We start from the raw sequence: 42,883 nt of genomic DNA on the forward strand, positions 1-42,883 counted from the left end.
CCTGCACCAACCTGCGCACGCTGGACATCATTGCCGGGCTGGAGGCCGAGCTGGGCCTGCCTGTGCTGAGCTCGAACCAGGTGCTCGGCTGGCACATGGCCCGGCTTGCGGGCATCCCGGCGGAGATCCCCGGCCGGCTTTGCGGCGCCGGGCTGCCTGCCGCTTCCATGGAGTGACGCCATGGCTGGGCGGCGCGGTCAGCCTTCCGCAGGCGTGGCGAGGGTCGACGCCCGGGGGACCAGCAGCGGGAGCGGGGGCAGGGGGATCTCCGCCGGCGGCGCGCCCTCGATCAGGTCCAGAAGGGCCTCGGTGGCAATCTCCGAGACCCGGTCGAGATGCAGGTCCACGGCGGTCAGCGGCGGCGTCTCGGTGCGCGCGCGGATGCCGTCATAGCGCGTGGCGACGCGCACGTCCTGCGGCACCCGCCGCCCGGCCGCGCGCAGTCCCGCCATCACCCCGGTCGCCAGCGCATCCACCGGCACCAGCACGCCGTCGAGCCCGGGGGCAGCGGCCAGCTCGGCCCGTATCGCCCCGGCTGCGGCGGCCTCGCCGCCGGTCTCGTCGACCCGGATCACCCGCGGCGCCAGTCCTGCCGCGGCCATTTCCTCGAGGTAGACCCGTTCGAAGGCGGCATGGGACTGCCTGCGGCTCTGTCCCAGCATCAGCGGAAAGGCGCGGGCGCCGGTCTCCAGCATGTGCCGCACCAGCAGCCGCGCGGTGGCGCCGTAGTGCAGCTCGACATGCCGCCCGGCCGCGACCGGCGGCTCGCCGATCACGACGGTCGGGATCGCCCGGGAGGACAGAAGCGCGAGGAACGGGTCGTCCTCCGCGGGCTCCACCAGCAGGGCGCCGTCGAAGGAGACGTTGCGCAGCGCCTCCGCGGGCCCGGCGATCGGCGGAACCAGCACCAGTGCCACGTTGCGGTTCAGCGCCGTCATCGCGGCCGAAGCGGCGATCTCCATCATGAAGCCCAGCTTCGAAGGTCCGGCGGCCACAGCCGTGGGCATGGAGGAGAACAGCGCGATGGTATTCGCCCGGCCGGTGCGCACCCCCCGCGCGGCGATGTTGGGGATATAGCCCAGCTCGGCAATCGCCGCTTCGATCCTGCCCCTCGTGGCGTCGTCCACCCGCCGCTTGCCGCTCAGCGCGTTCGACACCGTCCCGGCCGAGACCCCGGCGAGTCGCGCCACATCCTTGACCGTGGCCCGGCGCGGGAGGCGGATTTCCGGCCCCGGATTTCCTGTTTCGTCCATCTTCCGACCATTCCGCCCCGCAGGGCGCCCAAATTCGCGCCAGTCCGGAAACTTTTGGCGTGCTTCTACAGTAAAACGTTTTAGCGAGCCCTCAGCAAGCGCATAACGTTATTAAAACGATTTAACGCTCTGCGGCCAAAGTGCCGGACCCTGCCGAAAGGAGACGCCATGACTGCCATGACCCTGACCCGATCGACCGAAACCCTGCCCGAACAGGTGACGCTGCGCCGCCGCCGCCTCGGGCTGACCGCCCATGATCCGGCGCGGTCCGCAGGGGGCTTCACGCTTTTTGCCGGGCAATGCGCGGAAGGAAGGGTCGATCTGATCGACATCGAGGGGCGCCTGGCGCATCGCTGGCAGATGCCGGTCCGCGCGGGCCGCGACGCGGTGATCCTGCCGAACGGCAACCTCGGCTACAACGGCAGCCACGCGACCTCTGCCGCGCTCTACCCGGCCTGGGACCTGTGGCACGGCGGCGATTTCTACGAGGCGACGCCCGAGGGCGAGATCGTCTGGCGCCACGAGGACATCCATCACCACCATGACGCGCAGTGGCTGCCGAACGGCAACCTGCTCTATACCGTCGCCGCGCCGCTGCCGGCCGACAGGGCCGCGCGGGTCACCGGCGGCGATCCCAGGAAGGACGGCGCTGACGGCGTCATCCAGTCCGACATCGTCCGCGAGGTGAACCGCAAGGGCGAGACCGTCTGGGAATGGCGCATCTGGGAGCATCTCGACCCGGCCGATTTCCCGGTCCATGCGATCTTCGACCGCCGCCACTGGCCGATGATCAACGGCCTCAGCGAAACGAAGGACGGGCTGATCCTGATGAGCCTTCGCACCACCTCGGGCGTGATCGCGGTGGAGAAGGCGACCGGCAAGGTCGCCTGGCATGTGGGGCCGGAGGTCGTCGCCCAGCAGCACACCCCGGTGGAGATGGAGGACGGGTCGATCCTGGTCTTCGACAACGGCAACCTGCGCCGGGGCTCGACTTCGCCCTTCTCCCGGGCTCTTGAATTCATGCCCGACGGCAAGGTCACCTGGAGCTATGCCGACCCGATGCCGGCCTCGTTCTTCTCGCCCTACATGGGATCGTGCCAGCGGCTCTGGAACGGCAACACGCTGATCTGCGAAAGCGCCTATGGCCGCCTATTCGAGGTGACGCGCGCGGGCGAGCTGGTCTGGGAATACGTTATCCCGGATTTCGCCGAATACCCGGCGCCGCTGAACAGCTTCATCCTCGGGAGCCACAATTCCTGCTTCCGCGCCCACCGCTATGCGAAGGAGCAGGTGTCGTGGCTGTGACCGATCTCCGTCCTCCCTCCGGCGGGCTGCGCGCCCGCCTTCCCGGCGCCGCTGCCCTGCGCGGCGCGGCCTCCCGGGCGCTGCTGGCCGGGCCGGTGATTTCCTTCGCCTTCGTCCTCGCCCTCTGGGCGGCGGTCGGGGCGGCGGGGTTCGTCCCCGAGACCATCTTTCCCGCGCCCTGGTCGGTCTGGTCGGCCACGGCGGAGATGTGGGCAAACGGCACCCTGCAGAAGGATCTGTCGGTCTCGCTCAGCCGGGCCGCCATCGGCTTCGCCATCGGTGCCAGCCTCGGCGTGTCGCTGGGGCTGCTGACCGGGCGGGTGGCGGTGATCCGGATGCTGCTGAACCCGTTCCTGACGGTGCTGCGGCCGATCCCGGCCATCGCGCTGGTCCCCGTGGCAATCGTCTGGTTCGGCATCGGCGAGGGGTCGAAGTACTTCGTGATCTCCTACACCGTGTTCCTGACCGTCTGGTTCAACACCCATCACGGCATGGAATACGTCCCCGAGACCTATCTGCGCGCCTCCCGCTCGCTGGGCGCCTCGAAGCCGCGCGAATTCCTGACCGTGATCGTTCCGGCAGCGGCGCCCTACATCTTCGCCGGGCTTCGCCTGGGCGTGGCGCTGGCCTTCCTCAGCCTGGTAGCGGCGGAGCTCTCGGGGGCCTCCTCGGGGATCGGCTACCGCCTGCAGGAGGCGCGGCAGTACATCCGCACCGACCGGATGTTTTCGCTCCTGATCATCCTCGGCCTGCTCGGCGCCGTCGTCGACCTGGCCGTCCACCGCATCGGCAAGCGCCTCGTCCACTGGGAGCAATCGTGATGACCGCACAGCCAGAAGGCCATGTCCGCGTCGAGGATGTCTGCATCCGCTTCGACGGCAAGCAGGGCCCCGTCACCGCCCTCGCGCCGACCTCGGTCGAGCTGCGCCCCGGCACCTTCACCGCGCTGATAGGCCCGTCGGGCTGCGGCAAGTCCACCCTGATGAACGCCATCGGCGGCTTCGTGAAGCCCGCCTCGGGGCGGATCACGCTGGACGGCGCGCCTATCGACGGACCCTCGGACAAGGTGGGGGTGATCTTCCAGCAATACGGGCTGTTCCCCTGGTTCACCGCGCTCGGCAATGTCCGCTTCGGGCTGAAGCGGCTGGGCCTGCCGAAGCGGGAGGAGATCGACCGGGCGCGCGCCGCGCTCGACGAGGTCGGCCTGGGCGCGCATGCCGGGAAATACCCGCAGCAGCTTTCGGGGGGCATGAAGCAGCGAGTCGCCATCGCGCGCACCTTCGCCTTCGGTCCCAAGGTTCTCCTGATGGACGAGCCCTTCGGCGCGCTCGACGCCCAGACGCGGCTGGTGATGCACGAGCTCCTGCTGGGCGTCTGGCAGAAGCACCGGGCGACGGTGCTGTTCGTCACCCACGATGTCGACGAGGCGCTGCTGCTGGCCGATGACGTGTGGGTGATGAGCCAGGCGCCGGGGCGGCTGATCCGCCACTGCGAGCTGAAACAGGAGCGGCCGCGCAGCTTCAGCCGCTCGGGTTCGGACCTGCTGGAGATCCGCGACGAGATCATCGGGCTGCTTCATCCGCGCAGCATGCTGGCCGAACCGGCCTGACATCAACGAGGCAAGACATTCCGACGGGAGACGACACATGACGAAACTGACGCAAATCGCCCTGGCCGCCATCATCGCGGCCGCCCCCGCCCTGGCCCATGCCGGCAAGCTGGTCTTTGCCTGGAGCCCCAACCCCTCGACCCCGCAGGTCGATGTGGCCCTGGCCAAGGGCTATTTCGAGGAAGCCGGAGTGGACGTGCAGCTGGTGTCCTTCGCCTCGGGCCGCGAAGGGTTCGAGGCGCTGCTGGGCGGCCAGGTGGACGTGGCCTTCATGGCCGAATTTCCCGCCGCGACCGGCGCGCTCATGGGACAGGACTTCCGCATCGTCGGCGACCTGGCCCGCTATTCCGGATCGCGGGTGATCGGCAATGCCGGGGCCGGGCCGCTGGACAGCGCCGCCGATCTGGCCGGCCGCCGCATCGGCACCACGATCGGCACGAATGTCCACTACTTCCTCGATGGCCTGCTGGAGGACGCCGGGGTCGAGGCGGAGATCGTCTCCGCCGCGCCGCCGGATCTGGTTCCCGCCGTGGCGCGCGGCGATGTCGGTGCGATTGCCGCCTTCCCCAGCTTCTACGCTGCCGCCGCACGGGTGCTGGGCGGCGACTACGCGGAGCTGCGCGGCGGGGACTACCAGGTGCATTACATCCTCGCCGCCACGCCCGCGATGACCGGCGCGGACTCCGCGGATCTGGAGGCCTTCCTCGGCGCGCTAGCCCGCGCCGACGCCGATGTCGCCGCCGATCCGGCTGCGGCGATGCAGGCGGTCGCCGCCTCGATGCAGGGGGCGATGCCGGTCGAGGCGCTGCAGGAGATGTGGCAGGACGTCGAGTTCGGCCTGACGCTCGACGGCAGCCTGTCCAGCCTGATCCTGGACGAGGCCGGCTGGATCCTCGGCCAGGGCGTCATCCGCGGCGAGCCGCTGACCGCCGAGGCGCTGGCCGCCTACATGGCGCCGGAGCCGCTGGAGCGCGCTGCCCGGGCCGCCGCCGCCAGGAACTGAGCGGAGGGCAGGCCGCGGCAGGATGCGCCGCAGGAAAAGCGCCCGGCTGGAAGGCCGGGCGCTGTCACTTCGCCGGATGCCGTGCCGGGATGCCGCCCTTTCACCGACGGGTCTCTCGGGGAGGACGCGGTTTTCCGCAAGGCCTGACGTGTTGGCCATTCCGGAGCATTGCATCGAGGATGGCGGGGAGCTGACGCCCGACTGCGATCAACCTTCCCTGCGCTTCGGCTCCTGTCGATGAAGGCCTCGCGCGTCGGCACGCTGCGCGAGGCGGATGGCACTGCATCGCCGCCGCTCGCGACTTCGAACACGGCCAGGCCATCCGTGGGAAGAGATGCAGCCCGGCGAGCAATGTCCGAACCTGTGTCTGCGATGCGTGCGGGGTGCCGGTGGGCAAGCTGTCGGTGCCGGTCCAGCTGCGCGCAAGGCTGCGGCCGATGATGGTCAGCAGCCTTGCCATGGTTCCCGTCCATGTCTGGCGTGCTCCCGGCGGCCCAAGCAACTGTCCAGGTTGGAAACGGAACGGAGCGGCTCTTGCTTCCGCACGGGCTCAGGGTCGAGGGGGACGGGGCCCACTCCACAAGGTCACAGCCGCTCAAACCGGAAAGACAGGGGCGGCGGCGGCCTGGTTTTCGAAGGCCCTAGACCCCATGATCGCTCTGCACGGTGACTAGGTCGGCGGTCTCTCCCGCGGCATTCTGCATGCGAGGGTTGCCCCGGATGACCCGGCGCCGAGCCTCAGGAATGGGGGAGAGACCATGGGGTCTAATGCTGCGCCTCTTGGGCGCGGCACCAATCGCCTGCGGATTCTGCGCCCCGCAGTGAGGGACGGGTCGGCCGGGTGCCGGTGCAAGCTCCGGACCTTCCTTGGATGGGCTCCGGCAGGGCGGGCCGCGGGGCCGGAAGGACGGCGGACAGCTCCGGACTGCCGGTCCGGGGACTGCGGCAGGCGGGGTGCTGGACGGGCGGGGCCGGATCGGCGATCACGGGCCGTCGCCCGGTGCCCGTCCCGCGACCGGACCGGCCGTGCGCCATGCCGCGCTTGTGCGCACCCATCCCGGGCCGGGCGGCCCGCAGACCACTTGGAGGCCCCGAATGACCACCGACTCCCTCGCCCGCTTCGGCGCGACCCGTTCCGACATCCGGGCGCGCCATGCGCTGCTGACCCCGGAAAGCCATGAATGGGTCACCCAGCCGGACTGGCCCGGGGCGGAGCTGGCCGTGCTGGTTTCGCCCGACATGGGGGCGCGGCTGTCGCTGTCGCTGGTGCGCTGTCCGGAAGATGCCGCCGCCCATCCTGCGGCGCCGGGGCTGGCGCGCTTCGTCTTCTGCCTCGAGGGCGGCGCGGCCCTGTCGGACGGCACCGGGCTGGCGCCCGAGAGCTTCGCCTTCCTGCCGCCCGGCTGCGGCCTCGGGCTCGACATCCCGGCGGGCAGCCGCCTGGCGGTGTTCGAATGGCGCTTCCTGCCCCGCGGGGAGGTGCCCGGCCCGCTGGCCGGCAGCCTCGCGGGCGTCCCGGCGCGGGCGCTGCGCGGCGATGACTGGCTGAAGGTGCAGAAGATGCTGCCGTCCGACCCGGCCTTCGATTTCGAGGTCAATGTCATGAGCTTCCGCCCCGGCGCCTCGCTGGCCTATGTGGAGACGCATTTCATGGAGCACGGGCTGCTGATGCTCGATGGCGGCGGGGTCTACCGGCTGGACGGCCTCTGGTATCCGGTGCAGGCGGGCGACGCGATCTGGATGGGGCCGCATGTGCCGCAATGGTTCGGCGCGCTCGGCCGCACCCCGTCGCGCTACCTGATCTGCAAGAACTACAACCGCTCGCCGATGGCGCGGGCCTGACCGGCCGCGCCTCCGGGAGCGGGCGGTTCAGCCGCCGCGGCGCAGCTGGCCGCCGAAATGCAGCGCCAGCGCGATCCCGCAGGCGGCCAGCGCCACCAGCCCGGCCGAGAAGGCGAGGAAGGCGGCCTGGATGCCGATCCCGTCGATCAGGAAGCCCATCCCGAAGGTCGGCACGGCGTTGGCCAGGTAGCCCACGACATAGAAGCGCGATATCCGCCCGGTCAGCGTTTCGGCGGTCGAGGTCTCGTTGACCAGGGTCGCGCCGCCGACGAAGGCGGCGCCGTAGGCCAGGCCGCAGAGCGGCATCGACAGCACGAAGAGGGCGGGCAGGGGCACGGTCGCGGCGCCGGCCACGAGGACCTGCAGCACCGCTATGGCGGCGAAGCCCGCGAGGATGGCGCGGATCGACCGGATCTGGCCGCCCAGCACCTGTCCGATCCCGGCGAAGAGCTGGAAGATGGCAGGCAGAAGCCCGGCCAGCGCGTGGACCTGCAGGTGGAAGAGGTCGGTGGCGAAGGTGACGCCGAGCGCCATCAGGATCGAGCCGAGGATCCAGGCCGCGGTCAGCGCCAGGCAGGCCAGAAGGAACAGCCGTCCGCCCAGCACCGGCCCGATCCGCTCGGCCAGCGAGGCGGTGCCGCCGCTGCCGCTTTCCGACGCTCCGGTGCCCTTGGCCTTCGGCCAGGGCGACAGCAGCAGCCCGAGGAAGGCCAGCGCCGCGACGGCCGCGATGCACAGGAAGGGCGTCACCAGCGGCGCGGCATCCGCGGCCAGCGCGGCGGAGGACAGGCAGGGTCCGGCCGCTGCGCCGCCGGTGAAGGCGACTGTGGAGATCATCGCCGCATGGCCGCGCCGGGCGGGCGGGCTGAGCTCGTAGATCGCCGCCGAGGCGGTGGACGTGATCAGCCCTGTGCTGATCCCCGACAGGAACCGGCCCGCCAGCAGCATCGGCACGCCGTCGGCCATGGCGAAGAGGATCGCGCCGGCGGCGGTGGCGACCAGCGCGGGCAGCAGCACCTGCCGCCGGTCCGAGCTGGCGCGGTTGATCCGGCCGGACAGGAACAGCGCCAGCAGCGTGCCGAGCGCATAGACCGAGAAGATCGTCGTCCCCGCGCTCTGCGGCAGGTCCCATTGCGCGACATAGACCGGATAGAGCGGGCTCGGCGTGGTGCTGGCCAGCAGCGCCGCGAAGATCGCGAGCGCCAGCGAGGCGCGTCCCAGCAGGTAGCCCGGCGCGGCGGCCCCGGCGCGGATGTTCCGGGCGGTCCCGGCTCCGAAATCTTCGGCAACTGTCATGTCAGGCAGCGTTCCAATCGTTGCGGCCGGGACCGCACGGGCCCCGGAACGGCAAAAGGCAGCCCCGTCCATGCTGAGGAGGCCGCCCGTTCCCGTCTTGTCTGGCCAATTGGTACAGCAATGGCGAGCGGATTAGCAATTTCGATATTGCAAGTCTGCCATGCGCGTTGCGCCGTGGCTGGCGGGACGCGCCTTTCCGGGCGGTTACGGGGCAGGCCGGGGGCCGCCCGGAGTGCGCCCCGGCCACCGGCCTGAAGGCGTTCGGAGGCGGCCGGGGTTCCGGAGCAACAACTGACAAAAACACTCGGATTCTTGTTGCCACCGCGCCCGCCATCTGCAATGTGATTGCCCGTGACCGCGCCGCGAGGCGCAGGCCGGGCCCGTCCGGCGCCCGGATTTCCGCAACACCCAGGACCGCCAGCAGATCCTCCGATCGGCCAGCCCTCCCCGATCGAGAGGACTGCCATGACCCCGATTTTCCGCAAGAGCATGCTGCCGGTGGCCTGCCTGCTCGCCCCCGCCGCCTCCTGGGCGCAGGAGGCCGCCCCCACCGTGCTGGGCCCGATCATTGTCCAGGGCGAGCGCATCGAGCGCAGCCTGGAGGACACCGCCAGCTCGGTCAGCGTGATCGAGGCCGCCCGGGTCGAAGAGCGCAGCGGCGCGTCGACCGTCGACGAGGCGGTGAACACCGTGCCCAACGTCATCTTCAATTCCACCAACGGCGCGCCGGTGATCCGCGGCCAGGACGGGCAGGGGCCGAACGAGGGATCGGGCGCGTTCTTCGGCGGCACGGTCCCGCGGGTTCCGGTCAATGTCGACGGCCACGTGATGACCTACAACGAGCTGGTCTTCGGCATGGCCTCGCTGTGGGATGTCGACACGATCGAGGTCTATCGCGGGCCGCAGACCTCGGCGCAGGGCGCGAATTCCATCGCCGGCGCGGTCATCGTCAACACCAACGATCCGAGTTTCGTGCCGGAGGCCGCCGCCCAGCTGGAATTCGGTAGCTACAACACCCGGCGCGGCTCGGTGATGGTCTCGGGGCCGCTGTCGGACTCCTTCGCCGCGCGCTTCTCCTATGACTACCAGGCGCGCGACACCTTCATCGACTACAAGAACGACGCGTTCATGAAGGGGGACACCGACCAGGATTTCGAGGCCTCCACCGCGCGCGCCAAGCTGCTGTGGCAGCCCGAGGCGCTGCCGCAGCTGGAGGTCATGCTGACCCTGTCGCAGATCGAGACCAGCGCGCCGTCATGGGAAGCCGCCTCGGGCAAGCGCAGCACCTATGCCAAGATGGACAACTGGACCAACTCGATGCCCAGCTGGGAGGTCGACACGACCTATGGCGTGCTCGATGCCAGCTACGAGTTCGACGGCGGCGCCACGCTGCACAACCAGTTCCAGTGGGCCGGGATCCATACCGAGCGCAAGACCGCGCCGGACACCGCCGGCAGCGCCAAGATCGACCAGGACGACATGTCGAACGAGACCCGGCTGGTCTTCGGCGACGAGGTCTCGGCGCTCAGCGGCGTGGCCGGGGTCTATGTCTCGCGGCTGAGTTCGGACGAATGGCTGAACTACTACCCGGACTACTACGGCATCACCACCTTCGACGACGAGAAGGAGAGCCTCGGGATATACGCCGAGACGACCTGGCGCTTCGCCGGCCGATGGTCGCTGACCGGCGGGCTGCGCTACCAGCGCGACCACATCACCCGCGAGGGCACGACCGGGCTGGCGCCCGAGGACCTGGATTACGACGAGACCTTCGGCGCCTGGCTGCCGAAGCTGTCGCTGGCCTATGACGTCACCGATGGCGTCACGGTGGGCGCGCTGGTCTCGCGCGGCTACAACCCCGGCGGGGTCAGCCTCAGCTTCGTGACCGGCGAGTACCTGGATTTCGACGAGGAAACCTCGTGGAACTACGAGCTCTTCACCCGCGCCAACCTGATGGGCGGGCGGCTGATGCTCAACGGCAACCTGTTCTACACGGAGGCCGAGGATTCCCAGAGGCTGCTGCCGGACTACCGCGGCACGCTTGCGGCGGGGAACATCACCGTCAATGCCGACGAGGCGACGTCCTACGGGCTGGAGGCCGACATGGCCTGGCAGGCAACGCAGGTGCTGAACGTCTCGGCCGGGCTCGGCCTGATGTGGACCGAGATCGGCGAGTTCGAGGATGCGCTCGGCAACAGCTACGAGGGCAACGAATTCGGCAGCGCGCCGAGCTACACCGTCACGCTGGGCGCCGACTGGCAGGCGCTGCCGCGGCTGACGCTGGGCGGCCAGCTGCGCCATGTCGACGGCTACTATTCGGGAGACACCAACGAGCCGGAATTCGAGGTCGACGACTACACGCTGGTCGATCTGCGCGCGGGCTACGACCTCACGGATGCCGTCCAGGTCTACGGCTATGTCGACAATGTCTTCGACGAGCGGTCGCCGCTCTACATGCTGACCGACCGCTCGGTGGGCGGCACGGTGGCGAAGATGACCGCGCCCAGGGTGTTCGGGCTCGGCGTCAAGGCGACCTTCTGAGGCGGGCAGGGCCCGGGCCTTGTCCGCCCGGGCCCCGGGACCGGCCCGTCACCGGCCGGCCCAGTCCTCCAGCGCCGCGAGCGTGTTGAGCGCGCTGGCGACCGTCGGCGTGGTCACCTTCGATCCGTCGAGAACCACCATCCGGCCCTCCCGCGCGGGCTTCAGGAAACGGTCCCATCCCGGCGCGATGCGGCCGAGCTGGGCCTTGACGGCCTCCTCCGATAGATCGCCGCTGACATAGCTGCCGAGCACGACCAGCAGGTCGGGATCCATCCTGAGGAAGGCCTCGGCGCTGACCGGCGCGCCGAGCGCCGACTGTCCCGGCGCCACCGTGCCGGGGGCGAGATCGAGGCGCGCGTAGCCCAGATCCTCGATCGCCCGGATCATGCCGGAGCTTTCGTTCACCACGTTCACCGTGTCATGCAGGAACACCGCCAGATAGGTCTGGCCGGGTTCGGCGCCCACAATCCCGCGCGCCTCCCCGAGCGCCGCACGGTAGTCCGCCATCCGTGCCTCCATCGCGCCGCCGGCGTTCAGGACGCCTGCCAGGTCCTCCTCGATCTCGATGCCGCGCGTGGTGCCCGGCCCGATGTTCTGCAGGTAGACGGGCGCGATCTCGGCCAGCCGGTCCGCCTTGGGGCCATCGAACTCGGTTGCGAGGATCAGGTCCGGCTGCAATGCGCGCAGCCGCTCCAGGTCGGGATTGCCGATCGGACCGATGCCCTTCGGCGGCTCCGCGGGCGCGCGGCCGCCGAGCGTGGAGGCCAGGAAGTCGACGGCCAGCAGCATGCCGCCATCGTCGTCGCGGCCGTAGCTGCCCGCCAGCGGAAGGCCGAGATCCGCGACCGGCACGCCCAGCAGCGGTTCGTGCAGCACGACGATGCGCTGCGGATGGTCGGGCACGGTCACGGCGCGGCCGGTGTCGTCGGTGAGGTTGCGGTCGGCCAGCGCGGCGGTGCCGGACAGCAGCAGCGCGAGGAGGGGAAGGGGGCGGATCATGCGGAACGTCCTTGTCTCAGCGCCCGCAGGCGCAGGGTGATCACGAAGAGCGGCACGCCGGTCAGCGTCAGCGCCAGCCCTGCCGGGAGCGCGAAGGCGGTGCCGCTGCGCTGGGTCAGCAGGTCGGCGCCGGCCGCGAGCGCCGCGCCGGCGAGGCCCGAAAGCAGCAGCCGTGCCCGCCCGGTCGCGGGGGAGATCGCGGCGGCGATATGCGGGGCCATCACGCCGAGGAACATCAGCGGGCCGACGGCAACCACCGGTGCGGCGGTCAGCAGCACGGCGGTCACAAGGATTGCCGGGCGCAGCCTTGCGGTGGCGATGCCGGTGGCGCGGGCGAGGTCGTCGCCGAGCTCGAGGCCGCGCAGGCCCGGCCCGAGCGCCCAGGCCGCCGGAAGCGACAGGGCGAGCCAGGGCAGGAGGGCGCGCAGCTGCTCCCACCCGGCCAGCGCGAAGGATCCCGAGAGCCAGGCGGAGATTCCGTGCGACAGCTCCGGCGGGGTGTAGAGGATCAGGATCATGGTGACGGAGCTGAGCACGGTCTCCAGCGCGATCCCCATCAGCAGCACCGGCAGCCCGCCTGACGTGCCGCGGGTCAGCGCGGCCAGCGCCGCGGCGGTGCCGAGCCCGCCTGCCAGCGCCGCGAGCGGCATGAGGCCGGGGGGAAGCGCCGGAAGGGCGATGCGCAGGATCAGCAGCGCCAGAAGCGCGCCCTGCGACAGCCCGAGCAGGCCGGGATCGGCCAGCGGGTTGCGGGCCAGCGATTGCAGCATGGCCCCGGCCATCGCGGTGGACCAGCCTGCCAGCAGGGCGAGGAGCAGCCGCGGCAGCCGGATGTCCACGAGCGCATGGCGGTCGGCGCCTGCCAGCGTGGCGGCGGCCAGCAGGGCGATCACGGCGAGGAGCGCGGCGGCGGCCGCGAGATTGCCGAGGCGGATGTCGCCCATCCGGCTGCGCAGGACGGGACGGCTGTCGAGCGCGCGGGCGGCCTTCATCCGCGGGCTCCGGCCGCGGGGCGGCAGAGGCGGCGGACGAGGAAGAGGAAGCCGAGCCCGCCGGCGAGGTCGAGCAGGATGCCCGCCTGAAGCTCGTAGGGGGCGAAGGCGGTGCGCGCGGCGATGTCGGCTAGCAGGCAGAGCGCGGCGCCCGCGAGCGCAGCGGCAGGGATCAGCCGGGTCAGCGCAGCGCCGGTGAAGGGGCGCAGCAGATGCGGAACCGCGAGGCCGAGAAAGGCCAGCGGCCCGGTGACGGCGGTGGCGGCGGCGGCGGCGAGCGCGGCCGCGCCAAGCGCGGCCCGGGTGACGGCGGCGACGGGCACGCCGGCCGAGGCGGCCTTGTCGGGGCCGAGCGCGATAAGGGTCAGCGGCCTGGACAGCGCCGTCAGCACGCCGAGCGCGGCGAGACCCGGCAGCCAGAGCGCGGCGAGCCGGTCGGCATGGGCATGGTTCACGGTGCCTGCGAGCCAGCCCAGCATCTCGCTGCGCCGTGCCGGATCGGCAAGCAGCAGCGCGTTCGCCAGTGCCATGCAGAGCATCGAGACCAGGGCCCCGGCGAGGATCAGCGACAGGCCGCGGGGATCGCGCCCCGCGCCCGCGATCCGGGCGAGACCGGCGCTTGCGGCAATGCCGCCGAGCCCGCCGGCGAAGGCGGCAAGGCCGAGGCCGAGGGGCGGCAGGGCAAGCGCCATGCTGCAGGCGACCACGGCGAGCGCGGCGCCGCCGGTCAGGCCCAGCGTCGATGGCGCGGCCAGCGGATTGCGGGCGAGCGCCTGCAGCACTGCTCCCGATGCGGCAAGGAGGGCGCCCGCATGCAGCGCGATCAGCGCCCGGGGCAGGCGCTGGTGCAGCACGAGATAGTGGTCGAGGCTGTCCGGATCGGGCGCGAAGAGCGCGGCAAGCACCGTGGCGGGCGGGATCGGCGCGGCACCGGTGCAGAGGCTGGCAATGAAGGCGGCGGCGCAGGCAAGCGCAGCCAGAGGCAGGGCGGGGCTCATGCGGCGGCGGCCGGGTCGGGCAGGCAGACGAGGCGGTCGCCGCGCTCGAACACCTCCGCCTCGATGCCGAAGGCGGCGCGGACGGCGCCGGCGGTCAGCACCTCGCGCAGCGGCCCCGCGGCCAGCACCTTGCCGTCCCGCATCATCACGAGGTCGTCGGCGAAGGCGGCGGCGAGGCTCAGGTCGTGCAGCACGGCAACGACGCTGCGCCCCGAGGCGGCGAGGCTGCGGGCGAGACGCAGGATCTCGTACTGGTATTTCACGTCGAGATGGTTGACCGGCTCGTCGAGCAGCAGCCAGGGCGCGTCCTGCGCAAGGACCAGCGCGATCCAGCCGCGCTGGCGCTGCCCGCCGGACAGCGCGTTGACCTGCAGATGCCCCATGCCGCCGAGCCCGACCTGTCCGAGCGCGGCGGCGAAGACCGCGCGGTCGCGCCCGGACGGACCGGACATCAGTCCGCGCCTCGCATGGCCGCCGAGTTCGACCAGCTCGCCCAGCGTCATGTAGTCGGGGCAGGCGTTCTCCTGCGGCAGGTAGGCGATGCGCCGCGCCATCTCGCGCCGCGCCATCCCGGCCAGCGGGCGGCCATCCAGCCGCACCGTGCCCGCCCGCACCGGCAGGAAGCCCATCACCGCGCGCAGGAGGCTCGACTTGCCCGATCCGTTCGGGCCGACCAGCGCGGTCAGCCGTCCCGGCGCGACCTGCAGCGACACGCCGCCCAGCACATCGGTCCGGCCGTAGCCGGCGCGCATCCCCTCGATTTCCAGCACTGCGGCATTCCTTCGCCAGTTCCCGCTTGCGGGCAGGCTATACCAGAGTAAAACAGTCAGCAATTAGGAAAGCGCGTCGCAGGCGCGGATTCGGCAGGAGGAAGACGGCATGGCGGCGGAGCTTCACATCGGGATGTCGCTGTCCCCGACCTGGCTGTCGGGCGAGGCCTGGCGGCGGCCCGACAGCGGGATCGAGGGGGTCTACGGGCTGGATTTCGCGGCGGATGTCGCGCGGCGGGCAGAGTCGGCGCATCTGGATTTCGTGTTCCGGCCCGACACGCTGCATCTCGACCGGTCGATGATCGCGACCGGGCCGGGCTTCGGCGCGCTCGACCCGACTCTGCTGATGGCGGCGCTGGCGCGGGAGACCACGCATATCGGGCTGCTGACCACCGTCTCCACGACGTTCTGGCCGCCCTATGTGGTGGCGCGGCAGCTCAGGACCCTGCATGCGCTGTCGGGCGGGCGCGCGGGCTGGAACATCGTCACCGCGCTGGACGGCCAGCGGAATTTCGGCATGGAGGCGATGCCGGAAGCGGCGGCGCGCTATGCCAGGGCCGAGGAATTCGTCGAGGTCGTGCAGAAGCTCTGGGCCAGCTACCCGGCGGAAGCGGTGAAGGCCGACCGTGCCGCAGGATTCTATGCCGATGCGGATCTGGTGCAGCCGGCGGCGCATCGGGGACCGTGTTTCGAGGTCGAGGGGCCGCTGAACCTGCCGGATCCCGGGCATGGCCGCATCCCGCTGGTGCAGGCCGGGGCCTCGGATCGCGGCCGTGATTTCGCCGCGCGGGTAGCGGATGCGATCTTTGCCTCTGCACCCGACCGCGAGGCGGCGGCCAGCCTGCGCGCCGATCTGCGGGCGCGGGCGGCGCGGCAGGGGCGCGATCCCGGTGCGATCAAGGTGCTGCCGGGGCTCAGCCTCTATCTCGCCGCCAGCCGGGCCGAGGCGCGGGACCTGCATGCCGCCACCCATGCTCGGGTCGACCGGGCGCGCAAGCTGGCCTCGATCCGGGAGATGGCCGGGCTGGACCTGTCGGACTGGCCGGCGGACCGCCCCATCCTGTCCGCGGATCTGCCGGAGGCTCCGGTCGCGCCGCGCAGCCGGACCCATGCGGAGCTGCTGCGCCGGATGATCCTGCGCGACAGCCCGACACCCGCGGAGCTGCTCGCGCGGCCCGAGGTGCTGGCCTCGGCGCATTGGCAGATCATCGGCACCGTGGAGGACGCGGCCGAGGAGATCGCCCAGTGGCATCGGGCCGGGGCGATCGACGGCTTCGTGGCGCTGCCGGGCGGGTCGGTGGATTGCCTGCACGCGGTGCTGGAAGAGCTGGTCCCGGCTCTGGCCGGGCGCGGGCTGTTCCGGCGCGGCTATGCCGGGCGGCGGTTCCTCGGGCATCTGCACGGCGCGTGAGCGGCGATTATCCGATAGAAATACTCACCTATTGACCGGCGCGGCGGCCCGCGGTATTTCCCTGCCACGCGCCCAATCGGCGCGCCTTCCCCGCCAGCCCAGTGCGAGCCTCCCGAGCAACCGTTCCGCAGGCAGAGGCTGCCGCGGCCTGTCATGGGGTGACCCGATGATTTCCCTGCAACATCAAGCCCCGGCCGCGCTGCCGGAGGCCGAGACCTGTTCCTTCGCCTTCCGCGGCGGCAGCCGCACGCTGGTGGCGCGCGGGCCTGCCGCGCGGGTGGCGCCGGGGCCCGCGGCGACGCTGGAGGCACGGCTCGCCGCGGCCATGGCGCGCCTGCCGGCGGGCGGGGTGATCGGCGGCGCGCTGCCCTTCGACCGTCGGGCCGATGACTGCCTGTGGCTTGCGGAGGCCCCCGGCCACAGCCTGCCCGAGGACGGCGCCGCCGGGCCGCGCCGCGCGGCGATGGAGCTGCGCGCCGATCCGCCGCCCGTCAGCTATGCGCGTGCCGTGGGAGACGCGCTGGCGGCCATGTCGGGCGAGTCCGAACTGCGCAAGGTGGTGCTGGCGCGCGCGCTGTCGGTGCAGTCGGCGGAGCCGTTCCGGCTGGCCGGGATCCTGGCGCGGCTGTCGGAGGACCCCGCGGTGCTGGCCTACCAGGTGGCGGTGCCGGGGCGGGCGGGCGATCCCGGGCCGCGCCACCTGATCGGCGCGACGCCGGAGCTGCTTCTCGGGAAGGTCCGCCACCGCATCCAGTCGCATCCGCTGGCGGGCTCCGCCCGGCGGCAGGCCGATCCGGCGGCGGATGCGGCCGCGGCGGCAGCGCTGGCGGGGTCGGAGAAGGACCGGCGCGAACATGCGATCGTGGTGGAATACATCCTCGACATGCTGGCGCCTTTCTGCCGGACGCTCGGCACCCCGGAGGGCACGCGGCTGACCTCGACGCGCAGCATGTGGCACCTGGGCACCCGGATCGAAGGGGTGCTGAAGGAGGACGGGCTGCCTTCGGCGGTGCTGGCGGCGAAGCTGCATCCGACGCCCGCGGTCTGCGGGCTTCCCTGCAACCGGGCCGAGGAGCTGATCCGCCGGCTGGAGCCGGTGCCGCGGGACTTTTACGCCGGGGCTGTCGGCTGGACCGATGCGCATGGCGACGGCGCTTGGCACGTGGCGATCCGCTGCGCCGAGATCTGCGGCGCCGAGGCGCGGCTCTATGCCGGAGCGGGGATCGTGCCCGGCTCGGACCCGGAGGCCGAAGTCGCCGAGACCGGCGCCAAGTTCGGCGCGCTGCTTGCGGCGCTTGGATTGTCCGAGGCCGCGGCGCTCGACGCGCGGCCCGAGTGAAGGAGACAGACTGATGGCATTGCCGAAAATCCCCGCCTACGACCTGCCCGGCGCGGCGGAGCTGCCGGAGGCGCGCGCGCCCTGGCGGCTGGAGCCGGGCCGCGCCGCCCTGCTGGTGCATGACATGCAGCGCTATTTCTGCCGTCCCTTCGGCGGCGCGCCGCTGGGGCCGGCGGTGGAGAACATCGCGCGGCTCCTGCGCATGGCGCGCGGCGCGGGCATGCCCGTGTTCTACACCGCGCAGGAGGGCAACCAGTTCCGCCCCGACCGCGGGCTGCAGGCGGATCTGTGGGGGCCGGGCATGAGTGCCGATCCGGGAGATACCGGGATCCTGCCGGAACTGGCGCCCGCAGAGGGCGACACCGTGCTGGTGAAGCACCGCTACAGCGCCTTCCAGCGCTCGAACCTTGAGACGCTGATGCGCGCGCGCGGCCGCGACCAGCTGCTGATCGCGGGGATCTACGCCCATATCGGCTGTCTCGCCACCGCGGCGGAAGCGTTCCAGCGCGATATCCAGCCCTTCGCGATCGCCGATGCCCAGGCGGACTTCGACCGGGCGAGGCACGACATGGCGATGCGCTGGGTCGCGGGCTGCTGCGGCGGGGTGATGGCCACGTCGCAGGTTCTGGCGGGCGAGGCGGCATGCGCCTGAGCGGCTTCGAGGGGCGCGCGGCCTTCGTCACCGGCGCGGGCGGCGGCATCGGGCAGGCGGCGCTGCGCCTCCTGCGCGAGGCAGGGGCGCGGGTCTTCGCCGCTGATCTGCCCGCGGCGCTGGAGGCGCTGGAAGAGGCGCCGGACCTGCGGCTCTGCCCGCTCGACGTCACCGATCCGGCATCCGTGGAGGCGGTGATTGCGCAGGCCGAAGACGCCTTCGGGCCGCTGGATCTGGGGCTGCACGCGGCCGGGGTGCTGGAGACGCGCTCCATCCTCGACCTTCCCGCGGAAGGCTGGGACCGGGTCTTCGCCGTGAATGCCCGCGGCAGCTTCCTCGTCGCGCGCGGGCTGGCGGCGCGGATGGCCGGACGGGGGCGGGGCGCGATCGTGGTGATCGGCTCCAATTCGGGCGGCGTGCCGCGGATGGACATGGGCGCCTATGGCGCGTCCAAGGCGGCGGCCGCGATGCTGGTGCGCTCGCTCGGGCTGGAGGTCGCGGGGCGCGGCGTCCGGGTGAACCTGGTGGCGCCGGGCTCGACCCTGACGCCGATGCTTTCGGGCATGTGGCAGGACGGCGACGGCGCGGCGCGGGTGATCGCCGGCAATCCGGCGCAGTTCCGCGCGGGCATCCCGCTGGGCAAGCTGGCCGCCCCGCAGGACATCGCGGCGGCGGCGATGTTCCTGCTCTCCGATGAGGCGGGCCATGTCACCATGGCCGATCTCTATGTCGATGGCGGCGCAACCTTGCGCGCCTGAGCGCGAGGGCATGGCGCCGGGCCGGGGTGATCGCTCCGCCCTGCGTCCGGTGGGATGCGCGCACCGTCTCCGGAGGCAGTCCGGCAGCACCATCCTGGCAAACCGGGTGCGGTCGCCGGCAGCCCCCGGGCCGCAGTGACGGTGCGCGGCGGGCTTCCCCTCTGCAGGACTGCACCCGGCGTTCCGCCGCCCGTATGCCGTATGGATTGCGCCAGGTCCGGCGGTCGGGCCCCGTGCCATCGGCCGCCACCCGCGGGGCGCCGGGACCGGAGAAGGGGATGCAGGCCTGACGGCTGGCGCTGCTGCCGAGGGGCGGGCGACCGCGGTCGGAGCGGGCCCGGACCTCTTGCCTCTGCGCCCGGGCCAGCCGTCTTGAGTCCGATGCCGGAAGGACGGCCGTCGGCGGGCCGTCCTGCGATGGCGTTTCGGCCTTCCCGCCGGGTGGAGCCATCCGGCCGTCCCAAAGGCGCCGCGGCCGGTGCCGGAACCAAGGCTTCACTGCGCGGCCGGAGATGGGACGGACATGCCGGGCCCGGCCGAGGCGGCAATCCGCCGGGCGGCTGCTAGCCGGGCGGCGGCAGACGGGCCGGGATCTCGACGCGGGCGAGGATGCGGCCCTCCAGCATCCCGTGGCGGAAGCCGATGCGGCTGCCCGCGGGCCAGTCGGTGCCGAGGCTCTTTTCCAGCCGCAGCTCGCCCGCGCAGCCGTCGCAGCCGGTCAGCACCGCATCTCGGAAACCGAAGAAGATGCGCACCCGCGGGTTCAGGGCCTTGAACAGCGCCTCCTTCGCCGCGAAGGCCAGCCCGGTGCCGAAGCGCCCCGGCGGCACGCGGTCCTGCGCGCCGAACACGAGCGGCGCGATCTCGGCGGCGGTCTCCTCGTCGGGGACGGCCTCCAAGTCGATGCCGAGCGCTGTCCAGTTGCGCGAGGACCCGGCGATGGCGACGGCCAGTCCGCCGGAATGGCTGATCGATCCGACCGTGCCTTCGGGCCAGTCGGGCGCGCGGCTGCGCCCGGTGCCGGGGATCGCGGCCATGCCGGTGGCGCGGCGCAGCGCCTCCTGCGCCGCCAGCCGCCCGGCGACGAACTCGGCCAGCCGGCAGGGATGCGCGCGGGCCAGCTGGCAGGGGATCGGCACGCCGTCCTCCGGCGTGCCACCGTAGCGGCGCAGCGCCAGCGCCGGCTCAGGCCGCTGCAAGCTGCGCCCCGATCAGCTGCCACCAGCGGTCCAGCGTCGGTTCGGTCGCCAGTTCCTCGAAGCCGAGCGCCACGCCGTGCTGTCCCAGCTCGGCGGAGAATTCCATCACCCTTATAGAGTCGAGCCCGTAGAAGATCAGGCTCTCGCCCGGGTCGATCTCGGTGACGTCCTCGACCAGGGCAGCCACGCGGGCCTCCAGCCAGGCGCGGGTCAGGGGGGCGGGTGCGGTCATCATGTCTCTCCTCAGGGTGCGGGAACGGGCGCGGCGAGCTCTTCGCGCAGGCGCTTCTTGTCGGTCTTGCCGACGGGGGTCAGGGGCAGGCTGGAAGCCAGCCGGATGCGGTCGGGCAACTTGTACTCGGCGATGCCCTGCGCCATCAGGTGGCGGCGCACGTCGACCGTCCGCAGGCCGTCGCCGGCGACGATCACCGCGCAGCTCCTCTCGCCCAGCACGGGGTCGGGGACGGCGACCAGCGCGGCCTGGCGGATCAGCGGATGGCGCAGCAGCAGCGCCTCGATCTCCTCCGCCGCGATCTTCTCGCCGCCGCGGTTGATCTGGTCCTTCACCCGGCCGACCACCTGCAGATGGCCCGAAGGGTGGCGCACCACCACGTCGCCGCTGCGGTAGAAGCCTTCGGGGTCGAAGGCGCGCAGGTTGTGGCCGGGCGCGCGGTAGTAGCCGCGGAACGTGTAGGGGCCGCGCGTGGCAAGCTCGCCGGGCGTGCCGTCGGGGACCGGCCTGCCCTCCGGATCGAGGACGCGCACCTCGTCATCCGGGCTGATCGGGCGGCCCTGCGTGGAGAAGACGGTCCCGGGCGGGTCCTCGGGACGGGTATAGTTCACCAGCCCCTCCGCCATGCCGAAGACCTGGATCAGGCGGCAGCCGAAGACCTGCGGCACCTTGCGCGCGGTGGCCTCGGCGAAGGCCGCGCCGCCGACCAGCATGCTGCGCAGGCTCGCGAGGTCGTGCCCGCCCTTGCCCGCCGCCTCGAGCCAGAGCGCCACCGCCGATGGCACCAGCGGCACCATGTCGACGCGGTGCTCCGCGATCAGCGGGAAGCAGATCTGCGGGTCCGGCGCGGAGGCCAGCACGACCGTGCCCCCGGCCTCGAACACGCCGAGCGATCCGGGCGAGCTCATCAGGTAGTTGTGCGGCGCGGGCAGCGCGACCAGCATGCGGGTGTCTCCGGTCACGCCGCAGATCCGCACGCTTTCGCGCACCGAATAGGCATAGTCGTCATGGGTGCGCGGGATCAGCTTCGGCGTGCCGGTGCTGCCGCCTGAGAGCTGGAAGAACGCCACCTCCTCGGCCGGCGTCGGGCGATAGCTTGCGGCGGGCGCGCCCCTGGGATCGAGCCAGTGGGCCAGGTCGCGGCGCGGATCGGCGGCATTGAGATGCAGCGCCAGCGCCAGCCCCCCGCAGGAAGCGGCGAAGCGGTCGCCGCCATGCACCGGATGGGTCCGGTCGGCGATCAGCAGGCGCGGGCGGATCTGCTCCGCATAGGCGGTCAGCTCGGCCTGCCGGTGGCTCCAGAGTGCGTTGACCGGCACGATCCCGGCCTTCAGCAGCGCCTGGAAGACCATGTAGAACTCTGCCTTGTTGGGCAGCTGCACCAGCGCGGTGTCGCCGCGGCCGAACCCGGCCTGGGCCAGGCGCGCGGCCAGCGCGGAGGCATGGGCGTCGAGCTGGGCATAGCTGATCCGGCGGCGGCCGCAGAGGATGGCGGCGGCGTCGGGGCGGGCTTTCGCCTGCGCTTCTGCGCCATGGCACAGCGGCAGGCCCTGCCAGTAGCCGCGGGCGCGGTAGCGGGCGGCCAGATGGTCCGGCCAGCGGGTGAAGGCGACGAGGTCGCGGGTCATGCACGGTCTCCGCAGCAGATGGGTGGGCGCCTTTCGGCCACACGCCTCCGTAGCAGCCGCCGGGTCGGGTCCGGCGGCCGTAGCTGCGTCGCATGTTCCCGCCGGAAATGGATTGACGGGTGACAGTACTTGAGTATTTCTGTCGGAAAATGTCAAGCGCCGTGGAGGGGACATGCCCGAATTGAACGAGATGCAGGCGGCGGCCTGGGTGGGCGGCCATTCCGCTGCTGCCGCGGACGGCGTTTCGGCGCATCTTTCCATGGAATTCGACGGTGCGGGACTGGCGCCCGGACGGCTGGAACCGGCGTTGCGCAGGCTCCTCCTGCGCCATCCGGCGCTGCGGCTGGCGGTCGATTCCATGGGGCAGGGACGGGTCCTGCCGGTGCCGGCCGGACCGCTGGCGGCGGTCCGCGACCTGCGCGGCTCGGCGGAGGCGGCCGTGGCCGGGGCGCTGGCGGCGCAGCGGCGGATGGCGGCCCATCGGCGGCTCGACCTTGCTGGCGGGCGGGGACTGGAGCTGCGGCTGAGCCTGCTGCCGGGCGGGCGGCACCGGCTGCATCTCGATCTCGACATGGTGGCGGCAGATCCGTCCTGCGTGCCGCAGCTGCTGGACGAGCTGGCGCTGTTCGCGGAGGATCCGGAGGCGGTCCTGCCGGAGACAGCCCCGCCGGAATGCCGCGAGGCGGAAGCCGCGGCGGAGGACCAGCGCTGGTGGCAGGACCATCTCGGCACGCTGCCGCCCGCGCCGCGCCTGCCTGCGCCGCAAGGCTCCGGCGGACCGGAAACGCTGCGGCTGGCGGACAGGCTCGGCGCGGCGGAGCGGCAGGCGCTGGAGCTTGCCGCGCGCCGGGCCCGGGTGACGCCGTCGGCGCTGATGCTGGCGCTTTTCGCCTCCGTTCTCGGCCGCGCCACCGGCCAGCAGGCGCTGCGCCTGACCTTGCCGCATTTCCTGCGCGCGCCGGGCGAGGCGGGCCGGATCGGCGAGTTCTCCGGCATCCTGCCCTTCGCTGCGGAGCTGCGGGAGGGCGACACGCTGGCGGCCCGCGCCGCGCGGACATGGACGCAGATGGCCGGGCTGATCGCGCGGCGGGGCTCGGCCGGGCCGGGGCTGATGCGGGCGCTGTCTCGGCAGAGCGGCCGGGCCGAGACCCTGCCGGTGGTCTTCACTTCGGGGCTCGGCATCGGAGCGGAGGGGCTGGTCTCCGCCCGCGCGCGGCGGGTGCTGGGCGAGCTGGTCCACACGGTCTCGCAGGGGCCGGGCGTGGCGCTCGACGTGCAGGTGGCGGAGCTCGGCGGCGGGCTGCTGGTCAACTGGGACCTGCGCGCCGACCGAATCGCGGAAGGCTGGGCACGCGAGGTCTTCGCTGCGCATCTCGGGGCGCTGCGCCGCCTCGCTGCCGATCCTGACCTTGCGGGCGCGCCGCTCGGCGGCTGGCTGTCCGGCCCGCAGGCGGCGCCGCTGAGCGCGCTGCAATCGGCCTATCTCGCCGGGCGCGGCACCGGCCTTCCGCTCGGCGGCATAGCGATGCAGGAGATGCGGGCATTCCGCGGGGACATGGAGGTCGGCACCCTCCGGACCCGGCTGGAGCGGCTGGTGGCGCGGCATCCGGGGCTCAGGACGGTGATCGACGCGGAGGCAGGGCTGGCGCGCGTGCAGGAGCGGCACCCCGTCAACCTGGAGGAACTGGACCTGCGCGCCCTGGACCCGGAGGCCGCCGAGGCGCGCCTGGCGGAGCTCGCCGAAAGGCTGGGCAATGCGGACTGTCCGCTGGACCATGCGCCCTGGCACGTGCTGGCGGTGCGGCTTCCCGAGGGCATGGCGGACCGGCTGGCAGTGTTCCTGCGGGCCGATGCGCTGATCCTCGACGGCGGCGGCATCGCGCGGATCGCGGCGGAGCTTTGCGGGGCGGAACCGGCAGAAGACCGTCCAGCGCCTGCCGCGCCGCCTGCCGATCCGGCTGCGGATGCGGCGTGGTGGCAGGCGCGCGCGGCCGAGCTGCCGCCGCCGCCGGAATTGCCCTGGCTTGCGCCGCTCGCCGACATCCGCGCCTCGCGCCACCGGCGCATCAGCGTGACCGTGCCCGACGCGAAGGCCGGACAGCTGGCGCGCATCGGCGCGCGGGCCGGGCTGTTCCGCAACACGGTGCTGACGGCGCTGCTCTGCGAGGCGCTGGCGCGCTGGACGCCTGACCTGTCGCTCCGGATCGGCATCCCTGTCGCGCCTGCGCCCGGCGCGCGGGCGGCGGCGAACCGCTCCTCCTTCATTCCGGCAGGCTACCGGGTGACGGCGGAGGACGGCCCGCAGGCGCGCGCCAAGGCGCTTCAGGCCGAGATCCTGGCCGGGCTCGCCCATGGCGGCGGGGCGGGCGTCGCGGTCAACCGGATGCTGCTGGCCTCCGGTGACAGCGCCGTCGCGCTGCCGGTCGTTGTGACCAACGGGCTGGGCTGGGCGGTGCCGCCGGACGGCGCGCTGCGCCAGACCGGCGGGCTGGTGCGGACGCCGCAGACGGCGCTTGACCTGCGGCTGGTGCGGGACGGGTCCGGCGATCTGCGGATCGACGCCGATTTCGCGCTGGCCGCGCTCTCTCCGGCGACGGTGGAAGCGGTCCTGGCCGATGTCCTGCGGGCAGTGGACGAGAGCTGCGCCCAGGGCGTCCTGTGCAGCGCGCCGCGGCGCCTGGCGGCGCAACCGGAACCGGAGACGGCCCGGGGGGCGGGCTTCCTCGAGGCGGTTGCCGCGCGGATTTTCGGTGGCGCGGACGACAGCCCGGCCCTGGCCTGCGGGGACAGCGTGACCGGTGCGGCCGATCTGGGCCGGCAGGTCGCGGCCGCCATCGCGGGATTCCGCGCGCAGGGGCTGCAGACCGGCGACACGGTCGCCATCTGCCTGCCGAAGGGCCCGGAGCATGTCGTTCTCCAGATCGCCGCGGCGATGGAAGGGCTGGTCTGGGTGCCGGTCGACGCCGCGTCGCCGCCGGAGCGGCTGGCCTATCTGCTGGAGACCTGCCGCCCGCGGCTGGTCGTGGCGCGCGCGCTGGTTCCGGGCCATCGCTGCACCGCGCCTGCGGCGCTGATGGCCGCGCCCGGCACGGAGGGCTGGCCGGTGCCGCGCGACGTGCTGGCCGAGCGCAGCCGCTCCGGCGCGCCGGGCTATTTCCTGTTCACCTCGGGCACGACCGGGCGGCCCAAGGGCGTGGTCCTGTCGAACCGCGCGACGTCGAACGTGCTGGCCGCGACCATCGCGGAATGGGGCGTGGGTCCGGGCGACGCGATCCTCTCGGCCACGCCGCTGCATCATGACATGTCGCTTTTCGACATTTTCGGCGTGCTGGCGGCAGGCGGGCTGGCGGTGCTGCCGGAGGAGGGCGCGGAGAAGGACGCGCGCGGCTGGGCGGAGCTGGTGGCGCGGCACCGGGTGTCGCTCTGGGTCTCGGTCCCGGCAATCCTGGAGATGCTGCTGGCGGTGGCGCGGCCGGGCGAGCTGGACTCGCTGCGGCTGGTGGCGCAGGGCGGCGATTTCGTGAAGCCCGCCACGATCGGCACGCTGCGCGCGCTTCTGCCCGCGGCCCGGCTGTGGTCTCTCGGCGGCCCGACCGAGACGACGGTCTGGAGCATCTGGCACGCGATTGCCCCGGACGAGACCGGGCAGGTCCCCTATGGCCGGGCGCTGCCCGGAGCGCGGCACGAGATCCTCAACCCGGCGGGCGAGCCCTGCCCGGAGGGCGTGACCGGACGGATCCACACGCTTGGCCCCTGCCTGTCGCTGGGCTACCTCTCCGCGGATGGCCTGTCGCAGGCCGATTTCCCGCTGCTGCAGGACTCCGTCGGCCGCCGGCTGCGGGCCTTCCGCACCGGCGACCAGGGCTGGCGGCGCGCGGATGGCGCGATCATGTTCGCCGCGCGGGTGGGCGGCTATGTCAAGGTGCGCGGCGTGCGGGTGTCGATGGGCGATGTCGAGGACGCGCTGGCCCGCCATCCCGGCATCCTGCAGGTCATGGCCGCCGATTGCGGCGATCCGGCTGCGGGCGACGTGACGCTGGCCGCGCTCTTCGTGCCCGCGCCGGGCACGGTTCCCGATCCGGCGGCGCTTCGCAGCTTCCTGCGCGACCGGCTGCCGGCGAGCCACATGCCGGACCGGTTCGTTCCGGTCGATGCGCTGCCGGTCACCGCCAACGGGAAGCCGGACCGCGTCCGCGCCCGGCAGATCGCGGCCGCGCCGCCTACGCCCTCCGGCATGGCGGCGGAGGTGCTGCGCCGCTACCTCGATGCGACCGGCGCGCCCGCGGAAGGGGCGGGGCCGGACAGCCCGTTCCTCGGCCTCGGACTGCGGCCCTCGCATCTCGCGGGGATTGCAGCCGGACTGAACGCCGCCTTCGGCACGGCCCTGGCACCGGCGGATCTTCTGCCCTGCCGCACGGCGCGCGAGGTCGAGACCCTGCTGGCGCGGCACGCTTCCGCACCCTGATCCCGGACCGCGGCCAGCTTTGGCCAGCCTGCGGCATCCCGGCCCCCGAGACCATGAAGGATGACACTATGCAGGACAGCCCGTCCGGCGGGGCGCGCATGCCCCTGACCCTCGCCCAGCTCGATTTCTGGGAGGAGTTCCGCTTCCACCCCGGCGAGCCGGTTTCCACCGTCGGCCATGCCGTCCGACTGGAGGGCGATCTCGATGCCCCGGCGCTGGCGCGCGCGATCGACCGGGCCTGCCGCGAGGCGGAGGTGCTGTCGCTGCGCTTCCATCCCGGCCCGGAGGGCGTGACGCAGAGCCTCGATCCCGCGCGGATGCCGCAGGTCGTGACCGGCGACCTGCGCGGCCTGCCCGATCCGGAGGAGGAGGCGCAGGCGCGGATCGCCGCCGACATGGGCGCGGAGCTCGACCTCGCGCGCGATCCGCTGTCGCGGCAGCGGCTCTGGCGCACCGGCGAACGGCGCTGGCTGTGGTACAACCGCGGCCATCACATCGTCCTCGACGGCTACGGCGTGGCGCTGTTCGAGGCGCGGGTGGCGCAGCTCTACCGCCACGGGACCGGAAGGGGGACCCAGGGCGCGCCGTTCCGCGGCTTCGCCGAGTTCCTGGACGAGGACGCGGCCTATGCCGCCGGGCCGTCCTTCGCGCGCGACCGGGCGTTCTGGCAGGCGCAGCTCGCGCGGCCGGGGCGGCTGCCGGTTCTGCGCAAGGGCGGCGAGGACTATGCGGCCGCGGGGCACTATGCCGAGCCCGCACTGGAGGCGCGCCTTCCCGCCCGGCTGGCGGAGCTGGCGGCCGCGACGGGCATCGGCTGGCCGGACCTGCTGGTGCTGGCGGCCTCCGCCTATCTGCACGGAAACCTGCCGCGGGAGGAGGACATGCTGCCGGTCTGGCTGCCCTGCATGTCCCGCCTCGGCAGCGTCGCCGCGCGGGTGCCCTGCCTGGCGGTGAACATCCTGCCGCTGCATGTCGGCCTGTCCGCGGCGGAGCCCTTCGGCGCCTGGCTGGAGCGGATGGGCCGCGAGCTGCGCGCGCTGCGCCGCCATGGCCGCTACCGGATCGAGCAGATCGCGGCGGATCGCGGCATCGGGGCGGGGCGGCGGTTCTTCTTCTCGCCGCTGGTCAATGTCATGCCCTTCGATCCGCCGGATTTCGCGGGTTGCACCGCGACCCGCGAAGTGCTGGCCAACGGTCCCGCGGACGGGTTCAACCTGTCCTTTCGCGCCGACAGCAGGGGGCGCGGCCTGGAGCTGGCGATGGATGCCGACCCCAAGCTGACCACAGCGGCGGAGTTCCGCCGCCATGTTGCCGAGATCCCCGCCTTCCTCGCCCGCTGTCTCGACCCGGCGGCGCTCGGCGCGCCGCTGGGGGCGCTGCTGGCTCCGGGCCTTCCGGCCTGAGGCCGTCCCGGCGCGCTAGGGCGGCGCGCCGGCATGTCTCACGGCGCGAGCGCGTCCAGCCGCAGATCCGCCGCCCCCTCGGCGGCGAACTGCCGGAACATCGCCGCGGTGGCCGCCTGCAGCTGCGCCACGCGGGCCGGGGAATAGCGCCCGGCGCGGTAGCTCATCAGCACGCGCATCTCGCGGCGCCCGCCGGCCATCTCCTCCATGATCTCGAATTGCAGCCCGAGCAGCGCCTCGGTCTTTTCCGGATCGACCTGGCGGAAGCCGACGGGGCGGCCGTCCGGACCGGGCAGCGCGCCGTTAAGCCGGTTCTGCGCGTGGATCTGGATGAAGGTCTCGAACAGCCGGTCGACGGGCGGGCTTTCGCCGCCATGCAGCGCCGCGCCGACGAGATCGATCGGGATGCCGCCATGGGGCTGGGACTCCGCGATCACGTCGCGCACCTGCGCCACAAGCGCGCCGACCGTCATCTCCGGCGCCATCCGGATGCGGTGGGCGACGACCGTGGTGAAATACCCGGCGGTGTCGAAGAACTCCGGATCGGTGCGCCCCGAGGCGGAGGTGCCGATCACCGCATCGGTGACGCCGGCCACCCGGTGCTGCATCGCCGCGATGGCGGCATAGGCGGCATTGAAGAGCGAGGCCTCCTGCCCGCGCGCCAGCCGCACCAGGCCGTCGGCCTCCTCCGGCGCCAGCCGGATCTCCACCCAGCCGCCCGCAGCCCCGCTGTCCTCGGCCGCGGGGGCATCGGCGAAGAGCGGCTGCGCCAGCGGCGCGCCCTCCAGCATCCGGGTCCAGTAGGGCAGGTGGCGCGCGGTCTCGGCCGCCTCTTCCTGCCGGGCGGCGAAGGCGTGGAAGGGCGGCGGCGCGCTGTCCCATGCCGGTGCCTCGCCGCGGCAGCGGGCGGCATAGGCCCGGGCGAGTTCCTGCATCAGCTGGTTCAGCGACCATTCGTCTATCGCGACATGGTGGAACAGCATCGACAGCAGCGGACCCTCGCCGCCGTCATCGAGGAAGCGCAGCCGCAGCGGCAGTTCGCGGGAGAGGTCGAAGACGTGCTCCGCCTCGGCCGGGCGGCTGACCCCGGCGTTCCGGCATGCGGGTCGGAACCAGTCATGGCGGTCGATCTCGGCGACGGGCACGGGGCTTTGCACCGGGCGGCCCGCCTCCTCGCGGAACAGGCTGCGCAGCACCGGGTGGCGCACCAGCAGGTCGCGGAAGGCGCGGCCGAAGGCATCCTGGTCAACCGGGCCGAGGAAGCGCAGCGCGAAGGGGATGTTGAAGATCGCCCCCTTGCCGAAGCGGGCATAGGCGCGCCAGAGCGATTGCTGCGCCAGCGACAGCGGGTAGCTGGCGGCGGGCTCCGGCGCAGCGCTTCCGGGCGCTGCGGGCGGCTCTGCCCGGACCTGCGAAACATGGCGCGACAGGCCGCGCGCGGTGGCGGCGCGGAAGAAGTCGGCGAAGCGGAGCTCCAGCCCGTGGCGGCTCTGCAGCCTGCCGATCACCCGCGTCGCGACCAGGGAATGCCCGCCGAAATCGAAGAAGTCGTCGGTGGCGGCCATGCCGGGGGCATCCAGCGCGGCACGGAACTCGTCCAGGATGATCTCCTCGGGCCCGGCCGCGGGCGCCCCGGACGCTGCCGGGGCGCCGCCGAGCGGCTGCAGCACCAGCCCGGGCGCGGATCCCGGACGCTCCAGATGGCGCGAAAGGCCTGCCGCGGCGGCGGCCAGCGCGGCGCCGGGGGCAAGTCCGCAGCCATCGGCGAGCGCCGCGGCGAGCGGCGTCAGGCCGGGCGCGGTGGCCGCCCCGCGCGGCGGTTCGCCGGCGAGGCAGGCGAACAGATCGGCAAGGCTGGCCCGGCTGCCCAGCACCGGATGGCGCAGCAGCGCCAGCAGGCTGCGCCCGGGCGCGGCGATCGCCACCGCGCGGACCGGGGCGCGCAGCGACAGGTCCCAGGGCTCTTCCCGGATGGCGGCCAGCAGCGCCCCGGCCTCCTCGGGGCGGCCGGTGCTGCGGATCTCGGCCAGCGGCAGCGGCGCAGGATGGCGGCGCAGCAGCCCGTCGCTGCCGAAGCGGTAGCACTGTCCTGCCCCGGGCAGCGCCTGCGCCATCCCGCCGATCCGGGCCAGCAGCTCGGGCAGGGGCGGCAGCTCCGGCAGGGCAAGGGCATGGCAGTCGGGCGGCATCGTCTCGGGCGCCTGCTGGCTCTGCAGCCAGAGCCGCTCCTCGGCCTCGTCCGCCACCGGTCCGGGGTCGCATGCCGCGGTCAGGTCGGTCATCGGGGGAATCCTCTTCGTTGCGGGGGAAGTCGCTGTCGGGCGGCCTCGCTTCCGAAGAGCTGGGTCTGCTGGAGATGCCGCAGCCAGACCCAATCCGGGTCCGGAAGTCAAGCATGGCGGGACAGATTGCGCCGTGTGCGCCGCCGCCGGTCAGTCCGGAAAGGCGGTCCCGGCATAATCGGCCAGGGTCCGGTGGCGGTCGCGCGCGTAGTCCAGGATCCCGGCGGCGATGCGCTCGGGGATCCCGGCGGGCAGATCGGCCGCGACCTCCGCGAAGGCCGCCGGGCCGGCCAGGGCGAGATCGAGGAATGCGCTGCGGCGGGACTCCAGCGGGACCCGGGCGCGGGCGGCGGTCTCCTCGAAATGGCGCGGGTGGAGCCGGTCGAGGCGGTAGTGGCCGCGCCGTCCCGCCGCCATGGCGAGCTGCAGCTCCCGGTGCCGGAAGCTGTTGCGCAGATGGGCCGGCGCCGCGCTGACGATGTCGTAGAGCGGCGTCATGCGGAACCCGCCGGGGCGCAGGAAGATCGCGTAGTTCTTGGCATGGCCGTCCACCCCGGCGATCAGCCAGTTGAAGAGCTGCGCCTTGAGGAAGGCCGCCATGTCCTCCGCCGGGCGCTCCGACGCGGCCAGCAGGCGCAGGCAGCTTACCATCCCGGGGCCGCCATGCTGCTGGTACTTCATCGCCGAGGCCAGCCCCATCGCCTGCAGGACATCCTCCTGCGGCAGGCGCAGGATGCCGCCCGCCCGCCGCGGCGCCCGGTCGAAGCGTTCGACCACCAGGACGGTCTCGTCCTCGAAGCGGGCGATCTCGGCGCGGCAGGCCGGCAGGCCCATGGCGCGGGCCAGGCGGAGGCAGACGAACTCGTTCTCCACGCTGTCGGAAAGGTCGAGCCCGCCGCCGACAAGACCCATCGGCCGCTTGAAGATATGCGTGGTGGGGGTCAGCCCCTCGGGTTTGAGCCACTTGCCGTCCTGCCGCAGGAAGGCGGTCTTTTCCTGCGCGCCGGCCAGCGAGATGCGGAACGGCGCGTCCCCCTCCATGCCCAGCGGTGCCTGGCTGAGCCCGCGCAGGGTGGCGGCGATCTGCGCCTCGTCCTGCACCTCGCCCGCGAGGCGGAAGGGATCTCCGGGATCGGCGCCTTCCGGCAGGAACTGCAGCGCGCCGACGCAGTCCCGCCCGATGGCGGCCAGCAGGTCATGCGGCCGCTCGCTGCGCGCCGAGGTCCGCTCGGCGATGAGGCGGCGCAGTTGGCCGTTGTCGGGCAGCAGGTTCTCGAAGACGGCCGAGACGTTCTCCCCCGACTGGCGCCCGCGGCCGAGCGGCAGCTGGCGGGAGACCGGGAAGGCGTGCTCCCAGTCCAGCCAGCCGGCAGCGTAGTCGAAGCTGGTGCCGCCGGCCGGGCTGCAGCGGTAATGGCCTGCCAGCCGCCCGTTCAGATGGACGTCGAGGGTGCGGGACAGTGGCGGCCGTCCCATCAGAAGATGTCCTCGATGCCGGGGGCGCTGCTGCCGCCGCCGCGCGGCTGGATCGCCAGATCCAGCTCCAGCGCCGCCACGACGGCCAGCAGCGTCGAGAGCTTGGGCTCGTGGGCGGCAGTCTCGATCCGGGAAATCTGCTTGGGATCGACTCCGGCCCGCGCCGCCAGCTGGTGCTGCGTGAGGCCGAGAAGGCGGCGCTGCCGGCGGAGCGCATGGCCCAGCTCGGCGGGATCGCGCAGGGTGGTTGCGGTCATGGCGTGCATCCCAAACTTGGTACAAACCCTATTTAACCCATAAGTGGTATAAAATCCAGATAGGACAGAAATGGTGTATTCGTCGGGCCGCGGCCCCTGCGCGGAGGGGCCCTGCCGCGCAGGGCGGGGCTCAGCCCATCCGTTCCGCGAGGAAGTCGACGAGGGCGCGGACCCGGCCGGGCAGGGCCGGGCCGCCGACGAAGAGCGCATGGACGGGATGCGCATCCCCGGCGGAACAGTCGCCCAGCACCTCGCGCAGCCGTCCGGCGCGCAGGTCCTCCTCCACCGCGAAGCGGGCGACGCGGGCGATGCCCAGCCCGGCCACCGCCAGCATTCCCAGCGCCTCGCCGCTATTGGCCCGCACGCGCCCGCCGACCGGCACCTCGATCCGCGCGCCGCCGGTGCGGAACGGCCAGGCCGGGCGCGCCGGGCCGGACTGGAAGAGCAGGCATTGGTGGCGGAGCAGATCCTCCGGATGGCGGGGCGTTCCGGCCGCTGCCAGATAGGACGGGGCGGCGACCGCCACCATCGGTTCGTCCCCGAGCTTGCGCGCCGTCAGGCTGCTGTCGGCGAGCGCGCCGAAGCGGATGGCGACATCGGTCTCGCCCCGGCCCGGATCCTCGGACAGGTCGGTCAGCGTCAGGTCGATCCGCACCGCCGGGTGGCTCCGCGCGAAGGCCTCGAGCAGCGGCACGATCCTGAGCCGTCCGTGCGACACCGCCGCGGAGATCCGCAGCAGCCCCGAGGGTCCGCTGCCGACCGCGATCTCTTCCTCGGCGCTGTCGAGCTCCGCGAGGATCCGGCGGGCGGCGGCCGCGAAGCGCTGGCCTTCCTCGGTCAGCTGCAGCGACCGGGTGGAGCGGGTCAGCAGCCGCACGCCCAGCCGCGCCTCGGTGCGGTCGAGCACCCGGCTGACCCCGGAGGGCGTCATCCCGAGCCGCCGCCCGGCCGCGGAAAAACTGCCTTCGCCGAGCACCGCCAGGAAGACTTCCATCGCGCGCAGCCTGTCGGGACCGGGGCTCATCTTTGCTCCAGATTCAAAAATGGGTTGCCGCTGAAGGGTCTAAACGCCCGGACTGAACCCGTCCATATGCCTTCCGGTGTTTCTGCCGCGCGGGAGGGCGGCACGTCCCCGAAGGAAGAAGAGACGACAGATGACCCTAAATCCTGCCCTTGCCGCGCTCTCGCTTGGCTCGTTCGCCATCGGGCTCGCGGAATTCTCGCCGATGGGCCTGCTGCCCGTGATCTCGGCCGATCTCGGCGTGTCGATTCCGGCCGCCGGGCTGATCGTGACGGCCTATGCCTTCGGTGTCACGATCTTTGCGCCGATGGTGACGCTGGCAACCGCAGGCGCGGCGCGCAACCGCCTGCTGGCGGGGTTGGCGCTGATCCTCGCGGCGGGCTGTCTCATGGCGGCGGCAGCGCCCGGCTACCCGGTCCTGCTGGCCGCACGGGGCGTGACGGCGCTCTGCCAGGGCACGTTCTTCGGTGCGGGCAGCCTGGTGGCGGCCAGCCTCGTCGCGCCGGGACGGCAGGCCGGGGCAGTGGCGGCGGTCTTCATGGGGCTCACCCTGGCCAATGTCGCCGGCGTTCCGGCCATGGCATGGCTCGGCGGGATGGCCGGCTGGCGCGTGCCGTTCCTCGCCATCGCGGCGCTCGGCCTGCTGACCGCGCTGGCCCTGTCGCGCGCGCTGCCGCATCTTCCGGCGCCCGCAGGCGGCGGCGCACGGAACGAGATCCGCGCGATGCTGCGCGCGCCGGTGCTGGCCGCGCTCGGCATGACCGTGCTGACCTCGACCGGGCAGTTCACCGTCTTCACCTATGTCGCGCCGATGCTGCGCGGGGCCACGGGCGCTCCGGCCGGGATGGTCACCGCCGCGCTGGCGGTCGTCGGGCTGGGGATGGCCGTCGGCAATGCCCTGGGCGGGCGGGCGGCGGACCGCTCCCTCAGGGCGACGCTGATCGGCACGCTCGCCGGGCTGATCGTGCTGCTGGCCGTGCTCAGCCTGGTGCTCGACCGGCTGGTGCCGGTGCTGGTTCTGCTCTTCGTCTGGGGCGGGCTCTGCTTCGCGCTGGTGCCGGCCATGCAGATGCGGGTGATGGGCGCGGCCCGGGAGGCGCCCAGCCTTGCCTCCTCGGTCAATATCGGCGCCTTCAACCTCGGCAACGGGCTGGGCGCGGTGGTCGGCGGCGCGGTGCTTCGCAGCGGCCACGGCTATCCGGGCATCGCCCTGGCCAGCGCGGCTGTCTTCGCCATTCCCCTCGTCCTCATGCTCCTGCACGGAACGATCGGCGCGGGGACGCAACGCCGCGCATGAAGCGGAGGGGATGGCCGCACGGGGCGCAGCATGGGGCGCTGCCGTCCAGATTTGCGGCAGGACCCGGCGGCGGGCCGCTTTGTGGGTTGCCCCCGCGCATCACATGGTCCCTCCGAGTTTACATCCCCCGCGAAACTTCGCAGGCTCGGTTTCGCCGGCCGGCTGCCAGGGAGCGGAGGACATCCGCCCTGCGCAGGGGCCGGCCAGACCCCGCAACCGCAGCTGCCCGGAGGGCCCGCACCCATGATCACCTCGCGCATGCCCGGATTGGCGGTGGCCGCCGTTCTCGCCGGAAGCATCGCCTGTTCCGGCCCGGCCCAGGCAGGCAGCAAGCAGGACTGGGACACCCTCTCCACCGGGCTGGTGCTGGGGCTCGGCGGCGTCGCGGCGGGGGTGACCGCCGGGCATTCCGACTGGACCGGCGCCGGGCAGCTTGCCCTCGGCCTCGGGACGACGCTGCTCGCGACCGAGGCGCTCAAGGCGGCCGTGGACGAAGAGCGGCCGGACCATTCCGGCAATGACAGCTTTCCCTCTGGGCACACCGCCCTGGCCTTCGCCGCGGCGGCCTATGTCGGCAGGCGCTACGGCGGGGAGTATCCCGCACTGGTGCCGACCGCCTACGGGGCGGCCGCGCTGACCGGGCTGGCGCGGGTCGAGGCGGACAAGCACTATCCGCGCGACGTGCTGGCAGGGGCGGCCATCGGCTGGGGCCTGGGGACGGTGTTCTCCGCGCCCTTCGGCGGGCACCTGAGCATCCTGCCCCAGCGGGACGGCGCGGTCATGTCGTATTCCATGCGCTTCTGAGGGACCATGCGGCCGCTGCATCCCCGGATTGCCACCTTCGTCTTCGCCGCCCGCGGGCTTCGGGTCCTGTTGCGCCAGCCGAACGCGCGCATCCACGCGGCCGCGGCCGCGCTGGCAGCTGCCCTGGGCCTCTGGTTCCGGGTCAGCGCCGGGGAGTGGATCGCCCTGATCTTCGCGATCGCCCTGGTGACGATGGCCGAAGCCATGAACACGGCCCTCGAATGCGTGGTCGACATCGCCAGCCCGGAATGGAGCGAACTGGCGCGCGACGCGAAGGATGTGGCGGCCGCTGCCGTGCTGATCAGCGCGCTTGGCGCCCTTGCCGTGGGCGCGATCGTGTTCTGGCCCCATCTCTTCCCCTAGCGGCTGCCGCCGCGGGGAGCGCCGGCGCTCCGGTCACTTGAAGGCGCAGCCGGGCTTCAGGCCCAGTTTCCGGAAGAAGATGGCCGCCGGGCAGAAGCCGGTGAAGGCCGATTGCAGCAGGTTCGCCCCGATGAAGACGGTGAACCACACCCAGAGCGGATGGACCAGAAGCGTCAGCAGGACGCTGAGCAGAACCATGGCGCCGGCGAAGGCCAGGACAGCGCGATCGAGGGTCATTTCCCGTCTCCCATGCAAGCGCGGACAGGCTGTCCGCGCCGCCAGAGTGCCGCGCGGACATTTGACATTCAATGGTCCGAATGTCGCTGGGCAGCCGCAGCGGCGGCCGGCCTATCGGGCGGCCTTTTCGGGCAGGCGGAAGGCTGCAACGAATCTCCGGGCGAGGGCCGGGTCGCCGGCCACCGTCACCCCGGCCTCTTCCGGCGGCACCCCGGCATAGAAGACCGCGGCGAGGGGCGGGGCCGCTCCGGCGGCGAAATGCAGGTCCGGGGACTCCGCCGCGCCCCGGGTCACCGGCAGCCTGCCGTCTTCGAGCCGGGCCGAGAACTTTGCCCGGCCGATGGCAAAGCCCGCCGTCATCGCCAGTCCCGCCGCCGCCTCCGGGTCCAGCATGGTCCGGAAGGACAGCATCAGCGAGACCGGCGACAGGGGCAGCGTCGGGTCGTGCAGCGGCGAGGCCGCGGCCCAGCGGCCGAGCTCCTGGATCACCGGTTCCGCGGCATATCCCCAGGCCGTCAGCCCATAGAGCTGCACCGGCGCAGGCTCCTCCAGCAGGACGCGGCGGAGCACGCCCGTCGCCTCCAGCCCGGCCAGCCGTTCGGTCAGCACCTTCGCGCTGATCCCCGGCAGGTCGGCCCGCAGGTCGGTGAAGCGCCGCGGTCCCAGCATCAGTTCGCGCACGATCAGCAGCGACCAGCGCTCGCCCAGAAGCTCCAGCCCGAAGGCCGTGCCGCAGGCATCGCCGTACCAGCGGCCATGCGGGCTTTCCGCCGATTTGGTTTCCTTGGGTAATTTCATGGTTGCTATTTGTAACCATGGGGGCCTACCCTGTCCATGCCGAATCCGCCGCGCTCGGCGCCCGGACCGGCAGACGACCCGACGACATGCTTCATCCCCGGGACGGCACGGCCGTCCCCTGACCGGCCGCGGCCGGAAGGAGAGACCATGACACAGATGATCTTCGTCAACCTGCCCGTCGCCGACCTGCCCCGCTCGATGGCCTTCTACGAGGCGGTGGGATTCCGCAACGAGCCGAAATTCACCAATGACCAGGCGGCGATGATGGTGCTGTCGGACACGATCGCCGTCATGCTGCTGACCCACGGCTTCTGGGCGGGCTTCACCTCGAAGCGCCGCATCGATGCCAGGACCGAGGCGCAGGTGCTGCTCTGCATCAGCCGCGGCAGCCGGGCGGAAGTAGATGCCGTGACCGAGGCCGCGGCGGCGGCGGGCGGCAGGGCCGATCCGGGCCCGGTGCAGGATCACGGCTTCATGTACGGGCGCAGCTTCGAGGATCCGGACGGGCATGTCTGGGAGCCGATGTGGATGGAGCCTGCGGCCGCGGCCTGCGGCGCCGCGGAACCGGCCGAAATCTGAGGGGGCGGGACCGTGGCGAACTATCCCGGCGATTTCATCTGGTACGAACTGGTCACCCCCGACCCCGCGGGCGCGCAGGCCTTCTATGGCGGGCTGCTCGGCTGGTCCTTCGAACTCTCGGCCGGGCCGGACGGCGAGTACACGCTGTTCCGGGCCGACGGGCCGCCGGTCGGCGGGGTGATGCATCTGCTCCCGGCCATGGCGGAGAACGGGGCGGCGCCCGGCTGGCGCGGCTATCTTGCCGTGGAGGATGCCGACGTTTCCGCCGCGGCGATCGCGCAGGCGGGCGGGCGCATCCTCTACGGACCCGCGGACATTCCCGGCATCGGCCGTTTCGCCCTGGCGCTCGATCCCGGCGGCGCGGTCTTCTACGTCATGCGCGCCCTGTCGGAGGAGAGCAGCGAAAGCTTCGCCCAGGATGCGCCCCGCGTCGGACATTGCGCCTGGAACGAGCTGCGCGCGCCCGACCCGGCCGCGGCGCTGGCCTTCTATGCGGCGATCTTCGGCTGGGAAGTCGCGGAGCGGATGGATATGGGACCGGAGGGCTTCTACGAGATGCTGCGCAATCCTCCGCAGACCAGCCTGCTGGGCGCGGCAATGGCTGCGGGCGATCTGCCGCCGGGCTGGATCTTCTACTTCCGCGTCCCGGATATCGGCGCGGCGGCGGAGCGGATCGCCGCAACCGGCGGCAAGGTGATCTTCGGCCCGATGGAGGTTCCCGGCGGCGAGTTCGTGCTGAACGGGCTCGACCCCCAGGGCGCGCGCTTCGCGCTTGTCGGCAAGAAGGTCTAGCGCCCGCTTCCGGCCCGCGCTGCGGGAGGGTGCCCTGCCGCCGATTCCCCCGTCCGCCGGGGCTGGACTGTGCTAGGCTGGGCGGAAAAATGGGGGGACAGAAAATGGACTATTTCGATCTGGGAACGTTCAGCCGCCCGGCCAGCGCGGTTCCGGAGGCGCAGGTTTGGTGCGACCGCGGCATGGTCTGGCTCTTTGCCTACAACCACGAGGAAGCCATCGTCTGCTTCGAGCGGGCGGTGGCCGCGGACCCGGCCTGCGCGCTGGCGCATTGGGGCATCGCCTACGGGCTGGGGCCGAACTACAACAAGCCCTGGGAGGTCTTCACCCCCGAGGAAAAGGCGCCCGCGCTGGCGCGCGCCCATGCCGCCCTGGCGGCGGGGCTGGCGCTGGGGACCGCCTCCCCGGCGGAGCGGGCACTGCTCGGCGCGCTGGCCGCGCGCTATCCGGACGACCCGGGGATCGAGGACTACCAGCCGTTCAACGACGGCTTCGCCGCGGCGATGCAGCCCGTGTACGAGGCGCATCCGGACGACCTGGACGTGACCTTCGCCTATGCCGAGGCGATGATGAACCGGACGCCCTGGCAGCTGTGGGACCTGCAGGAGGGCGTGCCCGCGGCCGGGGCCTCGACGGCCGGGGCGATGGCGGTGCTGGAGCGCGCCTTCGCCGAGCTGCCCGGCGCCTGGGACCATCCGGGGCTGCTGCACATGTACATCCACCTCATGGAAATGTCGCCTTTCCCGGAACGTGCCCTGCGCCATGGCGACCGGCTGACCGGGCTGGTGCCGGATGCCGGCCATCTGGTCCACATGGCGACGCATATCGACGTGCTCTGCGGGGACTACCACAACGTGCTGGAGCGGAACCTCGCGGCGGCGAAGGTCGACGACAGGTTCAAGGCCCATGCCGGACCGGCCAATTTCTACGCGCTCTACCGCATCCACAACCTGCATTTCGCGCTTTACGGCGCGATGTTCCTGGGACGGAAGGCCGAGGCGCTGGCGGCGGCGGCCCGGCTGCGGGAGGAGGTGCCGGACGAGGTGGTGCGGGCCTATCCCGACCTGTTCGAGACCTTCGTGGCGGCCGCGCCGCACGTCTACATACGCTTCGGCCTCTGGTCCGAGATCCTCGATCTGGAGCTGCCCGCGGACCGCGACCTCTACGTCACCACCACGGCGCTCATCCACTATGCGCGGGCCGTGGCATTGGCCAATCTGGGCCGTCACGCCGAGGCTGAGCAGGCCCGCGCCGCCTTCGCGGAGGCCCATGCGCGCGTGCCCGCGGAGCGGATGCTGTTCAACAACGCGGCGCGCGACGTGCTGGGCGTGGCCGAGGAGATGATGCTGGGCGAGCTGGCCTTCAAGGCGGGGCGGCGCGAAGAGGGGCTTGCCCATCTGCGCGCCGCTGTTTCCCGCGATGACGGGCTCCTCTACGAGGAACCCTGGTCCTGGCCGCAGCCCGCGCGCCACGCGCTCGGCGCGCTGCTGATGGAGGCGGGCGGATGCGCCGAGGCCGAGGCGGTCTACCGCGCCGATCTCGGGCTCGACGGCAAGCTGCCCCGGCCCAGCCAGCATCCCCGCAATGTCTGGGCGCTGCACGGCCTGCACGAATGCCTGCAGCAGCGGGGCGAGACGGTGGAGCGGCCGCATGTCAAGGCGCTGCTCGACCAGGCGGTGGCGCGCGCCGACATCCCGATCCGGGCGAGCTGCCTCTGCCGGGCGAAAGCCGCCTAGCCGCAGGCCGGCTCGCGGGCCGGGGCCAGGGCCATGCCGGCCAGGTCCGGGAGGTCCATGCGTTCGGGGTGCCCGGCCGGTCGGCCCGGCGCGGGCGCAGCCGGAACGGCGGACGGGCCTGGCGCCCTGTGCCCTGCGGCGATCCGGGGCGGTCAGGGCGGCGGCGGCCCCAACTCCCGCGCCATGGCCGAGCGCAGCAGCGCGATCGCCTCTGCGCGGCCGAGCACCGAGGCCAGCCATTTCGAGGACAGCCCCTCGACCAGGGCCGTCAGCCGCGCGGCGCTGCCGGCCGGATCGGTCCCGGGTGCCACGCTGCCATCGGCCAGTCCCGTGCGGATCAGCCTGCTGACGGTGTCTTCCCAGTTGCGCGCGGCCTCCCGCACCAGCGGCACCAGCGCCGGATCGAAGGCTGCGCTTGCGGTTGCCTCGCTCCAGACCACGGCCAGCTCCCGCACCTCCGGCAACTCCGAAAACTCGCCCTCGAGCAGTGCCGATAGCTGCGCGCGCCCGTCCAGCTGGCGGACCGGCGTCTCTGCCAGCCCGGCCAGCGCAAGCTCGTTGGTCCTGAGCAGGACGGCCTGCACGAGACCGCCGCGCGACTTGAAATGGTAATAGATCAGCGAAACGGCGATGCCGGCCTCCTTCGCCACGTCCTCCACCCGCAGGCCGCGGATGCCGTGCCCGGCGACCATCCGGGCGGTGGCGGCGAGGATCCGGCCCCGGGTCTCCGCTGCCTTCTCAGCCCTCGCGGTCCTGGCCATGCCCAAGTTCCTTCCGGCGCGCGGCCCGCAGCGCCATGCCGTTGAGATATTCGCGGACGACGTAATGCCCCGCGAAGGCTGTGATGTCCGCGCCTTCGATGGCGCGCGGCGAGACCTCGACCACGTCGGCCCCGACAAGTTCGACGCGCGACGCGACCTCGCGCACCGCCCAGAGCAGGTCGGGCGTGGTCATGCCGCCCGGTTCCAGCGTTCCGGTGCCGGGGGCGAAGGCCGGGTCCAGCACGTCGATGTCGACGGTGACATAGACCGGGCCGCTGCCGATCTCCGACAGCATCGCCTCGACCACCGGCTTGATCCCGCGGTCGCGCACCTCGTGCATCCAATGCGTGCGGATGCCGTTCCGGCGCTGCCATTCGATCGCCTCGGGAAAGGTGTAGTAGCCGCGGATCCCCAGCTGGTGGTAGCGGGAGCCGTCCACCAGGCCCTCCTCGACGAGCTGCCGGAACACGGTCGAATGGTTGTTCTTCGTCAGCCCGAGATAGGACGGGTCGGTGTCGGTATGGGCATCGAAATGGATCAGCCCGAGCCCGGGATGGCGCGCCGCCGCGGCCCGGATGCAGGGATTGGCGATCCAGTGGTCGCCGCCCAGAGCCAGGGGCACGGCCCCTGCGTCGAGCACTTCGCCGGCTAGGCGCGCGATCGACTCGGAACTCCGGTCCCCGTCCCCCTGGATGACGGGCGCATCGCCGTAGTCCAGCAGCTTGAACTCGGCCAGCGGGTCGATCCCGACCTCGGGTTCTGCGGCGCCGACATGGCCCGCTGCCCGGATGGCACGGGGTCCGTAGCGCGCGCCGGGATGGTCGAACTGGCAATCCCACGGGGCGCCGATGATCGCGGCCCTGCATCCGGCGAGGTCGGCGGGGTCCTCCGAATAGGGGAGCCCGGCAAAGGTCGGCAGCCCGATATGGTTCTCCTTCGCGCCGATGGTGCCTTTCAGCGGCCAGTCCTTCCAGCGCCCGTTCGGATCGATCATGTCCCGTCCCTGTCCTGTTGCGGAAATCCGCGGAAACCGTCCCCGCGATTGGCGCCCTGCATATTATTGACTGAAATTTCAGTCAATAGATTCGCGACCCCAATGCCGGGACCGGGTTCCGGGGTACGCAAAGGGGGGTGCCCGGAAGCTGGCGCGATGGCGGACGGCGATGGCTGGGCCGGGCCGGACCTGTCCGGATCCGGGCCGGGCCGGATGCTGCGCTCCTTGGCACGCAGGAGCGCGCCGCGGATTGGCTGGGGCCGCTATCGGAGATGGACGGCAGGACCGTTCCGCCGGCGGGAAAGGGGGCAAGCCGCATCCGCGCCCGCATGGCGCCCGGCAGGTCCGCTGGTTCCGCCGCGCCCTTTTCCCCTGTGCCATGCGGGGGCGGGCCGACCCCGGCAGCGCGCCGCCGTCCGCACGGCACAGGGTGCACGAGGCCTTGCCGGGCCCGCCGAAGACCAGCTCGATCTTTTGGCTGCCGCCGTCTCCCGCGGCCGCAGAGCCGCGGCCGGTCGACTGCCCCACGAGCGTCCAGGTTCCCGGAGCGCCGTGCCATGCGCGCTTGGCCGGTGTTCCGCAGGAGTGCGGGCTTGCCCTCTCCGCTGTGCCAGCCATCCGGCGCCGCGGCGTGCCGGTCGGGACGCGCGTCGACCGCCGCCCTCAGCAGCAGCATCTCGGCGTGCAGGGGCCTGCGCAGCTGCTTTGCCTGCCTCCGGAGAAACCGGCCCCCGTGGCCGGAAAGAGCCGGGCGGCGACAGTCGAACCGGATCAGTTCGATGGCAGCCGCGGCCAGCGCGAGATCGAACGGCGCCCGGCTTGGGATCAATCCGCTGGGAACGGCGGCTCGGACGGCGCCGAGTGGGGTGGCTGGCATTGCCACCGCGATCTCCGCCCGGCCGCTGCAGAGATTTTGCCGATGATGCTTCTTCCGGATCCGCGCCGGCCCTTCGTCGGCTTGCGGTCCGGTCGGCGCAGGGCGTTTAGGCAGACTCAGCGTGCCGTCACGGGCCAATGACGCGCGGGGCTGCCGGCCCGCCGCCGTCTGCAAACAGACCTTGCGGTAGGCGCGCGGATTGGCCGGAAACGGGCAGCAAGACGCGGACAGTGACGCCTCTCTGCGCGCCTCGACGGGTGCGTCAAGGCCGCCCGCTGCCGACCCGGGAGCATTAGCCCGCCAAGGGCTAGTCACGGGGGCGCGGCGCTCGTCGCGCCACCTTCGGGGAATGGCCTCTGCCCCGGCTGAAGCTGATCACCCTTTGTCAGGGGGTGCTGCCAATCCGCAAAGCCACCGCCGCCAGCTCATTGGCTCCACAGACTTTGCTGCGGGACATGGCGAAACAGCGATGCTGCCTGCATTGCAAGGCATGGATTTCGACGGGCCGGTGCTGCGCTAGTCATCCTCGGCGGCCTGCCGAGCGCATTGGAGCGCGGCCCCGGGAGGCCAGTTCCTCCATGCGGCAGGCAATCGTTGGCGCCAGATCTCCGCGCCCGGCTCCTGCCAGGCTTCGCGTGAGGTTGCGACCGGCCCCATCCGCGCTGCGGGCCGTCAGCGACGCGGAACTGTCGTCCCGTCGACCATCGGAGGAGCCCGTTCCGGCATGGCCAGTCCGTAGGTCATGTTGACAAAAAGCGTAGCCAGATTCGGACAGACGCGATGCCGATGAACCCGAGGAAACTCAGGGCGGTCTTGTCATAGCGCGTTGCCACCCGACGGCACCGCTTGAGCTTGGAGAAGCAGCGTTCGGCCAGGTTGCGCCAGCGGTAGAAGTCGCGGTCGACGGCGCGCCA

At 72.3% G+C, this 42,883-nt stretch carries 35 protein-coding genes and 3 pseudogenes (1 of these 38 running past the window's edge); 19 read left to right on the plus strand and 19 right to left on the minus strand.

Features of this window, described 5'->3' with window-relative positions:
* Nucleotides 1-176, plus strand: the final stretch of a protein-coding gene (locus tag HCC78_RS14245; RefSeq protein ID WP_172329455.1) for an Asp/Glu racemase. The gene continues 583 nt to the left of window position 1, outside the view; the window shows 176 of its 759 coding nt (coding positions 584-759); the start codon falls outside the window, past its left edge; the stop codon is at nucleotides 174-176.
* 21 nt (nucleotides 177-197) lie between these two features.
* Here HCC78_RS14245 and HCC78_RS14250 read toward each other — a convergent pair whose 3' ends face one another.
* Nucleotides 198-1,253: a LacI family DNA-binding transcriptional regulator gene (locus HCC78_RS14250; protein WP_172329456.1), complete on the minus strand. Its 1,056-nt coding sequence runs from the start codon at nucleotides 1,251-1,253 to the stop codon at nucleotides 198-200.
* Nucleotides 1,254-1,421: 168 nt separating this feature from the next.
* Here HCC78_RS14250 and HCC78_RS14255 point away from each other — a divergent pair, with 168 nt between their 5' ends.
* The 5 genes from HCC78_RS14255 (at nucleotide 1,422) to allE (ending at nucleotide 7,012) form a co-directional block, all read left to right on the plus strand.
* Nucleotides 1,422-2,558, plus strand: a complete 1,137-nt coding sequence (locus tag HCC78_RS14255; RefSeq protein WP_216671156.1) for an aryl-sulfate sulfotransferase — start codon at nucleotides 1,422-1,424, stop codon at nucleotides 2,556-2,558.
* Entirely contained in the window at nucleotides 2,549-3,379 is an 831-nt protein-coding gene (locus HCC78_RS14260) for an ABC transporter permease (RefSeq protein ID WP_371743835.1), read from the plus strand. Before HCC78_RS14255 ends, HCC78_RS14260 begins: the two co-directional genes overlap by 10 nt.
* The gene (locus tag HCC78_RS14265) at nucleotides 3,379-4,167 is read left to right on the plus strand and encodes an ABC transporter ATP-binding protein (RefSeq protein WP_172329457.1); all 789 of its coding nucleotides are present in this window, start codon (nucleotides 3,379-3,381) and stop codon (nucleotides 4,165-4,167) included. Before HCC78_RS14260 ends, HCC78_RS14265 begins: the two co-directional genes overlap by 1 nt.
* Nucleotides 4,168-4,204: 37 nt before the next feature.
* Nucleotides 4,205-5,170 (plus strand): ABC transporter substrate-binding protein, encoded by a 966-nt coding sequence (locus tag HCC78_RS14270; RefSeq protein ID WP_172329458.1) that lies wholly within the window; start codon nucleotides 4,205-4,207, stop codon nucleotides 5,168-5,170.
* A 1,095-nt stretch (nucleotides 5,171-6,265) separates the two neighbouring features.
* Nucleotides 6,266-7,012, plus strand: a complete 747-nt coding sequence (gene allE / locus HCC78_RS14275; RefSeq protein WP_172329459.1) for a (S)-ureidoglycine aminohydrolase — start codon at nucleotides 6,266-6,268, stop codon at nucleotides 7,010-7,012.
* Between the two features lie 27 nt (nucleotides 7,013-7,039).
* Here allE and HCC78_RS14280 read toward each other — a convergent pair whose 3' ends face one another.
* Entirely contained in the window at nucleotides 7,040-8,308 is a 1,269-nt protein-coding gene (locus HCC78_RS14280; RefSeq protein ID WP_172329460.1) for a sugar MFS transporter, read from the minus strand.
* Nucleotides 8,309-8,773: 465 nt separating this feature from the next.
* Here HCC78_RS14280 and HCC78_RS14285 point away from each other — a divergent pair, with 465 nt between their 5' ends.
* Nucleotides 8,774-10,849, plus strand: coding sequence for a TonB-dependent receptor (locus HCC78_RS14285; RefSeq protein ID WP_172329461.1), 2,076 nt, complete (start codon nucleotides 8,774-8,776; stop codon nucleotides 10,847-10,849).
* A gap of 48 nt (nucleotides 10,850-10,897) precedes the next feature.
* Here the strand turns inward: HCC78_RS14285 and HCC78_RS14290 are convergent, their stop codons facing one another.
* The 4 genes from HCC78_RS14290 to HCC78_RS14305 are packed head-to-tail and all read right to left on the minus strand — an operon-like array spanning nucleotide 10,898 to nucleotide 14,608.
* Entirely contained in the window at nucleotides 10,898-11,848 is a 951-nt protein-coding gene (locus HCC78_RS14290) for an ABC transporter substrate-binding protein (protein ID WP_172329462.1), read from the minus strand.
* Complete coding sequence (locus HCC78_RS14295; RefSeq protein ID WP_172329463.1) at nucleotides 11,845-12,840, minus strand: iron ABC transporter permease; 996 nt, start codon at nucleotides 12,838-12,840, stop codon at nucleotides 11,845-11,847. Before HCC78_RS14295 ends, HCC78_RS14290 begins: the two co-directional genes overlap by 4 nt.
* Nucleotides 12,837-13,838: an iron ABC transporter permease gene (locus HCC78_RS14300; protein WP_172329464.1), complete on the minus strand. Its 1,002-nt coding sequence runs from the start codon at nucleotides 13,836-13,838 to the stop codon at nucleotides 12,837-12,839. The genes HCC78_RS14295 and HCC78_RS14300 overlap by 4 nt, the downstream gene beginning before the upstream one ends.
* The gene (locus HCC78_RS14305) at nucleotides 13,835-14,608 is read right to left on the minus strand and encodes an ABC transporter ATP-binding protein (RefSeq protein WP_371743837.1); all 774 of its coding nucleotides are present in this window, start codon (nucleotides 14,606-14,608) and stop codon (nucleotides 13,835-13,837) included. Before HCC78_RS14305 ends, HCC78_RS14300 begins: the two co-directional genes overlap by 4 nt.
* A gap of 109 nt (nucleotides 14,609-14,717) precedes the next feature.
* Between HCC78_RS14305 and HCC78_RS14310 the strand changes: the two genes are divergently transcribed.
* The 4 genes from HCC78_RS14310 (at nucleotide 14,718) to HCC78_RS14325 (ending at nucleotide 18,768) form a co-directional block, all read left to right on the plus strand.
* Nucleotides 14,718-16,019, plus strand: coding sequence for an NtaA/DmoA family FMN-dependent monooxygenase (locus HCC78_RS14310; protein ID WP_172329465.1), 1,302 nt, complete (start codon nucleotides 14,718-14,720; stop codon nucleotides 16,017-16,019).
* 166 nt (nucleotides 16,020-16,185) lie between these two features.
* On the plus strand, nucleotides 16,186-17,358 hold the full coding sequence (locus HCC78_RS14315; RefSeq protein WP_172329466.1) for an isochorismate synthase MenF: 1,173 nt from the start codon (nucleotides 16,186-16,188) through the stop codon (nucleotides 17,356-17,358).
* Between the two features lie 13 nt (nucleotides 17,359-17,371).
* A complete protein-coding gene (locus HCC78_RS14320) occupies nucleotides 17,372-18,010 on the plus strand; it encodes an isochorismatase family protein (RefSeq protein WP_172329467.1) in 639 nt (212 codons plus the stop codon).
* Nucleotides 18,001-18,768 carry an SDR family oxidoreductase gene (locus tag HCC78_RS14325; protein ID WP_172329468.1) on the plus strand — a complete coding sequence of 256 codons (768 nt, stop codon included), beginning with the start codon at nucleotides 18,001-18,003 and terminating at the stop codon, nucleotides 18,766-18,768. Before HCC78_RS14320 ends, HCC78_RS14325 begins: the two co-directional genes overlap by 10 nt.
* A gap of 563 nt (nucleotides 18,769-19,331) precedes the next feature.
* On the opposite strand, the gene HCC78_RS14330 is transcribed toward HCC78_RS14325, so the two are convergent.
* Genes HCC78_RS14330 through HCC78_RS14340 form a run of 3 tightly spaced genes read right to left on the minus strand, consistent with a single transcriptional unit; the run spans nucleotide 19,332 to nucleotide 21,827 of the window.
* On the minus strand, nucleotides 19,332-19,967 hold the full coding sequence (locus tag HCC78_RS14330; RefSeq protein ID WP_172329469.1) for a 4'-phosphopantetheinyl transferase: 636 nt from the start codon (nucleotides 19,965-19,967) through the stop codon (nucleotides 19,332-19,334).
* Nucleotides 19,954-20,199: a phosphopantetheine-binding protein gene (locus HCC78_RS14335; protein WP_216671157.1), complete on the minus strand. Its 246-nt coding sequence runs from the start codon at nucleotides 20,197-20,199 to the stop codon at nucleotides 19,954-19,956. The genes HCC78_RS14330 and HCC78_RS14335 overlap by 14 nt, the downstream gene beginning before the upstream one ends.
* 11 nt (nucleotides 20,200-20,210) lie before the next feature.
* Nucleotides 20,211-21,827: a (2,3-dihydroxybenzoyl)adenylate synthase gene (locus HCC78_RS14340; protein WP_172329471.1), complete on the minus strand. Its 1,617-nt coding sequence runs from the start codon at nucleotides 21,825-21,827 to the stop codon at nucleotides 20,211-20,213.
* Between the two features lie 172 nt (nucleotides 21,828-21,999).
* Between HCC78_RS14340 and HCC78_RS14345 the strand changes: the two genes are divergently transcribed.
* The gene (locus HCC78_RS14345) at nucleotides 22,000-26,292 is read left to right on the plus strand and encodes an AMP-binding protein (protein WP_172329472.1); all 4,293 of its coding nucleotides are present in this window, start codon (nucleotides 22,000-22,002) and stop codon (nucleotides 26,290-26,292) included.
* A gap of 53 nt (nucleotides 26,293-26,345) precedes the next feature.
* Complete coding sequence (locus tag HCC78_RS14350; protein ID WP_253949172.1) at nucleotides 26,346-27,695, plus strand: condensation domain-containing protein; 1,350 nt, start codon at nucleotides 26,346-26,348, stop codon at nucleotides 27,693-27,695.
* Between the two features lie 38 nt (nucleotides 27,696-27,733).
* On the opposite strand, the pseudogene HCC78_RS34805 reads toward HCC78_RS14350, so the two are convergent.
* From HCC78_RS34805 to HCC78_RS14370, 5 genes and pseudogenes are all read right to left on the minus strand, one after another.
* Nucleotides 27,734-28,990, minus strand: a pseudogene (locus tag HCC78_RS34805) (condensation domain-containing protein); the annotation flags it as partial.
* Nucleotides 28,991-29,122: 132 nt separating this feature from the next.
* Nucleotides 29,123-29,977 (minus strand): annotated as a pseudogene (locus HCC78_RS34810) (acyl carrier protein); the annotation flags it as partial.
* A 150-nt stretch (nucleotides 29,978-30,127) separates the two neighbouring features.
* Complete coding sequence (locus HCC78_RS14360; protein ID WP_172329474.1) at nucleotides 30,128-31,453, minus strand: HipA domain-containing protein; 1,326 nt, start codon at nucleotides 31,451-31,453, stop codon at nucleotides 30,128-30,130.
* The gene (locus HCC78_RS14365; protein ID WP_172329475.1) at nucleotides 31,453-31,710 is read right to left on the minus strand and encodes a helix-turn-helix transcriptional regulator; all 258 of its coding nucleotides are present in this window, start codon (nucleotides 31,708-31,710) and stop codon (nucleotides 31,453-31,455) included. Before HCC78_RS14365 ends, HCC78_RS14360 begins: the two co-directional genes overlap by 1 nt.
* 130 nt (nucleotides 31,711-31,840) lie before the next feature.
* A complete protein-coding gene (locus HCC78_RS14370) occupies nucleotides 31,841-32,734 on the minus strand; it encodes a LysR family transcriptional regulator (RefSeq protein ID WP_172329476.1) in 894 nt (297 codons plus the stop codon).
* A 130-nt stretch (nucleotides 32,735-32,864) separates the two neighbouring features.
* Between HCC78_RS14370 and HCC78_RS14375 the strand changes: the two genes are divergently transcribed.
* The 3 genes from HCC78_RS14375 to HCC78_RS14385 all read left to right on the plus strand — a co-directional run bounded on the left by HCC78_RS14375 (nucleotide 32,865) and on the right by HCC78_RS14385 (nucleotide 35,195).
* On the plus strand, nucleotides 32,865-34,028 hold the full coding sequence (locus HCC78_RS14375; RefSeq protein WP_172329477.1) for an MFS transporter: 1,164 nt from the start codon (nucleotides 32,865-32,867) through the stop codon (nucleotides 34,026-34,028).
* Between the two features lie 243 nt (nucleotides 34,029-34,271).
* Nucleotides 34,272-34,832: a phosphatase PAP2 family protein gene (locus HCC78_RS14380; RefSeq protein ID WP_216671158.1), complete on the plus strand. Its 561-nt coding sequence runs from the start codon at nucleotides 34,272-34,274 to the stop codon at nucleotides 34,830-34,832.
* Nucleotides 34,833-34,838: 6 nt separating this feature from the next.
* Complete coding sequence (locus HCC78_RS14385) at nucleotides 34,839-35,195, plus strand: diacylglycerol kinase family protein (RefSeq protein WP_172329478.1); 357 nt, start codon at nucleotides 34,839-34,841, stop codon at nucleotides 35,193-35,195.
* Between the two features lie 33 nt (nucleotides 35,196-35,228).
* Here HCC78_RS14385 and HCC78_RS14390 read toward each other — a convergent pair whose 3' ends face one another.
* Together HCC78_RS14390 and HCC78_RS14395 are read right to left on the minus strand one after the other, a co-directional pair.
* On the minus strand, nucleotides 35,229-35,432 hold the full coding sequence (locus HCC78_RS14390; protein ID WP_172329479.1) for a DUF2892 domain-containing protein: 204 nt from the start codon (nucleotides 35,430-35,432) through the stop codon (nucleotides 35,229-35,231).
* Nucleotides 35,433-35,543: 111 nt separating this feature from the next.
* Entirely contained in the window at nucleotides 35,544-36,230 is a 687-nt protein-coding gene (locus HCC78_RS14395; protein ID WP_172329480.1) for a helix-turn-helix domain-containing protein, read from the minus strand.
* 147 nt (nucleotides 36,231-36,377) lie between these two features.
* On the opposite strand from HCC78_RS14395, the gene HCC78_RS14400 reads away from it, so the two are divergent.
* The 3 genes from HCC78_RS14400 to HCC78_RS14410 all read left to right on the plus strand — a co-directional run bounded on the left by HCC78_RS14400 (nucleotide 36,378) and on the right by HCC78_RS14410 (nucleotide 39,337).
* A complete protein-coding gene (locus HCC78_RS14400; RefSeq protein WP_172329481.1) occupies nucleotides 36,378-36,809 on the plus strand; it encodes a VOC family protein in 432 nt (143 codons plus the stop codon).
* Between the two features lie 12 nt (nucleotides 36,810-36,821).
* Nucleotides 36,822-37,601, plus strand: coding sequence for a VOC family protein (locus HCC78_RS34815; RefSeq protein ID WP_172329482.1), 780 nt, complete (start codon nucleotides 36,822-36,824; stop codon nucleotides 37,599-37,601).
* 104 nt (nucleotides 37,602-37,705) lie between these two features.
* Nucleotides 37,706-39,337: a hypothetical protein gene (locus tag HCC78_RS14410; protein ID WP_172329483.1), complete on the plus strand. Its 1,632-nt coding sequence runs from the start codon at nucleotides 37,706-37,708 to the stop codon at nucleotides 39,335-39,337.
* Between the two features lie 152 nt (nucleotides 39,338-39,489).
* Here the strand turns inward: HCC78_RS14410 and HCC78_RS14415 are convergent, their stop codons facing one another.
* The 3 genes and pseudogenes from HCC78_RS14415 to HCC78_RS14425 form a co-directional block, all read right to left on the minus strand.
* A complete protein-coding gene (locus HCC78_RS14415; RefSeq protein ID WP_172329484.1) occupies nucleotides 39,490-40,098 on the minus strand; it encodes a TetR/AcrR family transcriptional regulator in 609 nt (202 codons plus the stop codon).
* The gene (speB, locus tag HCC78_RS14420; protein WP_172329485.1) at nucleotides 40,076-41,092 is read right to left on the minus strand and encodes an agmatinase; all 1,017 of its coding nucleotides are present in this window, start codon (nucleotides 41,090-41,092) and stop codon (nucleotides 40,076-40,078) included. The genes HCC78_RS14415 and speB overlap by 23 nt, the downstream gene beginning before the upstream one ends.
* A 1,617-nt stretch (nucleotides 41,093-42,709) precedes the next feature.
* Nucleotides 42,710-42,883: pseudogene (locus HCC78_RS14425) on the minus strand (IS5/IS1182 family transposase); the annotation flags it as partial.

Origin of the sequence: Mangrovicoccus sp. HB161399, assembly GCF_013184745.1 — a bacterium.
Lineage (GTDB): Bacteria > Pseudomonadota > Alphaproteobacteria > Rhodobacterales > Rhodobacteraceae > Mangrovicoccus.

Coding starts and splice junctions, on each gene's coding strand:
- HCC78_RS14320 (WP_172329467.1), top strand. CDS start 17,372: ATGGCATTGCCGAAAATCCCCGCCTACGACCTGCCCGGCGCGGCGGAG.
- HCC78_RS14385 (WP_172329478.1), top strand. CDS start 34,839: ATGCGGCCGCTGCATCCCCGGATTGCCACCTTCGTCTTCGCCGCCCGC.
- HCC78_RS14310 (WP_172329465.1), top strand. CDS start 14,718: ATGGCGGCGGAGCTTCACATCGGGATGTCGCTGTCCCCGACCTGGCTG.
- HCC78_RS14415 (WP_172329484.1), bottom strand. CDS start 40,098: ATGGCCAGGACCGCGAGGGCTGAGAAGGCAGCGGAGACCCGGGGCCGG.
- HCC78_RS14325 (WP_172329468.1), top strand. CDS start 18,001: ATGCGCCTGAGCGGCTTCGAGGGGCGCGCGGCCTTCGTCACCGGCGCG.
- HCC78_RS14250 (WP_172329456.1), bottom strand. CDS start 1,253: ATGGACGAAACAGGAAATCCGGGGCCGGAAATCCGCCTCCCGCGCCGG.
- allE (WP_172329459.1), top strand. CDS start 6,266: ATGACCACCGACTCCCTCGCCCGCTTCGGCGCGACCCGTTCCGACATC.
- HCC78_RS14375 (WP_172329477.1), top strand. CDS start 32,865: ATGACCCTAAATCCTGCCCTTGCCGCGCTCTCGCTTGGCTCGTTCGCC.
- speB (WP_172329485.1), bottom strand. CDS start 41,092: ATGATCGATCCGAACGGGCGCTGGAAGGACTGGCCGCTGAAAGGCACC.
- HCC78_RS14315 (WP_172329466.1), top strand. CDS start 16,186: ATGATTTCCCTGCAACATCAAGCCCCGGCCGCGCTGCCGGAGGCCGAG.
- HCC78_RS14350 (WP_253949172.1), top strand. CDS start 26,346: ATGAAGGATGACACTATGCAGGACAGCCCGTCCGGCGGGGCGCGCATG.
- HCC78_RS14370 (WP_172329476.1), bottom strand. CDS start 32,734: ATGAGCCCCGGTCCCGACAGGCTGCGCGCGATGGAAGTCTTCCTGGCG.
- HCC78_RS14400 (WP_172329481.1), top strand. CDS start 36,378: ATGACACAGATGATCTTCGTCAACCTGCCCGTCGCCGACCTGCCCCGC.
- HCC78_RS14265 (WP_172329457.1), top strand. CDS start 3,379: ATGACCGCACAGCCAGAAGGCCATGTCCGCGTCGAGGATGTCTGCATC.
- HCC78_RS14290 (WP_172329462.1), bottom strand. CDS start 11,848: ATGATCCGCCCCCTTCCCCTCCTCGCGCTGCTGCTGTCCGGCACCGCC.
- HCC78_RS14390 (WP_172329479.1), bottom strand. CDS start 35,432: ATGACCCTCGATCGCGCTGTCCTGGCCTTCGCCGGCGCCATGGTTCTG.
- HCC78_RS14365 (WP_172329475.1), bottom strand. CDS start 31,710: ATGACCGCAACCACCCTGCGCGATCCCGCCGAGCTGGGCCATGCGCTC.
- HCC78_RS14380 (WP_216671158.1), top strand. CDS start 34,272: ATGATCACCTCGCGCATGCCCGGATTGGCGGTGGCCGCCGTTCTCGCC.
- HCC78_RS14335 (WP_216671157.1), bottom strand. CDS start 20,199: ATGACCGCACCCGCCCCCCTGACCCGCGCCTGGCTGGAGGCCCGCGTG.
- HCC78_RS14270 (WP_172329458.1), top strand. CDS start 4,205: ATGACGAAACTGACGCAAATCGCCCTGGCCGCCATCATCGCGGCCGCC.
- HCC78_RS14300 (WP_172329464.1), bottom strand. CDS start 13,838: ATGAGCCCCGCCCTGCCTCTGGCTGCGCTTGCCTGCGCCGCCGCCTTC.
- HCC78_RS14345 (WP_172329472.1), top strand. CDS start 22,000: ATGCCCGAATTGAACGAGATGCAGGCGGCGGCCTGGGTGGGCGGCCAT.
- HCC78_RS14285 (WP_172329461.1), top strand. CDS start 8,774: ATGACCCCGATTTTCCGCAAGAGCATGCTGCCGGTGGCCTGCCTGCTC.
- HCC78_RS14255 (WP_216671156.1), top strand. CDS start 1,422: ATGACTGCCATGACCCTGACCCGATCGACCGAAACCCTGCCCGAACAG.
- HCC78_RS14410 (WP_172329483.1), top strand. CDS start 37,706: ATGGACTATTTCGATCTGGGAACGTTCAGCCGCCCGGCCAGCGCGGTT.
- HCC78_RS14295 (WP_172329463.1), bottom strand. CDS start 12,840: ATGAAGGCCGCCCGCGCGCTCGACAGCCGTCCCGTCCTGCGCAGCCGG.
- HCC78_RS14360 (WP_172329474.1), bottom strand. CDS start 31,453: ATGGGACGGCCGCCACTGTCCCGCACCCTCGACGTCCATCTGAACGGG.
- HCC78_RS14340 (WP_172329471.1), bottom strand. CDS start 21,827: ATGACCCGCGACCTCGTCGCCTTCACCCGCTGGCCGGACCATCTGGCC.
- HCC78_RS14280 (WP_172329460.1), bottom strand. CDS start 8,308: ATGACAGTTGCCGAAGATTTCGGAGCCGGGACCGCCCGGAACATCCGC.
- HCC78_RS14395 (WP_172329480.1), bottom strand. CDS start 36,230: ATGAAATTACCCAAGGAAACCAAATCGGCGGAAAGCCCGCATGGCCGC.